The organism is Nostocoides veronense (assembly GCF_039531185.1).
Lineage (GTDB): Bacteria > Actinomycetota > Actinomycetes > Actinomycetales > Dermatophilaceae > Nostocoides_A > Nostocoides_A veronense.
This window is the reverse complement of sequence record NZ_BAAAPO010000022.1, coordinates 1-44,780: the sequence shown is the minus strand read 5'-3', so window position 1 is coordinate 44,780 and position 44,780 is coordinate 1. Positions and strand designations below refer to the sequence as shown.

Below are 44,780 nucleotides of genomic sequence, written 5' to 3'. Positions count from 1 at the left end.
CAAGGGATTTCTCATGCTCCGACCCGCGCACAACCCACCACAACGTGACCCCGATCGGTGGATCCGGGCTTATCTGGTGCTCGACACCGAACGCGCCGTCTCTTATGGCATTCCGCGGCCCGGCACTGCGCTCGATGTGGTTGCCGAGGCCATGCGCCGCGTCCGCGTGGAGGCCGTATGACGACCGCCCTCCTCGCTGCGCCCGCGCTGCTTCTCCTGTGGGCGGCGGCGGCTCACCTTCGTGCCCCCGGGCCGTTGCGCGCCGCTCTGGTCGCGCATGGCGTGCTTCCTGCGGGTCTGCACCGTCCTGTCGCGATCTTCCTTGTCGTGGCGGAAGTCGTCGTCGGGTTCGCCGCCGTGGCCACGGCCACGGCCTGGTTCGCCGGCTCGCGACCCGTCGCCGCTCGGGCTGCCGCGCTGGCCGTCGCGGGCTTGACGCTGGCCTATGCCGGCTATGCCCTGCTGGCCTGGCGGGCCACCCAGTCCATCCGAGGCGCCAGGTGGCACGTGCCCTGCGGTTGCGGACTCGGCAACGAGCCGCTGACCGGTTGGCACGCAACCCGCGCCGCCTTGATGGCGCTCGCCGCCCTCACGGCCGCCGCCTGGCCGGGCGCACCAACCCCGAGCGGCCCGGCTGACCAGGCAATGGTGCTTGCGGCGACGCTCGCCATGGCGCTGCTCTTTGGTGTTCTGCCCAGCGCTCGCGCCCATGCGCCCCGCACCGCAGGGGTGCAGATATGAGCTTCACCGCCGCTGCCCTGACGCTCGCCTGGATCGCCCTCGCCCTCTTGGCTCTGGTGTGCGCCGGCCTTCTTCGAATGGTCACCGACCTCCGGTCGCGACCCCGCGAGACGAGCGCTGAGGGGATCGATGCTCGCCGCCTCGTGGGCTTCGGCCTGCCGTCGAGCGGACCGGCATCCGCCGTGCGGCCGCCTGGCGGCGGGATCGTGCTCTTCTCCTCGCCTAGCTGTCCGACCTGCGCGGCCGTGCTCGCCGAAATCGCCAAACTCGGGCCGCGATTGGTCGTCGTCTCCCTGGGCGACTGCGCAGGCACCGCCGCGGGCGCGCCGCGGGCCCACTGCATACCGCAGGCCGGCGAACTCTTCGACCGCCTCGGCATACCTGCTGCCCCATTCCTGCTGGCCGTCGACGCAGCCGGCACCATCACCTCGTCCCTGCTGCCCGAGTCGGCAGCGCAGGTAGCCACCTGGTTGGAAGCCGCCGCAAGGCTCGACCCGGCGCCCCCGATCCCAGCTCCCGAGGAGTCGCGATGATCACGTTCGCCGAACTACCCGAGGCCGACCAAGCCGGCCTGCGATCGCGACTGACCCAGACTCCGAGGCCCCGTCGCACGATCTTCCGCCTGGCTGGGGGAGCGACGATGGGCCTGGCCTTCGGCGGCCTTGGCCTGGTGAACCGCCTCGCAGATCGCGCCCATGCGGCATATTTCACCGACTACACCGATGAGCACAGCGGACCGTGCGACTCCTATGCGAGCAATCACACCGAGGAGGGTCGCAAGTGCGGGCCGTCGACACCGTGCAATGACTACTCCTGCTGCTGGAAATACCACGACGGAGCCGGCAACCAGGTCGGCTGGCACCAGCACGCGCCCTCGCCGACCGGCTACTTCCTGCACCGGCCCGACCAATGCTGGGCCGGCACCTATGACGCCTGGCAATGGACCTTCAGCGACGGTCACGTCTACCGGTGCAGCGATGGCTACACGTGCAGCCCCGGCGGCTCCTGCTTCTCCTCGATCTGCCCGTGGGCGGTGACATGACGGGCGGTGCCCGCCGCGTCCTGCGCGATCCCCTCCTGCTGCTGGCCGTATGCGCAGTCGCCGGCGTCCTCGCGACGCCGCTCCTCACCGGCTTCGGCTGGCTGCTGCTCGCCGCGGTCATCGCCGCCGTCGGTCTGTCCGGCTCGACCTGAGGTGTCAACAGCGCCTGGGCGCTGCTGGCCTCGGTCCGAGGCCGTTCCTCACGCCTGCTCGCCTGGCTTCCCTTCGCTGCGGGCACAACCCTCGGGGGGTCCTCGACGGGAGCCGGTCTCGCGATCCTCGCCGGGCTGCTCTCGCCCGTGCCGCTTCGGGCGCGCTGGGCTCTTGCCGCGGTGCTGATCGTGGGTCTCGTGATCCTGGACCTGACATCGCGCAAACTTCCTGTGCCGCAACGGGATCAACTCATCCCGCAGGAGGTCTTTCACGAGGGGATGCCGCTTGGGCTGTTCCGGTTCGGCGTCGAATACGGCACCGGTTGGCGCACCCTAATCCCCTCTGCTGGACCGTATGTCGTCGCCGCCGCCCTCCTTGCGGCCAACCGGCCGTGGTGGCAGGCGGTGCTCGTCGGTGCGGCATTCGGTGCCGCCCGAGCAGCGGCCGCGCTGCAACTCATCCTGGCCGGAGGCGACGGTCTCACGACGGCGCTCGCGGCACACCGGCGCGCGCTCGAACGCCTCGCCACGGTGGTGGCCGCCGCGTGCGTGGGGGCCGCTGTCCTCTAGGTTGCTGGACGCTCGAACTGGTGCTCCGGCTCGGAACGCAGCGGCCGCTCGGAGAAGAGCGCGCGAATGCTGCGCACCTCCATGCCGTCGTAGAGCACCGCGTGAACGACCTCACAGATCGGCATCTCCACACCAGCTCGCTCGGCCAGCGCCTTGACCGATTTGGCGTTCAGGACGCCCTCGGCGACCTGCCCGAGCTCGGCTTGAATGTCGGCCAGCGCGCGCCCCTGCCCCAGGCCGAAGCCGACGCGGTAGTTGCGAGATTTCACCGAACTGCACGTCAGCACCAGATCGCCGACGCCCGAAAGTCCAACTAGCGTCAGGGGATTCGCGCCACGGGCCACGGCAAGGCGGGCGATCTCGGCCAGCCCGCGGGTGATGGTTGCGGCGCGGGTGTTGGCGTCATAGCCCATGCCGTCGCCGGCGCCGGTCGCGATGGCGATGACATTCTTCGCGCACCCGCCGATCTCGACTCCCACCACGTCATCGGAGACATAGGGGCGCAGGAACGGGGTGTGGAAGGCGCGCTGCACGGCCTCGGTGACGACTGCGTCGCCGCCGGCGATGGTGACGGCGGTGGGGAACTCGCGGGCCACCTCGACGGCGAAGGACGGGCCGGAGAGGAAGGTGAGCCGGGTATGCAGTGCCGCCGGCAGGACATCCTCCAGCACCTCGCTCATCGTCATGAGCGTGTCGACCTCGATGCCTTTGGTCACTGAACAGATCAGGGCGGTCGCCGGGATGAGCTCGCGCGCCTGCTGCGCCACGACGCGCATCGCCTGCGACGGCACGGCGAAGACGACCAGGTCGGTCCCGGCGAGCGCGGCGGCGAGGTCAGGCTCACCCCATATGGTCGGCGGCAGGGTGATGCCGGGCAGGTAGCGGGTGTTCTCGTGGCCCGAGATCGATTCCAGGACAGCGGTATCCAGGTCCCAGGTTGCGACCCGGAAGCCCTTCGTGGCCAGGGTGTATGCCAGCGCCGTGCCCCACGACCCCGCGCCCAGCACCGCGACACGCACGAGAACCTCCACCTGATTGACGACCCGCCCCACCTTAGTGACGTGACGTCAGCGTGCACTACTGTGCCGCGGCATGGACGAGGCGGTGGTCGAGCGGGTGCTGCGCGTCGTCGAACTGATCCCGGAAGGCCAAGTGCTGGCGTATGGCGAGATCGGCGCCATCGTCGGCGTCGGCCCGCGGCTGGTCGGCACCATCATGAGCCGCTTCGGCGGGGGTGTGCCGTGGTGGCGAGTCACGAACTCCTATGGCGATCCGCCCGCTCATATCCGCGAGCGCGCCTTCGAGCACTGGACCGACGAGGGCATCGAGATCAAGCCCAACGGCCGCGGCTGCCGCATCGCCCGCTTCGGCGCCGACCAGCGCGCCCTCGAGCGCCGCTTCGCCGCCCCGCCGCCGGGGCCGGGGCCGGGGCCGGGGTAGTCGCTCATTTTTCTCCCGATGCCGAAAGTGTGCACTTAACCCTGCTTAAGAGCAGGGGGTAAGCGCAGACTTCCCGGGGTAAGACCGCCCTGCCGCCAGCGTGTCCGGGCATTAGGCTCCGCTGTCGTGTCTTTCGTCGGCGCCGGAACGGCTCTCAACACGGCAACTGTGGTCATCGGCTCGCTGGCCGGGTTGGCCATCGGCAACCGGCTGCCCGAACGGACGCGCTCGATTGTCACGACCGGGCTCGGTCTCTCCACGCTGCTCATGGCTGGCGCTTCGGCCTTCGCCGTCTTCGACCCGGCCCTGGAAGCAGCGGTCGGCAGCGCGGGCATGCTCATCGTCCTCGGCGCGCTCCTGCTAGGCGGCATCAGCGGCTCGTTGTTGCGCATTGAGGACCGCCTCGGCGGCGTCGCTGGGTGGGCGCAGGGGCTGGTGGCGCGCCGACGCGGTCGATCCGGCGCCGCCTCGGTCGGGGATGTCTCGGGAGAGCGCGAGCGCTTCATTGAAGGTTGGTTGACCACCACCCTGCTGTTTTGTGTGGGGCCCCTGACGATCCTCGGCTCGCTGGATGACGGGATGGGGCGCGGCATCGACAAGCTCGCGCTCAAGGCGGTCCTCGACGGCTTCGCCTCGATGGCGTTCGCCGCGTCCTTCGGCATCGGCGTCTTGCTCTCCGCGGTTTCGGTACTCGTGGTCCAAGGGCTGCTCACCGTTCTCGGTGTCTTCCTCGGCTCTGTCCTCGATGGGGCCCAGATCGCCGCCCTCACCTCGGTCGGCGGCCTGATGCTGGTCGGGATCGCCTTCCGCCTCCTGGAGATCAAGCAAGTCCCCGTCGGCGATCTCCTCCCCGCCCTACTCTTCGCCCCCGTGCTCGTCAGCGTGGTCGCCGCGTTCTAACCTGATCTGCCGCGATGCCAATAGACCGCGACTGATCGGTCCAAACGCCCGCGCGCCGCTCCTTTGGCATAGCGAAGGACCCCGAGCGCCCGATCCTCCTGCTTGGCGCCATAATGGCGCCATGCCCAGTGTCCAAGTCAAGAATGTTCCTGACGAGGTCCTGGCGGTCCATCACCGCCGGGCCCGCGCAGCGCACCAGTCCTTGCAGGAGTACCTCCTGCAGAGGCTCACGGACGACGCCGCCCGCGCTACCTGGGATGAAGTTCTGGCGGAGGTCGCAGCGTTGGATCGCCACCCTCTGAATCTCGATTCCTTGAACCAGATGATCCGCGAGGATCGCGAATCCCACTGATGGTGGTTCTTGACGCGGGAGCCATGGTGGTGGCGCTCCTCGACGAGGGCGCCTCGCACGACCGTGTGCACGGCTTGCTGCGTGCTGGCTGTCATGCGCCGGACGTCCTTCGCCTCGAGGTGCAGTCCGTGCTGCGGCGACTGGAACGAGCGGGGCTAGTGCCCCGAGAGATGGTGGAGTCCGCGCACAAGCTCTTCACTCGCTTCCCCATCGACTATGTCACCCACGCTGGGTTAGCCGTTCGGTGTTGGGAGTTGCGGCACACGGTGACGCCCTTCGATGCGGCATATGTCGCAATCGCCGAGGGCCTGGACGTTCCACTGGTGACCACGGATGCGCGACTCTCCCGGGCATCCGGCCTGCGCTGCACGATCGAGGTGCTCACCTAGCCGCCGCGCGAAAGGCGGGGCGAGCAGGCATACGCGGCGGGTAAACTCGCCACCACAGGCGTTCGAGCCGTCATCAGCGGCGAGCCTCCGGAAGAACGGCGGGAGACCGCTCATTAGACCCGGACGGGAGTGGCCCGTCATAGCCGGCACGAGCGGTCGTATGCCGCGCGCTCACCTGGGCGGGCGCCATACGGCAAGCGAGGTGGTACCGCGGTGGCGGCCCGAACCCGGGCCGGTGTCGTCCTCGTGTTGACGAGGAGACCCGGCTCTCACGAGGGGCCGGCCGAGCACGGAGCACCGCATACCGATGGCCTATCCGAAGGCAAGCAGCACCGGCAGCACAGCCGTCCCGTCCAGCCCGCGCTTCCCCGCGATCGAGGAGGCCGTGCTGAAGTATTGGGACGCCGACGGCACCTTCAAGGCATCCATCGACAATCGCCCGGCCGGCGAGAATGGCGACAACGAGTTCATCTTCTATGACGGCCCGCCCTTCGCCAACGGCCTGCCGCACTACGGCCACCTGCTGACCGGCTACGTCAAGGATGTCGTCCCGCGCTACCAGACCATGCGCGGCAAGCGCGTCGAGCGCCGCTTCGGCTGGGACACCCACGGCCTGCCCGCCGAGCTCGAGGCGATGAGCCAACTCGGGATCAAAACCAAAGACGAGATCCTCGAGATCGGCATCGAGGCCTTCAACGCCAAGTGCCGCGAGTCCGTCATGAAATACACCACCGAGTGGCGCGACTATGTCACCCGCCAGGCGCGCTGGGTCGACTTCGACAATGACTACAAGACGCTGAACCCGACCTTCATGGAGTCGGTCCTCTGGGCCTTCAAGTCGCTCTATGACAAGGGCTTGGTCTACGAAGGCTTCCGCATCCTGCCCTACTGCTGGAACGACCAGACGCCGCTGTCCAACCACGAGTTGCGGATGGATGACGAGGTTTACAAGATCCGCAAGGACCCTGCGGTCACCGTCGGCTACCGACTCCAAACCGGGCCGTATGCCGGTGCACTCGCCCTGATCTGGACCACCACTCCGTGGACCCTCCCGTCCAATATGGGCATCGCCGTCGGTCCCGATGTCGACTATGTCGTCGTCGAGTCCGATGTGACCGGCAAGACCGAGCGCTACCTGCTCGCACAGGCGCGGGTCGCGGCATACTCCCATGATCTATGGCCCGGCAAGGACGAGGCGGCGGTCGCCACCCGCAAGGACCCGAGTGCGCGAATCGTGGCCCGGCTCAAGGGATCTGAGCTGGTCGGCTCGACCTACCAGCCGCCCTTCCCCTATTACGAGGGCTACGCGAACGCCCACCAGGTCATCGCGGCCGACTTCGTCACGACCGAGGACGGCACCGGCATCGTCCACATGTCGCCCGGCTTCGGTGAGGACGACAAGGCGGCGCTGGATCGGGTCGGCGTTGAGACCGTCGTGCCCGTCGGCCCCGACGGGACCTTCATCTTCCCGGTCACCGACTATCAGGGCCTGCACGTCTTCGACGCCAACCCGGTCATCACCGAGCACCTCAAGGCGCGCACCTTCCTCGATGGCACGGGCGCCGACAACGCTGGGGGAGAGGCCGATCCGGGACCGGTGACCGAGGGCACGGTGCTGCTGCGCCGCGAGACCTACGAGCACTCCTACCCGCACTGCTGGCGCTGCAAGCAACCGCTGCTCTATATGGCCGTCTCGTCCTGGTTCGTCGAGGTGACGAAATTCAAGGACCGGATGCTCGAGCTGAACCAGGAGATCTCCTGGACGCCCGACAACGTCAAGGACGGCCAGTTCGGCAAGTGGTTGGAGAACGCCCGCGACTGGTCGATCAGCCGGAATCGCTTCTGGGGCAGTCCGATTCCCGTCTGGCGCTCCGACAACCCGGAGTACCCACGCCTCGACGTCTATGGCTCCTTCGCCGAGCTGGAGGCCGACTTCGGCGTCCTGCCGCGCAACGAAAAGGGCGAGCCGGACCTGCACCGGCCCTTCATCGACGAGCTGACCCGGCCCAATCCCGACGACCCCACCGGCGCCTCGACGATGCGCCGTGTCGAGGATGTCCTCGACGTCTGGTTCGACTCCGGCTCCATGAGTTTCGCCCAGGTGCACTATCCCTTCAACAACGCCGAATGGTTCGAGCACCACTTCCCGGGCGACTTCATCGTCGAATACATCGGCCAGACCCGCGGCTGGTTCTACACCCTGCACATCCTCGCGACCGCGCTGTTTGACCGGCCGGCCTTCCAGTCCTGCGTCAGCCACGGCATCGTGCTCGGCGACGACGGCCAGAAGATGAGCAAGTCGCTGCGCAACTATCCCGACGTCTCGGAGGTCTTCGACCGCGACGGCGCCGACGCGATGCGCTGGTTCCTCATGGCGAGCCCGATCCTGCGTGGCGGCAACCTCATCGTCACCGAGGAGGGCATCCGCGCCGCGGTTCGCCAGGCGATGATCCCGCTGTGGAATGCGTGGTACTTCTTCGCGCTGTATGCCGGGGCGGCTCGGTATGACGCGCAGTGGCGCACCGACTCCACCGACGGCCTCGACCGCTACATCCTCGCCAAGCTGCGGGAGTATGTCGCGGACTCTGAGGCAGCCCAGGATGCCTACGACATCCCGCGCGCTTGTGAGCTGACTCGCGGCTTCCTCGATGTGCTGTCGAACTGGTATATCCGCCGTTCCCGTGACCGGTTCTGGGCCGCGGACGGTCAGGTGGACCAGTCGAGCAAGGACGCCTTCGACACGCTGTACACCGTCCTCGAAGTCGTATGCCGCGTGGCCGCCCCCCTCATGCCGCTCGTCACTGAGGAGGTATGGCGCGGGCTCACTGGCGAGCGTTCGGTGCACCTGGCGGACTGGCCCAATGCCGAGCACCTGCCGGCCGATCACACGCTGCTTGCGGCGATGGACCGCATCCAGGCGATCTGCTCCGTCGGCTCATCGCTGCGCAAGGCCGAGAAGCTGCGCACCCGACTTCCGCTGGCGACGCTCACGGTCGTCAGCGCGGATGCCGCTGCGCTGCAACCCTTCTCGGCGATCGTGGCCGATGAGCTCAATGTCAAGACGGTCGACATCCGCGATCTCGCGGACGCGCACGAGTCCGACTTCGGCATCAGCCAAAAGCTCAATGTCAACGCCCGAGCCGCCGGCCCGCGCCTCGGCAAGGACGTGCAGCTTGCGATCAAGGGCAGCAAGTCCGGGGACTGGTCGGTGGCGTCCGATGGCACCGTCACGGCGGGTGGACTCGCCTTGGTTGAGGGCGAATACACCCTCGAAACCATCGTCGACACCGAGGGTGGGGGATCGGTTGCGACCGGCCTGCTGCCGGGCGGCGGTTTCGTCGTCCTCGACACCGAGGTCACTCTCGACCTCGAGCTGGAGGGCGCCGCGCGCGACCTGATCCGCGCTGTCCAAGGCGCTCGCCGCGACGCCGGCTTCGACGTCTCGGATCGCATCGCCTTGGTGGTGACTGGCCCAGAGTTCGTCGAGCGCTCTGTGGCGGCCCACCGCGAGCTGATCAAGCGTGAGACCCTGGCAACGATCCTGGAAGTCACGCAGGACGCCGACCGGCTACGTCCTGGCACCGAAGGCATCGTGGACGTCACCATCGGCGAGCGCTATCCGGTGCGCGTCCAGGCACGCCGCGGCTGAGCGCCGAGAGCACAGCAGCGGGTCCGTGGTCGCCTGAGGCGACCACGGACCCATCGCGATTTCAGCCCAGACTGGCGCACTGGCCGGCGAGCCCGCCGGACGCGACATTGCCATTCCCGGTGGGGGCGATGACATTTCCAGAGCAGTTCGCCTTGCCGCCCATGGTGTTGTTCTTGGCGACGAAGGCAATCTTGACGGTATTGGAGAAGAGCGCCAGGTTGCCGCGAACGACATTGTCCCGCAGTCGAATTGCCGGGCTGTCGTTGCCGTAGACCTGGATGTTGTTGCCGACTCGGTTGTCGAAGACGCCGATCCGGTGGTGGTTGTTGTGCAGGATGATGTTGTTCTTGATCGTCATCTGGCAGATGGCGATCGGCCCGAAGTTGTTCTGCAGGTTGATATTTCCGCCCGCATTCGGGTCGACCTTGCAGCCGTCGTTGCCGATGATGATCTCGCCGGTCGTCCGACGGAAGTGGATCTGCCCCCAGACGTCGGTGTCGATGATGTTGACCTTGGCGGCCTCGTTGCCCTTGACATTGAGCCGGATCGTGGCGTCCTTGGTCATCAAGGTCGCCCCCTCTGACACCGTGACATTGCCGCTGACCTTCGCCCCGTCCAGGGTGCAGGTCGCACCCACCGGCACGAAGATCGCGGGATAAGACCCCGTGAGAGTGCCCGTGCAGACCGTGGCGGGCGCGGCGGTTGCGCTGCCGGCACCCATCCCCATGCCGGCGATGGCCAGCGTGGTGGCCGCAATCCCCGTCAGCATTCTCTTCATACTGTTCCCCAATCCCCGTGCGATCACCGTTCGGTGACCGGCCGCCGCTCGGCGGCTCCCTGCCACCTTAATGGCGGTCATCGCCAAAGGTTAGGAAATAGTAAAGATTGAAGAATCCACTGCCTCAACAGCAGCGGGACGTGGGATTTCGGTCCATCTCGTCATACTTCGCCCGCCAGAACTCCCGCTCCGAGGGGATGCGGGCACCCGGGTGCACGCGGGCCAGGTGGGCGCAGTAGCGCTCATACGCATCTGCACCGGTGACCCCGCGCCAGAACCGACGCAGGGACCGCCCGGTGTCGAGAAGCCCGGTCAATGGTGGACCCCGACCGGTGTCGGATCGAGGCCGGCTTCCTTCCACTCATCGAGCACTTGCTGCTCGGCGGCGGTCGGTCGGAAGCTGCGGGGAGCGAAGATCTTGGACGGGATGTCCTCGGCCTCACTCGTCGGCAAACCTCCAGCGCGAACGGCCTTGACACACACCACCATTGCCGCGACGAACACGATGATCACCAAGCTGGCGTAGATGATCGAGAGGCTGCCTTGGATCATCGTGTTGAAGACGACCTTGTCCATGTCCGCCGCGGTCTTGGCCGGCGCGACGATCTTCCCGGCATCCCGGGCCGTGACGAAGGCGTCGTGCTGCGCGAAGTAGACGATCTTCGGGTTGTCGCTGAAGATCTTCTGGTAGCTCGCCGACAAGGTGACGATCAAGTCCCAGGCCAGCGGGACGCCCGCCACCCAGGCCCACTTGAACTTGCCCTGCTTCATCAAGACCGTGAAAACGACGGTCAGGGCGATCGCCGCCAGCAACTGGTTGGCGATGCCGAAGAGCGGGAAGAGGGTGTAGATGCCGCCTAGCGGATCCCGCACACCCATCAGCAGGATCGAACCCCAGCCCGCGACGACGATCAGCGAGCACAGCCACGCACCGACGCGCCACGACGGGTCCTTGAACTTGCCGAGGCCGGGCAGGTTGCCGATGGCGTCGGAGAACATGAACCGCGCAACCCGAGTCCCGGCGTGCCGAGCAGACCGATCAGCGCGAAGACCACTTTGGCGCGCGGGGTCAGCGTTTGTGGCTCCTCGACCGCGATCGGCGGCCGGTCCGGGTCGTTGCGGTGGACGAGCACACCATTTCCGCGATTCTCCACTGAGCTCTTCATTGAGCGCCTCCGCGATCAGCAGCGATTGTGGGACGAGTCGAAAGGCTGGCGTCCGGCTCGCCGTCGCGGTGTCTAAGCCACTCTCTCGCAGCCCTTTCGTGATCCGGGCCGAACGCTGAGACAATCGCCCAGTGAGCCCGGCACCCGATACGGCCGCCCGCGAGGCGGCATACCAACTGGACCTGACCAAGCGGATGCGCGAGGCCGAGCAGGCCATCCTTGCCCGTGCGCCCGAGCACGATCTCGAACCAGACCTGTCCCGGATTTCGGCCGTCATGGACTTGCTCGGCGACCCGCAACGCACCTTCCCGGTCATCCACATCACCGGCACCAATGGCAAAACGACGACGGCTCGGATCGCGGAGGCGTTGCTGCGCGCCACTGGCCTAAATGTCGGCCGATTCACCTCACCGCACCTGCACACGATGCGCGAGCGCATCAGCATCGGGGGCGCGCCAATTTCTGTCGAGGCCTTCCTGGAGGCGTATGACGAGGTGCTGCCTTTCGTGGAACTGGTCGATGCGCGCAGCACGGCTGAGGGCGGACCGCGGATGACCTACTTCGAGGTCATCGTCGCGATCGGCTATGTCGCCTTCGCCGACGCGCCCGTCGATGTCGCGGTGGTCGAGGTGGGTATGGGGGGCGGCTGGGATGCGACCAATGTCGCCGATGGTCAGGTCGCCGTCATCACCCCGATCTCGATGGATCACGCGCACTTCCTGGGTGACACTTTGGAGGCAATCGCGGGGGAGAAGGTCGGCATCATCAAGGAGGATGCCCTCGTCGTCGTTGGTGTCCAAGGGCCCGAGGTCGTGCCCTTTGTCGTCGAGCGCGCCGAGCAAGTTGGTGCGCGAATTGCCTTCGAGGGCAACGATTTCGGCGTCGTCGCCCGCGAGGTTGCGGTGGGCGGGCAACAGGTCAGCCTGCGCGGCCTCGCCGGTGACTATCCCGATCTCTTCCTCAACCTGCATGGCGCCCACCAAGCGCACAATGCGGCGATCGCGCTGAGTGCTGTCGAGGCATTCCTCGGCGGTGGCGAGCGCCGACTCAATCAGGAGATCGTGCAGGAGGCCTTCGCCGAGGTCACCTCGCCGGGCCGTCTGGAGATCGTGCGGCGCAGCCCCACCGTGCTCGTGGATGCGGCGCACAATCCGGCCGGCGCCCAGGCGCTCGCCACCGCGCTCGCGGAGGAGTTCGCCTTCGTCAAACTCGTCGGCGTCCTCGCGATCCTGGGGGACAAGGACGCGACGGCCATGCTCGAAGCCCTCGAGCCGGTCCTGGAGGAAGTCGTCATCTCCCGCTCCACCTCGCCGCGCGCGATGGACCCGGCTGCGCTGGGCGCCCTCGCCGAGGAAATCTTCGGCGAGCACCGGGTGTATGTCGTGCCCGACCTGCCCTCCGCTCTGGACCGAGCCGCGGAGTTGGCGGATGACGGCGGGGTCGGTGGCGGAGTTATCGCGACGGGATCCGTGACGACCGCCGCCGACGTCCGGATGCTGCTCGGAGCAAGGGGTTCCGTCTGAGGACCAGCGCATAGGGTCGACGTCATGGAACAGCGGCAACTCGGTAATGGCGGTCCCTCGGTCAGCGTGATCGGCCTGGGCTGCAACAACTTCAGCCGCACCGGCCGCGCGACCGAGACGCTGGAGGGCACCAAGGCCGTCCTCGACGCCGCCTTGGATGCGGGGATCACGCTGCTCGACACGGCCGATATGTACGGCTCCCCAGCCACCGGCTCCGAAAGCCTGATGGGCGAGGCGCTGCGCGGACGGCGCGAACAGGTCGTGCTAGCGACCAAGTTCGGCCACGTCGATTATCCGATTCCGGGCACCGAGGACTGGGGCCCGAAAGGCGGGCGAAACTACATACGCCGGGCGTGTGAGGCCTCGCTCGCGCGGCTGCAGACCGACTACCTCGACCTCTATCAGCAGCACACGCCCGACCCCAGCGTCCCGATCGAGGAGACGCTCGGAGCGCTCGGCGAACTGGTCGACGAGGGAAAAGTGCGCTTCATCGGCCACAGCAACTTCGATGCGGCCCAGGCCGAGGCGGCCGATGCCGCCGCGGCGCGGCTCGGCGGCCACCGCTTCGTCTCAGCGCAGAACGAACTGAGCCCGCTCGCCCGGGCCGTTGAGTCCGACCTGATGCCCACCCTGCGGCGCATTGGCGTCGGCTTGCTGCCCTATTTCCCGCTGGCCAACGGGCTGCTGACCGGGAAGTATGCCCGCGACCACCGCCCCGAGGGCACCCGCATCGTCAACGACAAGCCCGGCTTGTTGGAGGGCGTCGATTGGGACCAGCTCGCGGCATACCAGGCCATTTGCGATGCCGCAGGCGCGCCGATGAGCCAGGTCACCTTCGCCTGGCTCCTGACCCGGCCTGGCCTGGTCAGCGTCATCGCCGGCGCCACCTCGCCGGGTCAGGTGATCGAGAATGCCGCCGCGGCCTCGGTGCGCCTGCCGGGCGATCTGGTCGCGGCGATCGACGAACTGTTCACGGTCGGCTGAGCCGCGACATACGCTGTCGACCATGCGCGCACCCCTGGGCAAGTTCACCTGGCGCATGCTCGCGACCGTGCTCGCCGGCCAGGGCATCAGCATCATGCTTGGCGCGGTGCTGGCCCGCTCGCTCGCCGCGACCACCGGCGAGGGCCACCCCGGCGTTCACCTGTGGAGTGGGCTCGCACTGGGCCTGCTGTGTTTCGTCGCAGCAGGCGGTATGCGGAGGGGCTGGGGCCTCCCGCTCGGGTGGGCCATCCAGGTGCTCACCCTCGCCAGCGCCCTGATCGTGCCGATGATGCTCTGGGTCGGGCTGATGTTCCTCGCCCTGTGGGTGTACTGCCGGCGCAAGGGACCAGTCCTCGACGCCCAGATCGCCGCACGGGACGCGGCGACGGCGCACGCGGACGCGCCGATACAGTAACGACGTGACCGAACGTTCGCTCGTCCTGATCAAGCCCGATGGTTTCGCCCGCGGCCTCACCGGCGAGGTCCTCGCCCGGATCGAGCGCAAGGGCTACCGCCTGGCCGCCGTGCAGATCCTCACCCCGACCCGCGAAGCGCTCGCCGAGCACTATGCCGAGCATGTAGGCAAGCCGTTCTACGAGCCGCTCGTCGACTTCATGTCCTCCGGCCCGGTGACCGCGGTCGTCATCGAGGGGGAGCGGTGCATCGAAGGCTTCCGCAGCCTCGCCGGCACCACCGACCCGACGAAAGCGGCGCCCGGCAGCATCCGCGGCGACTTCGGGCGCGATTGGGGAAAGGCCGTGCAGGAGAACATCGTTCACGGCTCGGACTCCCCGGAATCGGCAGCCCGCGAGATCGCCATCTGGTTCCCCGGCCTGGCCTGAACGCCATGCCGGAACGCACCGCCCGCGCCGAATACCAGGCAGCGGTCGCGGCCTACGTCGCCGCCGGCGGCGACGAATCGGTGCAGCGCGTGATCACCGCCATCTCCTCGCTCTCACGCAAGCTCGATCGGTGGTATGACCGCCAACTCGCCGACCTCGCCATCTCGCACGGCGACTGGTCGGTGCTCTCGCAATTGGCCCGCGCCGACGGCGGGCCCCTGATGCCCTCCCGGTTGGCGGACGCCGCGCAGGTCGCCGCTTCGTCGATGACTGGCCGCTTGGACCGCCTCTGCGAGCGTGGGCTCGTCGTGCGTGAGCCGGATCAACGCAATCGCACCCGCGTGTTGGTGACCCTGACGTCTGCCGGATGGGATCTGTTCGCGCAGGCCATCCGCGATGCCGACATGGTCGAGGCCGATGTGCTCGCGCCGCTGACGACTGCGCAGCGAAGGCAGTTGGCCGACCTGCTCGATGTCGTCATCACCGGACTGGAGGCCGACGAGGTCGCGTCGACAAGCTGAACCTTCGTGAGCTAATATTTCGGTTCCGAAATATTCATCTACGAAGTCTGCGTTGTCCTCATCATGCGTTCCCGTCTGCTCATCCTCGCCAGCGCCATCGCGATGCTCGGATGGGGAGCCGTCCTGCCCTATCAGTACGCCTATGCCGCCACGACCCGCGGCTGGGGCGGGCTGGTCGCCGCGGCGGCCTCGACCCTTTTCTCGGTAGGAGCGCTCATCGCCGCCCCGGTCGGCGGACGGCTCGCGGACCGGATGAATCCGGCGCGCGTCGCGCTCGTCGCGAAGTTCGCCGCCGCCTTGGCGATGCTCGGCCTGATCACGGCCGACCGGCCCGCGACCTTCCTGCTGGGCATGTTTGCCTTCGGGGTCGGTGTCACCGCCGCTACGCCGGCGCAGTCGGTGCTCGTCCTGCGTTGGGTTGGGGACCACGACCGCCGTCGCGTTTTCGCGTGGCTGTTCACCGCGGGCGCCCTCGGCATGGCGATCGGCGCCTTCGCCGCCGGCTTCGTCGTCGATCTTGACCGCGCCGACGGTATGACGCCCGCCTTCGCCCTCGCGGCCGCCGGCTTCGCGGTCTCCGGGCTGCTCATCGCCGCCGCAGCCTATGGAGCACCCGGTGCCACGGCATACGATCTGGGCGAAGACCCGCTGCCCTCGGTCACCGGGCTGCGCGCGCTCCGCGCGATCTGGGCCGTGCCGGCCCTGCGGTGGACGGCCGTCGTGACGGTCGCTCTCGCGCTGGGCTTCTACGCGCAATTCGAGAGCGGGCTGCCGGCATACGCCCTGACCAGCCTGCATGTCGAGGAGCGGACGGTCGGGCTCGCCGCCGCGCTGAACTCGGTCGTGATCATCGCGCTGCAGATGGTCGTCGTGCGGGCCACCGCGCGCCGCAGCGCCCCCACGCTGCTCATGGTCGTCGGCTCGATCTGGACCCTCGGCTGGCTGATGCTCGCCTCCGCGCTCTTCGCGCCCGAAGTGGCCGGGGCGATCTTCGTCTCCAGTTTCGCGGTCTTCGCCGTCGGCGAAACGATGTATGCCCCGATTCTCAGCCCGCTGACCGCCTCGCTGGCGCCGGAGGGCATGGTCGGCACGACGCTCGGCATCTTCACCGCCGTCCAGACCTCGGCCTCCGCGGTCGGCCCGCTCGTCGCGGGTGTCCTGCTCGGTGCCGGAGCCGTATGGGGATTCCTCGGCCTGCACTTGCTCGTCTCGTTGGTGGCCATCGCCGGTGCGTGGCGGCTGCGCGGTGTGCTGCGCCAGCCGGTGCCTGCCCCGCTGCCGCCGGTCCGGTCCACCGCTACCGTCCACTAGGGTTGCAGCCATGGCTGACTTCGATGTTGTGGTCCTCGGTGCTGGTCCTGGCGGGTATGTCGCGGCGATTCGCGCCTCGCAATTGGGCAAGAAGGTCGCGGTCGTCGAGAAGAAGTACTGGGGCGGCGTCTGCCTCAATGTCGGGTGCATCCCGAGCAAGGCGCTGATCAAGAACGCCGAACTCGCGCACACGCTGACCCACGACAAGGCGAAATACGGCATCGAGGGCGACGCGACGATGTCTTTCGGCCCGACCCACAAGCGGTCGCGTCAGGTGTCGGCCGGCATCGTCAAGGGCGTCCACTTCCTGATGAAGAAGAACAAGATCGAGGAGATCGACGGCTGGGGCACGCTGACTTCGCCGACCTCGATGTCGGTCGCCCTCAACGATGGCTCCACCCGCGAGGTCACCTTCGACAACCTGATCATCGCCGCGGGCGCCGTCACGCGGATGCTGCCCGGCGTCTCGGTCTCGCAGAATGTTGTGACCTATGAGGAGCAGATCCTCGACGAGAACCTGCCCGGCTCGATCATCATCGCCGGCTCCGGCGCCATCGGCGTCGAGTTCGCCTATGTCCTAAAGAACTTCGGCGTCGACGTGACGATCGTGGAGTTCCTTGACCGGATGGTCCCGACCGAGGACGCGGACATCTCCAAGGAGCTGTTGAAGCACTACAAGAAGCTCGGCGTCAAAGTGCTGCTCGGCACCAAGGTCGAGTCCGTCGAAGACACCGGTTCCGGTGTGCGCGTGACGGTTTCGCCGGCCGCCGGGGGAGACCAGCAAGTCCTCGAAGCCGACAAGCTGCTCTCCGCGATCGGCTTCGCGCCGCGCACCGAGGGCTACGGCCTGGAGGCGATCGGGGTGGCGTTGACCGATCGAGGCGCCATCGCGATCGACGACTTCATGCGGACCAATGTCCCCAATGTCTATGCCATCGGCGACTGCACCGCCAAGATGATGCTCGCCCACGTCGCCGAGGCGCAGGGCGTCGTCGCCGCCGAGACCATCGCCGGCGCCGAGACGATGCCGATCGACTACACGATGATCCCGCGCGCGACCTACTGCCACCCCCAGATCGGCTCCTTTGGGCTGTCGGAGGCGCAGGCCAAGGACGCGGGGTATGACGTGAAGACCGCCGCCTTCCCCTTCTCCGCCAATGGCAAGGCCATGGGCCTCGGCGACGCCGTCGGCTTCGTCAAGGTCGTCGCCGACGCCAAGCACAACGAAATCCTCGGCGCGCACATGATCGGCCCCGATGTCACCGAGTTGCTGCCGGTCCTGACCCTGGCGCAGAAGTGGGACCTGACCGCCGACGAGGTCGCCCGCAATGTCTTCGCCCACCCCACCCTGTCCGAGGCTGTCAAGGAAGCCGTCGAAGGCATCGCCGGCCACATGATTAACCTGTAGTTCTCTGGTTCGTCTCCTCCTCCCGGGTCTTGGTCGGCTCGTTCCTCGCCGCCCGCGACCCGGGCATCGTCGCCGAACCGCGTCCACGCTGAGCCGCCGACCGGGGGTCTTCTAACCTCTGCTAACAGAAGGTGGTCAAATCCGCACAGCTTGCACGGTCTGCGGAGTTGACCAACCTGTGCTGACGCCGTGAGCGGCCCGCGCTCCGCCTGATCGCGGACCGACCGCCCGTCGCGCGGCCAGCTCGGGGAAGTGGCCCATGACGGGCGCTGCTCCGTGCCGCGGCTAGGGTCGTGGCCATGACGACCCCTGGCTGCTGCTGCGTATGACGCCCACGTACACCCCGCCGATCCTGCCGGAGGTATGGCGCGGGGCGCTCGGGCGACGGCAGGCGAGTGGACTGGCCATGGCCGGTCTGGTGCTCCTGATCACCGCGCCGGTCGTCCTACTCACGGCACTGAAGGCGCCGACGGACTGGCGCGCATTGAGCGTATGCGGAGTGCTCCTCGCGTTCCTTGCCCTCGTTTGGCCCCGTCGAGAGTCCCGGCTGCCCGCCGCGATCGGAACGCACGACGGGCAGGCCATCACCGCCTCACGGCATACCTCGAGAATCCCGAACTCCGGCCGGAGTTGGGCACGCCAGTTGCTGTTGACCGGTCACGTGCGATGAGCGCGGAGTTGACCGACCTGCGCACCCGATACGGACTGCGCCCCGGCTGACCGGACTGCTGGTCTGCCGGGGCGCAGCGGGTGGGAGCCCTCCTCGAAAGCTCAGCCCTTGTCGGCGCCGGCATTGGCGCCTTGGGTGAAGAAGCGCTGGAAGATGATGAAGACGATCGCCGTCGGGATGGTCATCAGCAGGGCCGCCGCCATCTTGATCGGGTACTGATTGCCCGAGCCGAGGCCGCCGAGGGTGAAGCCAGCGACGCCCCGGGTGAGGGTGTAGAGCGACTCCTTGTTGGTGGCGATGATGAAGTGCCCCAGCTCATTCCACGACCCCTGGAAGGACAGGATCGTGAGCGTGATCAGCGCCGGCTTGGCCATCGGCAGCACGATCGACCAGAAGGTCCGGAAGGTCCCGGCGCCGTCGATGCGCGCGGCCTCCTCGACCGACGGTGGGATCGACTCGAAGAACTGCTTCATGATGAAAACCCCGGCGGCGTCGCACATCAGCGGCACGACGAGCGCGGACGGCGTGTCGTAGATCCCGTAATACTTCAGCGCCAGGAACTTCGGAAGGAGCAAGACGATGCCGGGGACCGACATGACCGCCAGGATCGCGGTGAAGAGCGCATTGCGACCGCGGAACTTAAGCCGTGCCAGCGCATAGCCAGCGAGCGAGCAGAAGAAGACCCGGGCGATGGTGACGATGACCGCTACCCACACCGAGTTGAAGAACCACCGCGGGAACTGGGTGTCGGCCAGCCGCTGCATGGCGTCCGTCGTGAACGGGTTCGGGACCAGCCCGAGCGGATTGTTGTTCGCGTCAGCCTGAGTCTTAAAGGAGGTCACGAGCTGGATGACGAACGGGAAGATGTACATCAGCGAGAAGAGCACGAGCAGGACATAAAAGAGCGTCTTCTTGCCGCTGCTGGAGCGCCCGACGAGTTGACCGTCGCTGGTTGGCGCGGCCGGCTCGGTCACGACCCGGCGCGGGGCGTCGCCGCCTGGTCCTTCGGTGGGTTCCAGCAGTCCGCTGGGGCCGGCGGTCGTCATGCGGGCACCTCTGCCTTCTTCTCGGCGCGTCGTTGCTGGCGTTCGAGCTTCTTCTCGCGCGCCGCGTCCTTGTCGCGCAGCAGCCAGCGCTGCGCTTGGGTGAGCAGGAAGATCAGGAGGAAGAGCAGGAAGGCCATGGCGGCACCTTGTCCCCATTTCTGGTCCCGGAAGGCCGCCTGATAAGACAGAAATGCCGGGGTCAAGGTCGTCTTGCTCGGTTTGCCCTGGCTCATCACATACATCTGGTCGAAGACCTGCCAGGTGCCGATCACGCCGAGGGTGACGACGAGCAGGATGGTTGGTCGCAGGTGCGGGACCGTGACATTCCAGAACCGCTGGCGAGCGTTGGCGCCGTCGACCATGGCGGCCTCCTCCACCTCGGCTGGCAGGTCCTGGAGGGCGGCGATGAACATCAGCATGAAGGTGCCGGCCGTGGTCCAGATGACCTGGAACATGATCGCGGTCATCGCCACGCTCGGGCCCTTGATCCATTCCCAGAGCGACAGGTTCATGACCTTGGTGTCGGCGAGCCCGGCCGGCGGGGAGTCGATATTCCACACGCCCACCAGGTCACCGAGGAGGTGGATCAGGCCGCGCGGGTCGGCGAACCAGTTCGGTCCGTGGACCCCGAACCAAGCCAACACCCCATTGATGGCGCCGGAGCCGGCGAAGAGAAACAGGAAGACGAGGGAGATCGCCACAGAGGAGACCACCGAGGGGAAGTAGAAGGCGGTCCGGAAGAAGGTGCGGCCGCGCAACCATTTCTGGTTGACCAGCACCGCCAGCAACAGCGCCAGCGCGGTCTGGATGGGCACGACCCCGAGGACGTAGTAGAAGGTGTTGCGCAGCGAGGTCATGAAGTCTTGCCGCGCGAGGCCCTGCTTGCCGAGCAGATCGGTGTAGTTCTTCAAGCCGATGAACTCGGTGTTGCCACCGAAGGGGGATCCGCGGCCGGTCCAGTTCGAGACCGAAACCCACAGCGCCATCACGATCGGCACGACGAGGAAGAGGCCGAGGATGACGATCATCGGCGTGACGAAGACCCAGCCGGCCACGGGCTGGCGCATCGGGTCGCCGGACTTGCTACGAGCCATGGGTGAGCTCCTGCGAAGAAGGGGCGGGCGGCATACCGGCCGGAATCAGCCGGAAGGCGTTGTGAGGGTGAGGACTTCGTTGTGCGGATGTCCTATGCCGGGCCGGTCGCAGGGGAAGGCCGGCCCGGCACAGGGGTCTTCTGGGTGGTGCGTCAGCCGCCCATCGCCGAAGCGGCGTTCTCGTCGAAAGACTTGGTGGCGCCGGCGATGTCTGCGGTGCCCATCTTCTCCAGCTGGCTGTTGAGCTCGGCGACCACGTCGGTCAGGTCGGGCACATTGATCGGGCCGTGGCCGTACTCCCCGCCGGCAACGAAGGCGGCGTCCTCGGGGTACTTGGTCTTGTACTCCTGCGCCGCATCGGTCCGCGAGGGCATGACGCCGAAGGCGTCGGCGAACTTCATCTGCTGCTCGGCGGTCGTCAGGGACTTGATCAGGGCCTTGGCGGCGTCCTTGTTCTTGCTGTCGGCGGCCAGGCCCCAACACTGGGTGAACATCAAGGTGCCCTTCTGGGCGCCCGCGGGCAGTTCGACGGTCTTGTACTTCACATCGGGGAAGTCGTTCTTCAACGCGCCCTTGATCCAGTTGCCCTCGATCACCATCGCCGAGAGCTGCTTGCCAAAAGCTTCGCCGCCCCAGCCAGCGCCCAGGTCGTTAGACATTTTGAAGTTGCCGGCCTTGACATTGTCTTGGACGTACTTCAGGGCATCGGTGACCTTGGCGTCCGCCGCCGCGGGGGCGGTGTTGTCGGCGTTCAGCCACCAGCCCCCGTTCTGCACCACGAAGGCGCCGAGGCGGTCGATACCCACGCCGATGCCGAGACCGGCGACCTTGTCGGTGGTCAGCTTCTTGGAGACCTCGGTCAATTGGTCCCAGGTGGTGGGCACGTCGGCGTCGGTCAGGCCCGCCTTGGTCCACATGTCGGTGTTGATCTGCAGGGCGAGGGAGGAGAAGTCCTTCGGCACGCAGTACTGCTTGCCGTCATAAGTGAAGGTCTTGCGCAGCGCCTCGAAGAACTGGTCGTTGTCCGCGAAGCCGTCGCCATAGGCCTCGAGCGAACCGTTCTTGGCGAAGGTCGCGAACTTGCCGGCGTCCATGTACATCACATCGGCGGGGTTGCCGCCGGCGAAGCCCTGGGCGAGTTCTTGGTCCATGTCCGAGGCGACCGTGACCTCGACGGTGATGCCCGTGGCCTTGCCCCAGGCGTCGGTGGCCTCTTTGACCGCGGCCGTTTCGGCGTCGCCGGAGGAGGCGATGAGCATCCGCAGGGCGGCGCCAGTCGGGGCAGAGGAGGAGGTGTCCGAAGACGTGCCGGAGCCGCTTGCCGAGGTGGTGCTGGAACTGGAGGACTCGAAGCCGCCGCCGCCACAAGCGGCCAGCGAGATGGTCCCGGCGACGGCCAGGGCCATCGTGACGACGCGGCGGGGAGTGTGTGCCATGTGTGTCTCTTTCGTGATGTGGCCTGGGGGCCGGTGGTTGTGGTCTTTGGGGTATGAGGTATGCGGATCCGCGAGCCTCAGCTCGCGCGGGCGGTGCTGCCACGGACCACGAGGGTGGGTCTGAACAGGACCCCTTCGACCGGTGGCGGCGCGCCGGCCAAGCGGGAGTGGACGATGGCGAGCAGGTGATCGGCGATCTCCTGCAGCGGCTGCGTCACGCTTGAGAAGCCGGCGATCTCCGAGATCGCGGAGTCGTCGAAGCCGCAGATGCCGATATCGCGTCCGAGCGTCCAGCCGCGCACCGCAGCCTCCCGCTCGACGCCGAGGGCGAGCATGTCCGAGGCGCACACCACGGCGCCACCGCGGCCGATCTGATCCAGAAGTGGGCCGGCCGCTGCTCGTGCCGAGGTGAGATCTTGCTCGGCTATGGCGCGCGGCATCGACCGGTGACCGGCGCGCTCCACCGCCCAAGCCCACCCATTGCGGCGGTCGTCGCCGACGGCGGAGCCGTCGGGCCAGCCGAGGTAGCCGACCACGTCATACCCGGCCGCGAGGCAGTGCTCGGTCGCCAATCGTGTGCCGTGGGCACCGTCCACATCGGCCCACGAGGTCAACTCGGGTCGACCCCAGAAGCGGCCGAAGGCGGCATACGGGATTCGGGCCTGATCCAGGAAGGGCAGCCGGGGGTCACCGGCGTGCGTGTCCGCGAGAATGAAGGCGTCCACCAGCAGGCTGCGCACCATGTCTTCGTAGCCGCTCAGGGCCGGGCGGGCGCTCTGGGTGCCGAAGGTGACGATATGGCTGCCGTGGGTCACGGCCCGCTCGCTCAGGGCGAGCACGAAGGGGAAGGCGACGGCATTCTGCAGCGCGGACCCGGTGGCATTGAGTTCAAAGCCGACGGCGCCTGTGCGCTGAGATCGCAGGCTCTGGGCGGCATTGGAGGGGCGGTAGCCCAGCTCATCAATGACCTTGCGGACCCGCTCCAGCGTGGGCGGCCGGACGCGCTCGGGATGGATGAGGGTGTTGCTGACCGTCTGTCGCGAAACGCCAGCGGCATCGGCAACTTCACGGATGGTTACACGACTCGCGGCATCCGACATCCCGACCTCCTCGTCACCCTTGACGTGCTCGCTACGCTACTGCGATTGTGTGTTGAACGGTCTAGAGCGAAAAACTTTTGGTTTGCGCCCCTTTTTGAACGATCAGATTTGAAACTGTGGACCATCGTGATGGTCCTGTCAACCTTTGGCAGCACCGAATCGGAAGGCAAGGTCAAATCGTGTCCACACCGCACGGACGGCAGCCATGGCTGCACGACCGGCAGATCGCCGTGCACGGCAATGCCACGCTGCTCGGGGGCCCGGATGGCGCGATAGGCGCTGCGGGCACCGGACTACTGGTCGACGATCGATTGGTGCTGGACCGGCTCGCGTGGTCGCTCGATGGCGAGCCGCCGACGGTCATCGCGGCGACATCCCAGGGCGCTCGCACCTCCCTGTGGGCGTCCGCGCGCAATCTCGGCCACGACGGCCCGGACCCAACGGTCGAGGTGCACATCACGCGGACGGTTGTCGCGGGCGGGGCGCTGGAGAGCCTGACCTTTGTCTCGCGAGCGACCCAGGACGTTGCCTTCACGGCGCGTCTGTCCGTCGGGGCAGCGGGGGCCGAGCTGGCTCATGTCAAGGGCGGCTATGACCGTCCGGCACCGCCGGCGGTGACCGCGACGGCGGACGGTGGCGAGTGGACCGATGAACGGCATGCGACAAACGTGGCTGGTGCGCCCGCTCCTGCCCGGATCAAGGTCGAGGGTTCGATTCTGACGATGGATTGGGATCTGGTTCTCTCCCAAGGTGTTCCGGTGATGATCGAGGTGTCAATCGGCACTGAACGCACGGCACCGTCGCGCTTTGACGCGGATCCGGCGGCGGATCGTGTGGACTGGTCCGGTATTGCGGTGACGGCCGGGGACCGACGGCTCGAGGCCCTCGTCACGGGCGGCCTCGCCGACCTGCGAAACCTGCTGCTGACCGACCCGGATGCCCCCGAGGACTTCTTCGCGGCGGCCGGAACTCCTTGGTATCTCACGCTTTTCGGCCGTGACTCGCTATGGACGGCCCGCATGATGTTGCCGGTCGACCTCGAGTTGGCGGGTGGAACCTTGCGTGCGCTGGCTCGGCGCCAGGGCAACGCGGTCGACGTCGACACGGCTGAGGAGCCCGGCAAGATTCTCCACGAGGTGCGACGCACGACCTATGTCGATGCGGGACATGGGATGCAGCTCCCGCCCGTCTATTACGGCAGTGTCGATGCGACGGCTCTATGGGTTCTTCTCCTGCACGATGCGTGGCGAACAGGCTTGCCGGAGAACGAGATTCGTGATCTGCTCCCCAATCTCCAGGCCGCGATGACCTGGCTGCAGGGTGCCGCCGACAATGGCACCGGTTTGCTGCGATATGTCGATGCCTCCGGCCATGGGCTCGCGAATCAAGGCTGGAAAGACTCCGGTGACTCGATGCGCCATCGGGATGGTTCGATCGCCCCGGCTCCCATCGCCTTGGTCGAGGCCCAGGCGTATGCCGTCGAGGCGGCCCGCGGTGCAGCTGAGGTCTATGTGGCCTTCGGCCTCGACGGCGCCGATGCGCTGCGCGACTGGGCGACGTCGTTGACGGAGCGCATCCGCGACCGCTATTGGGTCAGCGACACCGACGGTCCCTACCTCGCCATGGCTATCGATGGCGACGGCCAGCCGGTCGATGCGGTGGGCAGCAATATGGGTCACGTCCTGGGGACCGGAGTGCTCGACGGTGATGAAGCCGATCGCACGGTCGAACGACTACTCTCACCGGATCTGTTGGGGGAGTTCGGTATTGGCACGATGGGGCGGTCCAATCCGGCATACAACCCGATCGGATATCACACCGGCTCGGTGTGGACGCACGACAGCGCGATCATCCTGCTCGGGATGGCCCGGGAAGGCCGAGCAAGCGATGGTGCGCCCATTGCGCGCGGCCTGGTGGACTGCGCTGCCGCCCTGTCCTACCGGGCGCCCGAATTGCTCGCGGGGGAGTCGGTGGCGGGTGCCCCCGCGCCATACCCCGCCTCCTGCCGGCCACAGGCCTGGGCCGCGGCATCCGCCATCGCGATCGTGACGGCCGTGCTCGGCCTGGACGTCGACGTGCCGGGCCGGCGGGTTCGGCTCGCGCCGATGCGCCCGGCGCCGTTCGGACCGCTGCGGGTGACGGGTCTGCGCTTCGGCAGACACCGCTTCACCGTGGAGGTCGACGGGGCGAAGGTCGGTCTGTCGGGCCTCCCGGATGGCGTCGAGGTCGATATACACTAGAACGTGTGTTCGACAAGCGTCCTCAGGTCGGCCCGCCGGGCTGGCCCGGCGCTGTGCCACCACCGGGCGTTGCGGGCTGGGAAGTTCCCGCCGTGTCCTGGCTGCTCGATCACTGCCCGGCCGACTATCGGCTGTATGCCGGCTGGCGCCGCCACCCGGTCGCGCTGGCCTGGCTGACCGAGCGGCATGTCCAGGCGCAACTTGTGGCGATGCGTCAGGCATACCGCGAGGCTCGGGTGGAGATGAGCGATTATGTTCCGCCGGAGGGCATTTCGGAGTTGATGGCGGGTCTGGAGCACGAGGGGGTGCGCCTGTTGGCCGCGGCCCGGGGTGCCAAGTTGATCCATGAGGCGCTGCAGGGCAAGACCTTCGTCGCCAAGTTGTGAGGCGCGCAGGAGTGTGCGCATTCGGTGTCGATTGGCGCGGCCGACCCAGGAGCGCACAGAAATGCCGGTGACCAGCGCGTAAACTTAGGTGGTTCCGGCGCCCGTCAGTGCGCCTCGACAATCTCGGAAGGACCGGCCCATCCCGTGAGTTTGCTGGACCACATCACCGGACCGGCCTCGGTCAAGGCGCTCCCGGCAGAGCAATTGCCCCAACTCGCGCAGGAGATCCGCGACTTTCTCATCCAATCCGTTTCGAAGACCGGCGGACATCTCGGCCCCAATCTCGGCGTTGTGGAGTTGACGATCGCCTTGCACCGCGTCTTCGACAGCCCGCGCGATGCGATTGTCTTTGACACCGGCCACCAGTCCTATGTGCACAAGATCCTCACCGGCCGACACGATTTCTCTGGATTGCGTTCTCGCGGAGGGCTTTCCGGCTACCCGAGCCGCGTCGAGTCCGAGCATGATGTCGTCGAAAATTCGCATGCCTCCACCTCGCTGTCCTGGGCGCACGGCATCGCCAAAGGCCGGGTGCTGGCGGGGCAGGGCTCACGGCATACGGCAGCGGTGATCGGCGACGGCGCGCTGACCGGGGGGATGGCCTGGGAGGCGCTGAACAATATTGCCGCCGACAAGAGCCTGCCTTTGGTGCTCATCGTCAATGACAACGAGCGGTCCTATGCGCCGACCATCGGCGGAATGGCGGAGCATCTCGCGACGCTGCGCACGACCCAGGGTTATGAGACGTTCCTGGAGTGGGGCAAGACGACGCTGCGCCGCGCCCCGGTGGTTGGCGGCCCGATGGAGCGGGCCCTGCACGGGGTCAAGAAGGGCATCAAGGATGTCATTGCGCCGCAAGGACTTTTCGAGGATCTCGGCCTGAAATACATCGGTCCGGTCGATGGGCACGACACCGTCGCGCTGGAGAGTGCGCTGCGTCGCGCCAAATCCTTTGGTGGCCCGGTGCTGGTGCATGTCCTCACCCAGAAGGGCCGCGGCTACGAACCGGCGCGTGCCGATGAGGCCGATCAGTTCCACGCTGTCGGCGTCATCAACCCCGAAACCGGTCTGCCGTTCGAAGTGGCCGGCCGGATCTGGACCGATGAGTTCGCCGAAGAGATGGTTCGCCTTGGGCGCGAACGCCGGGACATCGTTGCCGTGACGGCGGCCATGACCCTCCCGGTGGGTCTTGGTCCCTTTGGCGAGGCCTTTCCGGACCGGCTGATCGATGTCGGGATCGCCGAACAGCACGCGTTGACGATGGCGTCCGGTCTGGCGTTCGCGGGGCTGCACCCGGTTGTTGCCGTCTATGCGACCTTCCTCAATCGCGCCTTCGACCAATTGCTGATGGACGCGGCCCTGCACAAGGCAGGCGTGACCGTCGTCCTCGACCGGGCCGGCGTGACCGGACCAGATGGCGCCTCGCATCACGGCATGTGGGATATGACGATCTGCGGCGCGATCCCCGGGCTGCGGCTCAACGCCCCACGAGATGGCGCCACTGTGCGCCGAGCCCTGCGGGAAGCGGTGGACGTCGACGACGCGCCGACCGTCATTCGCTTCCCCAAGGGCAATGTCGCGGCGCCACTGGAGCCCGTGCGCATCGTCGAGGGGCTCGACATCATGGCCGATCACACCGATGGCGGTGCGGTCGAGCAACTCATCATCGGCGTCGGGTCGATGGTGCCGACGGCGATCACTGTTGCGGAAAAGCTTGCGGCAGAAGGGGTTCGGACCCTAGTCGTCGACCCGCGCTGGGTGATCCCCGTGGCGCCGGAGCTCGTAGCGTTGGCCGCTACGGCTGGCCGGGTCGCGGTCATCGAAGACAATCTCGTCATCGGTGGCGTGGGCTCGCAGGTGGCCACCGCGGTGCGAGCGGCGGGCCACGCGGTCCCGGTGATGAGCTTCGGCATACCCCGGGAATTTCTGGATCACGCGAGCCGGGGCCAGGTCCTCGATGCGATCGGCCTGACCCCGGACGCGATCACTGCCGCCCTGCGTCCCTGATCGGGCTCAGCGCCGCGTCACCTGGATGACCGACGGGCGAGGGCCGGCGAAGACGCCCGAGCCATAGTCCGGGAAGTGCGACTGCGGGGCCTCCCACGAACCGCCCTCGCCCGGGTGCTGCACGGCGACGAAGACCGAGCCATCCCGATCGTGGATGACCGGCCCACAGGTCTCCGCGCCGGCTGGCACGGACAGGAACTGTCGGACCCGGCCGCGCAGCGGCCCCGCCACCTCGACGCAGTGCAGGGCGTCATCCAATCCGATCGCGCTGGGCTGGCCGTCGGTGGAGATCCACAGATTGCCGCGGCTGTCGAAGGCGAGATTGTCGGGGCACGAAATGGGCGAGACCGGGCCGGTGTGACCACCGAAATATGTTCCGGCAGAGGACTGGTCGCCACAGATCAGGAACAGGTTCCAGCGGAAGCGCGTGCCGGTGTGGGCGCCGCCTATCTCCGTGATCTCGACGATATGCCCGTCCTTGTTAGCGGGGCGAGGGTTGGCCTCATCGATCCCCGGCAGGCCGGTCGCACCGCGCTTGGAGTTGTTGGTGCACGCGACATAGATGCGGCCGGACTTCGGGCTCGGCTGCACATCCTCAGGACGGTCCATCGGCGTCGCCGCGACCTTGTCCGCGGCCAGTCGGGTGTAGACGAGAACCTCGTCGATCGTCATACCCGGGACCATGGAACGGCCGCCGCGGGTGAGCGGGATCCAGATGCCGGTCCCGTCATTGATGCCATCTTCGAGACCATCGCCGGTGAAGCGTGCGACGAAGAGGTCACCCGCGCTCAACAGGCGCTTGTTTGCTGCGCGTGCGGCAGCGGTGCCCGAGCCGTCGAAGGTGCCCTTGGAGACGAACTTGTAGAGATAGTCGAAGCGCTCGTCATCGCCCATGTAGGCCACGGCCTTGCCGGTCGCCGCGTCGATGGTGATATTGGCGCCCTCGTGCTTGAAGCGGCCCATGGCCGTGTGCTTCACCGGCGTTGAGCGCGGGTTCTCCGGGTCGATTTCCACCACCCAGCCGAAACGGTTGGGCTCGTTGCGGTATGCCGAGCCGGTCGCGTCGAAACGCGGGTCCACCGTGCGCCAACCCCGCTCGTCGCCGTCCGGGCCGAGGCCGTAGCGGGCCTCGCGCTCGTCGCCGGTGCACAGGAAATATTGGTTGAAGTTCTCCTCGCCCGAGACGATCGTGCCCCACGGCGTCGTGCCACCAGAACAATTGTTGAGCGTCCCGAGGGCTCGGCGACCGGTGGTGTCCGCGGCGGTCTTCAGCAGCTCGGAGCCGGCGGCCGGACCGTCGAGCGTGAAGGGCGTGGTGGCCGTGATGCGGCGATTGCGGCGCCCACCCACGACATACGACCAGCGCTTGCCGGCGCCGCTGCGCCGCAACTCCACGGGCGAGAAGCCGTGCGCGGCCATCGCCGTGCGGGCCACTAGAGCGGGGTCGGCGTCCGGGGCGAACATGATGTTCTCGTTGGTGTACTCGTGATTGGCGACCAGCACGCCGCGCGTGGTGCTGCCGCGATCGGGCAGGACGTCGAGGTAGTCGCAGTTGTAGCCGAACTGCTGCTCTTGAGCGGCTGGATCTGTCCCAGCGGCCGTCAGGTTGGGGGCGCCGACGAAGAGCGGATCGCCCCAGCGCACGATGGGATCCCAGCGGTAGCCAGCGGGCACCCGGACCTGATCGATGTCAGCCGTGGCGGGGGCGATCGCGCCGAACGTCAGGTTGTTTCCGGTGGCAGCGGCGGCCTCGGATTCGGACAGCGTCGCGGCCGCGACGGACAGCACCAAGGCGCCGCCAAGGGCGGAGCGGCGAGACAGCGCCCCCGCGGCGACGTCACGGAAGCTCGGCGCCCCGCTCTGGTTGGGGATGGGTTTGGCGCAGGCATCGCCGCAGCGCAGATGGCAGGTAACGGGATTGCGGTTGCCGTGCGTGATGCCAAGCATGGGCAGCGTCCGGATGGGCCCCTGGGTCATGATCTCTCCTCGCGTCATGGTGTTGCCCAGGTCGTGACGGCCGGGCGCGGACACCGTCCCAAGCCGGCACTGACCATTCGGGGAACGCGAGGTGGACGTGCGGAGAGCGTTCGGCAAAACCATCGCCGCCCTGGATCCTTCAGGGGACGCAGGGCGGCGACTAACGAGCTCTCAGATGTCGCGGAAAGTCTCGACGCGGGCGCCGAGCTTGTTGAGCCGCTCGGCGAGGTCTTCGTAGCCGCGGTTGATGACATAGACATTGCGCAGCACCGAGGTGCCGGGCGCCGCGAGCATGGCGAGCAGGACGACGACCCCGGGGCGCAGCGCAGGCGGGCAGACGACCTCAGCCGCGCGCCACTTCGGCGTCGGGCCCTCGATCATCACGCGATGCGGGTCGAGGAGCTGAACGCGCGCGCCGACCTTGGTCAGTTCGGTGAGATAGATGGCGCGGTTTTCGTAAACCCAGTCGTGGATCATCGTCGTGCCCTCGGCCTTCGCGGCGATGAGCGCGAAGAAGGGCAGGTTGTCGATATTGAGTCCGGGGAAAGGCATCGGGTGGATCTTGTCCGCCGGCGCCTTGAGCGGGCCAGGGATTGTGGTCAGGTCCACGAGACGGGTATGACCGTTAGCCGAGACATACTCCGGGGAGAGGTCGTACTGCATACCCATCGTCTCGAGGGTGGCCAACTCGATCTCGAGGAACTCGATCGGCACCCGGCGGATGGTGATCGCGGAGTCGGTGACGACCGCCGCGGCGAGCAGGCTCATGGCCTCGATCGGGTCTTCGGAGGGCTGGTAATCGACATCGACGTCGATGTGCTCCACGCCGGTGACCGTCAAGGTCGTGGTGCCGATGCCCTCGATGCCGACCCCGAGGCGCTGCAGGAAGAAGCAGAGGTCCTGGACCATGTAGTTGGACGAGGCATTGCGCACGACGGTGACGCCGGGGTGGCGGGCGGCCGCGAGCAGGACATTCTCGGTGACGGTGTCGCCGCGCTCGGTGAGGATGATGGGCTTGCCCGGGCCTTCACCAACACGGACGGATGCCTCATAAAATCCTTGTGTCGCAAGCACATTCAGGCCGAAGTGGCGCAGCGCGATCAGGTGGGGCTCGACGGTGCGGGTGCCGAGATCGCAGCCCCCGGCATACGGCAGCTGGAAGTGGTCGAGCTCGTGGAGCAGCGGGCCGAGGAACATGATGACCGTGCGGGTGCGACGGGCGGCCTCGATGTCGATGGCGTCGAGGTCCAGCGTTGCCGGCGGGATGATTTCGAGGTCGCTGGTGCCGGGCAGCCACCGGGTCTTGACGCCGATGGAGCCGAGGACCTCGATGATCCGGTTGACCTCTTCGATGCGCGCGAGGCTGCGCAAGGTGGTGCGGCCCTTGTTGAGCAGCGCCGCGCAGAGCAGCGCAACGGCGGCATTCTTCGAGGTCTTGACGTCGATCTCGCCCGACAGCTTGCGGCCGCCTTCGACGCGAAGGTGTTGTGGTTGCGAGTGCCCGAGCGAGACGAACTCGCTGTTGAGGGCATCGCCGATGCGGGCGAGCATCTCCAGGCTGAGGTTCTGCCCACCTTGCTCGATACGCGCCACGGCGCTTTGGCTGGTGCCGAGTTGCTCCGCAAGGTCGGTCTGCGTCATCCCCTGGTGACGTCGTGCGTCGCGGATGAGATTGCCGATACGGGCCAAGTAGTCCTCTGACATAAGCCACCATGGTACCTCACATGTGAGATACCCGCGCCCCCGACACGGCGGCGGAGGTCACTTTCCCGCCCATTGCCGGAACGTGACATGTCATGGGAGACAACATGGACATACGCAACGGTAATGATCCGTTGCGTACGTCCATGTTTCGGCAATGGGCGGGAAAGTGGCAGCCCAGCCTTGCCGGCCCTCAGCGGCGGACGTCGGCGGCGCCGGGGGGCAGGAAGCGGGCGCCGTTGACCTTCTCGGAGATGCCCTCGCGGTCGAGCAGCGGGGTGATGCCGCCATTCCAGAACTGGAAGCCGGCGCCGGTGATCAGGGCCAGGTCGATGTCCATCGGCGCCTGGGCGACGCCTTCCTTGAGCATCAGGCCGACCTCCTCGGCGATGGCCGACAGGACTCGGTCCTTGACCTCATCCGCCGTGAGCGCCACCGGATTCTCCGGGGCAATCTGCACGCTGGGGTCGTATGCCGTCTTCTTCGCCTCCACGAGCGCGCGGACGCTGGGGGAGACATAGAAGCGGTCGCCGAAGGCCCGGTGCAGAGTCTCGGAGTTGTGCAGCGCAATCGCCGGACCGACGAGGCCGAGCAGGACGAAGGGCGGCATCGGCGCGAGACCGGCAACGCCCTGATCCGCGACGGCGGACGGCGTCCCCTCGTCCACGATCCGGCTGTAATCGCCCATGAAACGGCCGAGGATCCGGTTGACGATGAAGCTCGCGGAGTCCTTCACGAGGATGGTCGTCTTCTTCAGGCCCTTGCCGACGGCGAAAGCCGTTGCGAGAGCTGCATCATCGGTCTTCTCACCGGGGATGATCTCCAGCAGCGGCATCACGGCCACCGGGTTGAAGAAGTGGAAACCGACGACCCGCTCGGGGTGCTCCAGATCGGCCGCCATCTCGGTCAGCGACAGCGAGGAGGTATTGGAGGCCAGCACGCACTCAGGGGTGACGATCTGCTCCAGCTCGGCGAAGACCCGCTTCTTGACCGACATCTCCTCGAAGACGGCCTCGATGACGAAGTCCGCATCCGCCATACCCGCCTTGTCCGTCGTCCCGGTGACCAGCGCGGTCAGCTTGTTGACCCCGTCCTGGCTCACCCGGCCCTTGGCCTGCAGGTCGGCGATCTGTCCCCGGACGTATGCCAGCCCCTTGTCCACGCGCTCTTGGTCCAGGTCGGTCATGACGACCGGGACCTCGAGACGCTGCGCGAAGAGCAGCGCGAGCTGGCCTGCCATCAGGCCCGCGCCGACGACACCGACCTTGGTGACAGGTCGAGCAAGCGCCTTGTCGGGTGCGCCGGCCGGACGCTTGGCACGCTTCTGAATCAGGTCAAAGGCATACAGACCAGCGCGCAACTGGTCGCCCATGAGCAGATCGGCCAGCGCCTCGTCCTCCCCGGCGAAGCCGTCTTCGCGGGAGGAGGTCCGTGCACCGCGCAGCAACTCCAGCGCGCGATAGGGCGCGGGCGACTTGCCGCCGGTCTTGACGTCGACGAGGGCCTTGGCCATGTCGATCGCCATATTCCAGGCGGCTTCGTCCTTGTCGACGGCGGCGCGCTCGACGGCGGTGGCACCGGTCAGCACCGACGCCGCCCAGCCGAGCGATTCCTCGAGGAAGTCCGCGGGGGCGAACATCGCGTCCGCGATCCCGAGCTTGAAGGCCTGCGGTCCCTTGAGCATCTTGTTCATGTTCAAGGGGTTTTCAATGATGACCTGCAGGGCCGAGCGGATGCCGACGAGATTCGGCAGCAGGTAGCAGCCGCCCCATCCGGGCACCAGGCCAAGGAAGCACTCCGGCAGCGCGAGCGCCGGAACGCCGGCCGAGATCGTGCGGTAATCACACGACAACGCAATCTCGACGCCACCGCCCATCGCCGCGCCATTGATGAAGGCGAAGGTCGGCACCGGCAGGTCCATGATGTCGGCGAAGACGGCGTGCCCGGCCCGCGCGATATCGAGCGCCTGCTGGCGCTCGGTCACGAAGGGCACGCCGGTCAGGTCGGCGCCGACGGCGAAGATGAAGGGCTTGCCGGTGATGCCAACGGCTTGGATCTGACCGGCCTCGGCGCGAGCGCGCAGGGCGGTCACCACCTCGGCGAGGCCGGCGATCGTCGCCGGGCCGAAGGTGTTGGGCTTGGTGTGGTCAAAGCCGTTGTCGAGCGTGATCAGGGCCAGGACCCCGGCGCCGTGCGGCAGGGTGATGTCCTGAACCAGAGCGTTCGTGACGACCTCATCGGGGAAGTCGGCCTTCGCGGCCTCGGTGAGCGTGGCGGTCATACCTCAGCCCTCCTTTCCATAGTCGGCGTGGTGCGGGTTCTCCCAGATGACGGCGCCGCCCATGCCAAGGCCGATGCACATGGCGGTCATGCCGTAACGCACCTGCGGCTGCTCCGCGAACTGCGCCGCGAGCTGGTTCATCAGGCGCACGCCAGAGGAGGCGAGCGGGTGACCGGTGGCGATGGCACCGCCATACGGATTGACCCGCGGGTCGTCGTCGGCGATGCCGAAGTGGTCGAGGAAGGCCAGCACCTGGACGGCGAACGCCTCGTTGAGCTCGAAGAGCCCGATGTCCTCGATGCGCAGCCCGGCCTTGGCCAGCGCCTTCTCGGCGGCGGGCACCGGCCCGATGCCCATAACCTCCGGCTCGACGCCGACGAAGGCGAACTCCACCAGGCGCATCTTGATCGGCAGGCCGAGTTCCTTCGCGGTCGCCTCGGCCGCCAGCACGCATGCGGTGGCGCCGTCATTGAGACCGGCGGCATTGCCGGCGGTCACGCGGCCGTGCGCGCGGAAGGGCGCCTTGAGCGCGCCGAGGTCCTCGATCGTCGTGCCGGGGCGCGGCGGCTCGTCCTGCACCGCCAGGCCATAGCCCTTCGCCGCGCTGCGCGTCGCGACCGAGACGAGGTCGGGTTGGATCTTGCCCTCGGCGTATGCCGCGGCGAGCTTGTCCTGAGAGGCAACGGCATATGCGTCGCTGCGCTCCTTGGTCAGCTGCGGGAAGCGGTCGTGGAGGTTCTCGGCGGTTTTGCCCATGACGAGGGCCGACGGGTCGACGAGCTGCTCGGCGACGATGCGCGGGTTGGGGTCGACGCCCTCGCCCATCGGGTGACGCCCCATGTGCTCCACGCCGCCAGCGATGGCGACATCGATCGCGCCGAAAGCGATCTGACCGGCTGTCGAGGCGACCGCCGTCATCGCGCCGGCGCACATCCGATCGATGGAGTAACCCGGCGTCGACTTGGGCAGGCCAGAGAGCAGCGCAGCGGTGCGACCGAGCGTCAAACCCTGGTCACCGATCTGGGTGGTCGCGGCGATCGCCACCTCCTCCACCTTCTCCGGGGGCAGGTTGGGGTTGCGGCGCATCAACTCGCGGATGCACTTGATGACCAGATCGTCGGCCCGGGTCTCGGCATACAGACCCTTCGGGCCGGCCTTGCCGAACGGGGTCCGGACGCCGTCGACAAAGACGACCTCTCGCAGGCTGCGCGGCATACTGCCTCCTTGCACTGGGTTTCGGCCCGAGCCGGAACCGGCTGGGCGAGGTTGAGGCCAACTCTAACTAAGCGATCGCTTAGCGCGGGCTTCGTCGGTCGTGAGTCGGCTCACGCCGTGGCAACGGCGAACGCCTCGGCGAGCATCGGCGCGACGATCCCGCGCTGCCAGGGGCGCACACCATATGCCGCGAGCCCGGCATCGAACGCCTCGATCGCCGGCGCCCCGGCCGGCGGGGTCCAGATCACCCGGCGGAGTGGCTCGGGAGAGCAGACATTCTCGACGGGGATGGTGTGCTCCTCGGCGAACTGGGTGAGCGCGGCGCGCGTGTGCGTCAGCCGGGCCGCGGCGAGCGGGTTCTTGTCCGGCCACGAGCGCGGGGGTGGCGGACCGTCCGCGGCCTGGCTCACCGGCGGCAGGTCGCGCTCGGGCAGTTTGGCGGCGCGATCGAGCGCGGCGAGCCATTCGCGCTGGTAGCGCTGGATGGAGCGGCCGCCCGGTGGCAGCGTGCCAGGCTCGGTCAGCGCGTGCTGCGCCATCGCGACCAGCAGGGTGTCGGGGATGAGGCGCCCGGTCGCGATATCGCGATCCGCGGCAAGGCGATCACGGGCGTACCAGAGCTCGCGGACCATCGCGACACCGCGGGCGCCTTTGACCTTGTGCAGGCCCGAGGTGCGCCGCCATGGATCGACGCGCGTGTTCGGCGTCCAGGACAACAGGGCGTCGAATTCCTCTCTCGCCCATTCGGATTTGCCGCTCATCGCCAGGTCGACACCCATCAGATTGCGGATCTCGCCCAGCACCTCAACGTCGAGGGCGGCATACCGCAGCCAGGCCGTCGGCAGCGGACGCTGCGACCAGTCGGCCGCCGAGTGTTCCTTGGCGAGAACCAGCCCGAGATAGTGCTCCACGACGGCGGCCAGGCCAACGCGGGGCAGGCCCAGCAGGCGCGCGGCCAGTTCGGTATCGAACAGTTGACGGGGGCGTAGACCCACTTCGGCGAGGCAGGCGAGATCTTGGGTCGCGGCGTGCAAGATCCACTCGGCGCCACCGATGGCCTGATCCAGCGGCGTGAGATCAGGCACCGCGATGGGGTCGACGAGAAAGGACCCGGAGCCATCGCGGCGCAACTGCACGAGATACGCGCGCTGGCTATAGCGGAAACCGGACGCGCGCTCCGCGTCGAGTGAGACCGGGCCCGAGCCCGCGGCAATCCGCTCTGCGGCCTCGTCCAGGGCACGTTCGGAATCAATGACCTCGGGCAGCCCGTCGGCTGGGTGCTCCAGAGGTATGCCGGACGTCTCGGTCATTCGTCGACCTTCAGCGCCGGCGTCCGGGGAACGCGACGACACCTTCCGGGAGTGGGGGCAGGCCGGCGATCGTGCACAGCACATCGCACCACGCGCGCAGGTGCTCGCCCGGGTCGTCGTCGAGGGGGGTCCACGAGGCTCGCACTTCGACTTCCACGGTGGCCGGCCGGTCGCTCATCGAGCCGAAGCTCTCGGAGATGACGCGCGTGACGGTGCCCGCGGCGCCGACATAGTCCAGATCGTGCTCGGCCAAGGCCTCCTCGAGCCAGGTCCAGCCCACTTCACCGAGCAGCGGATCGGCGCCGAACTCCGGCTCCAAGTCGGCGCGCGCGAAGGTGACGGCGCGCCAGGCCCCGCCCCACGGTTCGGGACACGACGGATCGTGCAAGAGGACGAATCGGCCGGAGGCCAACTCTTCCTCGCCCGAGGGATCGGCGAGGACATCCGCGGTCAGGGCCACGGCATACGGAGCAATCCGGCTGGGGGCCGGCACCTCGGTGAGCCGCAGTTCAGGGCGCAAAGCCGCCGCGTGCAGCGACGCAAGCGCGCGGGAGAAGTCCTCGGAGGCGCTTTGGCTGACGGTGCGGGTGGCCACCTGTGCAGCGTATGCGCAGGCAGGGCGCCGCGGCTGGCATTGCCACGTGCTTCGCCGCTCGTGTCCCGGCTTCTAAGGTGTCAAAGTGTTCAGCCTGCTCGCGCTCGCGTCCTCACTCGTCTGGGGGACCTCGGACTTCCTCGCCGGAGTCAAAGCCAAGTCGCTGGCTGCTGCCGCCATCGTCGGCTGGTCGCAGGCTGTGGCGCTCGTGGTGATGACGATCGCGGTGCTCCTGCGCTCGCCGCACTTCGCGGATGGACCGTGGTGGGTATGGTCTGGGGTGGCGGGAATGTCGGGATCGAGCGCCCTGATCTGTTTCTATGCCGCCCTCTCGACCGGGTCGATGGGCGTCGTGGCGCCGATCGCGTCGTTGGGGGTGCTCGTTCCTGTCACGCTCGGGGTGCTGGAAGGGGAGCAGCCCGGGTCGGTGACCTGGCTCGGCATCCTTGTGGCGATCATCGGGGTGCTTCTCGCGTCCGGGCCCGAACTCGACGGGTCGGTCTCGCGGCGTCCGGTGGCGCTCGCGGTGGCGGCCGGGACTGGCTTCGGGGTGACTTTGTACTCGGTCGACCGGGGCAGCGGCTACTCCGTGATCAACACCATGTGGGGTATGCGGTTGACCTCGGTGATCCTGTTCGCGTGCGCCGCCTTGGTGCTCCGGAAGACCGGGGGAGTGGGGCGGGGCGATGCCCCGATGCTCGTCGTCATCGGCCTGGCCGACCTGCTGGCGAATGTGCTCTATGGACTCGCGTCCTCCCGTGGGCTGGTGTCGGTCGCGAGTGTCCTCGGCTCGCTCTATCCGGTGGTTACCTCGGCGCTCGCGTATGTCGTTCTGCACGAACGGCTTCGGCGCGTCCAGGTGGTGGGAGCGGCGACGACGGTCGCGGGGGTGGTGCTGATCGCGGCGGGGTCCGGATGAGCGGACGACATACGATCGCCGCGTGAGTGTCCCCGCTGGCTCCCCGTCCCTGACCGCTGATTCGCCGCTGGTGCGGGCTGCGCGAGGGTTGCCGACTCCGCATACCCCCGTGTGGTTCATGCGGCAGGCGGGGCGCTCGCTGCCGGAATACCGCGCGGTGCGCGAGGGCATCGCGATGCTCGACAGTTGCCGGCGGCCAGACTTGGTCGCGGAGATCACGATGCAACCGGTTCGGCGGCACGGGGTTGACGCGGCAATTTTCTTCTCCGACATCGTGGTTCCGGTCGCGGCGGCGGGGCTGGCCATCGAGATCGTGCCCGGTGTCGGGCCGGTCGTCGCTGAGCCGATCCGGACCTGGGCCGATCTCCACCGACTGCCGGAACTGACTGCTGATGCGATCCCGGACATCGCGGAGTCGGTCGGGTTGCTGGTCGCGGAGTTGGGTTCGACGCCGCTGATCGGTTTTGCTGGGGCGCCCTTCACGCTGGCGAGCTATCTCGTGGAGGGTGGCCCCAGCCGCAACCACCTGAAGACCAAGGCGCTGATGCATGGCGATCCAGACTTGTGGAATGCCTTGTGCGCCAGGCTCGCTCAGATTTCGCGGACCTTCTTGGAGGTCCAGATCCGCGCTGGCGCGAGTGCGGTGCAACTCTTCGACAGCTGGGCTGGGGCGTTGTCGTTGGCGGACTACGAGACCTTCGTGCGCCCGCACTCGGCGTCGGTGTTGAGCGCTGTCGGCGAGTTGGGCGTGCCGCGGATCCACTTCGGGGTCGGGACCGGCGAGTTGCTGTCGTCGATGTCGACGGCGGGAGCTGACGTGATCGGTGTCGACTACCGCGTCGCCTTGCCAGACGCCATCGAGCGCACGGGCAAATCCTTTGCGGTGCAAGGGAATTTGGACCCGGCGCTATTGTTCGCGCCCTGGGAGGCGACCGAGCGGGCGGTCCGGCGGATCCTCGCCGAGGGCCGCGCGGCGCCCGGTCACATCTTCAACCTCGGCCATGGCGTCCTGCCCGAAACCGACCCCGACGTCCTCACCCGCGTGGTCGCGCTCGTGCACGAGGCCTCCGCCGCCTAGCAGGAGGGCCGCGGCTAGGCGCTGGGCTCGGGGGCCGGGTTCGCGGTGGGTGTGCGGCGCTCGCGCAGGAATCGACGGATCAGCAGCCACAGCGGCCAGGCGACCAGCCCCGCGAAAAGCGCGAACGGCAGCAGCGCACCGATCACCGTCATCAACCCGACCAGCGAGCCCACGAAGGCGGTCCACCCAGCGGCCAAGCCGCCGAGGAAGCCCTCCTTCGGGCTGGACAGACCTTCGACAAGTTCCTCCTGCGTTGTGAGGTTGATGGTGACCGGGGATCGTGAGGTCTCGCGGTCGAGTTGCTGCAGGCGCGCCTCGACCGCCTCGAGTTCCGTTTGGCGAGAGGACAGTTCGCGCTCTAGGCGAACGAGTTGCTCCATATCCTTGGTCGAGTCCATCAAGTCCTGGATGCGTGCCACGGACCGCTTCATGGACTCGACGCGGGCCCGGGTGTCGACGAACTCCGCCGTGACGTTCTCGGTCTCGCTGCGCCGGTCGAGCACCTGCCCGATCTTCTGCAGTTCGTCGAGCGTGGCGTCCAATTTGTCGGTCGGCACCGAGATGCTGATTGCCGCATAAGTGTCGGGCGTGACGCCCTCGGCGCCTCCGTCGCGGTAGGAGCCGACATTCTCCGTGAGGATGTAGCCACCGGCGGTCGCATTGATCGCCCGAACCTTGTCCACGGCCTCGTTGATGCTGCGCACCTTCAGCGACAGGGTCGCATTGCGCGCGAGTTTCTGGTCCTCGACGGCCACCGCCACGGGCGCAACCGTCGTGCCCCGCTTCGCGGGATCGACGGCAGCTGATGCTGCGTCCTGCGCCACGTCACCTGCGGAGGCCGACGACGTCGCGGCATACCCGCCCGCTACTGAACTTGTGCTGCCACCGCTGCAGCCGGCCAGGGTCACGGCGCAGGCCGCTGTGACGACGGCGAGGGCGGCTCGCGCGGACGGGGTTCGACGGGTGATGGATGACATGGCCACTCCTTGCGGGCGTCGTCGCGGGCTGGATACGGGCTGCGACGCCCCCTCGGTGGCAGCGGTTCCGGCCGGCCCGCATAGGTTTGCGGGGTGTACCGGATCGTTATCGTCGGCGGCGGCCTTGCCGGCTTGGCTGCCGCCTGGGAGTTGACCTCGACACCTGGAGTCGCGGTCACCGTCCTGGAATCAACCGACCGGGTCGGCGGGAAATTGCGACAGGAGATCATCGGCGGCCACCTCGTCGACGTCGGCGCCGAATCGATGCTCGCCACCCGGCCAGAAGCGCGAGCCCTGATCGCGGAGATCGGCGCGGGCCACCTAATCGTCGCGCCCGCCACGATCGCGGACCGGGCGACCGGTGCGGCGGAGAAGTTCGCGGATGCCGGGCTGGAGTACCGGCACGGCTTCGGTCTCGAGGACCTCGGCCTGGCCTGACCTGGAGCCAGGCACTGGCCTGGACGAGCGGACGCGCTGAGGACCCGACGGTGATCCGTCGGGCCCTCAGCGGTCCTTCGTCCAGGGCCTGGCGGCTCAGTGCCGGTCGGCGAACTCCTTGATCCCGCCGGAGGCCAGACGTGCCCGGTAGTGCGAGAACTCGCGCCGGATCACGTTGCGCAGCAGGTAGAGACCGATGAGGTTGGGGATGCTCATCATGAAGATCATCGAGTCCGAGAAGTCGATGACCGAGCCGAGGCTGGCGACCGAACCCAGGACGGTGAAGCCGAGGAAGATGACCTTGAAGACGTTCTCCGCGAGGGCGTTGTCACCGAACAGGTACCCGGTGGCCTTCATGCCGTAGTACGACCAGCTGATCATGGTCGAGAAGGCGAAGAGCACCACCGCGACCGCGAGGACCTTCGGGAACCACGGCAGGACCGTGGCGAAGGCGTTCGAGGTCAGGGCCACACCGCCGAGTTCGGACGCAGCGGGGTCAAGGTAGGCCTTGGTGATGATGATCGTCAGCGCCGTCATCGTGCAGATGACGATGGTGTCGATGAACGGCTCGAGCAGCGCCACGAAGCCCTCGGTGGCGGGCTCCTTGGTGCGCACCGCGGAGTGGGCGACCGAGGCAGAACCCAGACCGGCCTCGTTGGAGAACGCCGCCCGCTGGAAGCCGACGATGAGGGCACCGATGATGCCTCCCGCCGCGCCCTCGCCGGTGAACGCGCCGTCGAGGATCGCCCCGAAGGCCGCCGGGATCTCCCCGAAGTTGCCGAGGAGGACGATGAGGCACGCGCCGAGGTAGAGGATCGCCATGAACGGCACGATCTTCTCGGTGACCTTGGCGATGCTCTTGATGCCACCGATGATCACCGCGCCGACGGCGGCTGCGAACAGCAGACCCATGATCCACGTGTTGCGACCGAGGAAGCTCTCCTCGCCGCCGACCTGGCTGACGATCTGGGCGGTGGCCTGGTTGGACTGGAACATGTTGCCGCCACCGACCGCGCCACCGATCATGCAGACCGCGAAGAACGCGGCCAGACCCTTGCCCAGACCCGGCTTGCCGAGGTCCTTCACGGCATCCCTCAGGTAGTACATCGGGCCACCGGAGACCGTGCCGTCAGCGTGCTCCTGGCGGTACTTGACGCCGAGCATGCACTCAGCCGCCTTCAGGCTCATGCCGAGGAAACCCGCGACGATCATCCAGAACGTCGCGCCGGGACCGCCGATGGCGATGGCGATGGCGACACCGGCGATGTTGCCGAGACCGACGGTACCCGACACGGCCGTGGCGAGCGCCTGGAAGTGCGACACCTCGCCGGCGTCGTTGGGGTCGGAGTACTTGCCGCGCACGAGGTCGATCGCGTGCTTGAAGCCGCGCACGTTGATGAAGCCGAGCCAGATCGTGAAGAAGATCGCGGCCGTGATGAGCCAGATGACGACGATGCGGATCGTGTACTCACCGTTGGCGGACGGACCGTAGAAGACCAGACCGGTGATCCACCCCGACACCTTGTCGAACAGCGTGGCGTCCGGTGCGAACTCGGGTACCGGGCTCGGGAAGGTGATCGGCTTCGGTGAGAGCGCGAAGATGATGACGTAGAAGGCGGCGACGACCGCGCCGATGATGCCGAGGGTCTTGGTGGCCGATCCCATTTCCGGGGTCTTGCTGTCGCGCATGGTGTTCTCTCCCATCACGGCACCACCGTCACGGGAACGCTGGCGTGCTGAGCCAGGCGGTTGGCCACGCTGCCGAAGACGGCGTCGCGCAGCCCCGAGTCGCCGGTGCGGCCGACGATGATGTGCACGGCGTGGGCCTCCGCGCTGATGTCGAGCAACGTCTCGGACGCCTTGCCGTGGCGCACGATCTCCTCGTGGGGCACCCCGCCCCGCTCGCAGATCTCGACCATCGGCGCGATGACCTGTTCGGTCGCGGCCTCGAGTTCACGCTGCCGTTCACGGTGCCGGTGTTCGTTCTCGCTGGCGGTCTGGAAGGAGAACGGTGTCCAGGGGATCACGTGGACGAGGACGATCTTCCAGTGGTTCTTCTGGGCTCGATCAACGGCGAACTCCACCGCGCGGGTGGAGGCCTCACTGTTGTCGACGCCGACGACGATGGTGTCCATGGGAGGGCCTATCTGTCGGTGCGGACTGGTCAGGTCCAATGCAGGCTAACGCAGTATGACGACGGACACACCTGCTGGCAATTGCGGTTCCGGCCGGCCCGCATAGGTTTGCGGGGTGTACCGGATCGTTATCGTCGGCGGCGGCCTTGCCGGCTTGGCTGCCGCCTGGGAGTTGACCTCGACACCTGGAGTCGCGGTCACCGTCCTGGAATCAACCGACCGGGTCGGCGGGAAATTGCGACAGGAGATCATCGGCGGCCACCTCGTCGACGTCGGCGCCGAATCGATGCTCGCCACCCGGCCAGAAGCGCGAGCCCTGATCGCGGAGATCGGCGCGGGCCACCTGATCGTCGCGCCCGCCACGACCGCGGCCTGCGTATGGTCGCGCGGTGCCCTCCACCCGATGCCGCCGCGATCGCTCATGGGCATCCCACGTCAACCCGCCGAGGCCGCCGGCATCCTCTCGCCGGACGAAGTGGCGCAGGTGGCGGCATACCAGCCCCTCCCGCCGCTGACTGGCGACACGAGCGTGGGTGACTATCTCGCTGCCGCCTTCGGTCCGGCCCTCGTGGATCGGCTCGTCGAGCCGTTGCTGGGCGGGGTGTATGCCGGCCAGTCGCGCCAACTCTCCCTCGCCGCTGCCCTCCCCACCATCTTCGCGAAAGCCGTTGCCGGAGAGTCGATTTTGCCCCCCGCAGAGGGGGCGCAGCCGCCCGTTGGCTCGCCATTCCTCGGCCTGACCGGTGGCGTTGGAACCCTGCCCACGCTGCTTGCGGACGCCATTCGAGAGCGCGAGGGAGTCATCAGAACAGGTGTCACCGTTCGCGCGCTCGGCCGCATCGCGGCCGGATGGCGCCTGACCTGTGGCCCGGTGCCCGAGCCCGAGGTGATCGAGGCCGATGCGATCCTCATCGCGACGCCGCCGCCGTCGGCCCGCCGACTGCTCGCTCCGCACGCTCCCGACGCGGCGCAGGTGCTCGCCGGGATCGGCCTCACGTCAATGGCGGTCGCGACTTTCGCCGTGCGCTCCGACGAGTGGCCTCCCGCGCCCGGCTCCGGCTTCCTGGTGCCGCCCATCGAGGGGCGCGCGATCAAGGCCAGCACCTTCAGCAGCGCGAAGTGGGGGTGGCTCGCCGAGACCATCCCTGACCTCACCTATGTGCGCGCATCGCTGGGGCGCGCGGGCGAGGAGGCAATGCTGCAGCGATCGGATCGCGAGTTGCTCGATTTCGCGTGGCGTGATCTCGGCGACATCCTCGGTGCCGATCTGCCGAGCCCGATCGCCACTCATGTCCAGCGGTGGGGCGGCGGACTGCCACAGTATGCCGTGGGTCATCTCGACCGAATCGCCCTGCTGCGCAAAGAGATCGACGAGCTGCCCGGGGTGGAGGTGGCGGGGGCGGCATACGAAGGGGTCGGCATACCCGCGGTGATCGGGGGTGCGCGGGCCGCTGCCCAGCGCCTGCTCGGCGCCGCCGGGTTGAGAGACTGAGGCCATGACCCGCCCCATCCCCGCCAAACCCACGCCCGCGCGCATGCGCGAGATCAACGACACGATCCGCTACGCGATGTGGTCGGTCTTTGCGGTCGAGACCCGGCTCGGGGAGGCCGACCGGGCGGCATACGCCGACGAGGTGGAGGCGCTCTTCGCGGCCCTCGCAGCCGAGGGGGTGGTCGTGCGGGGCGTGTATGACGTGGCTGGCCTGCGCGCGGACGCCGACCTGATGATCTGGTGGCATGCGGAGCAGCCGGAGGCGCTGCAATCGGCATACCAGCGCTTCCTGCGCACGGGGCTCGGCGGCCACCTGAAGCCGGTGTGGTCGCAGCTCGCACTGCACCGGCCGGCGGAGTTCAACAAGAGCCACATCCCGGCCTTCCTCGCCGACGAGAATGCTCGGGCGTATGTCTGTGTCTATCCGTTCGTGCGGTCCTACGACTGGTACGTCCTTGAGGATGGCGAGCGCCGCGACATGTTGCGCGAACACGGGCAGATGGCCCGCGACTATCCCGATGTGCGCGCCAACACGATCTCGTCCTTCGCGCTGGGAGACTACGAGTGGATCCTGGCCTTCGAGGCCGATGATTTGCACCGCATCGTCGACCTGATGCGCGAGCTGCGTGCCTCCCGCGCCCGTCTCCACGTGCGCGAGGAAACCCCCTTCTACACCGGCCCCCGCGTCACCCTCCCCGCCGCCGTGGCCGCGCTGCGGTAGTTGCTCATTTCTCTCCGGATGCCGAAAGTGTGCGGTTGACCCTGCTTTAGAGCAGGGGGTAAGCGCAGACTTCCCGGGGTTAGGCGAGGCGGCACCTGCGTTTTCCCCAGGCCCTGGCGCCCAAAACGGCTCTTCTAACTTGAGCGGGCACGCCGGGCGTTCGCGGTGACGCGGAAGGGCCCGTGACCTCGGTG

At 67.6% G+C, this 44,780-nt stretch carries 44 protein-coding genes; 27 read left to right on the top strand and 17 right to left on the bottom strand.

All coding sequences use genetic code 11. The annotated features are described in order from the left end of the window. From ABD225_RS06965 to ABD225_RS06940, 6 genes are all read left to right on the top strand, one after another. Positions 1 to 181 (top strand): hypothetical protein (locus ABD225_RS06965; protein ID WP_344082872.1); only part of this gene is annotated, 181 nt, incomplete at its 5' end. Continuing rightward, complete coding sequence (locus tag ABD225_RS06960) at positions 178 to 741, top strand: MauE/DoxX family redox-associated membrane protein (protein ID WP_344082870.1); 564 nt, start codon at positions 178 to 180, stop codon at positions 739 to 741. The genes ABD225_RS06965 and ABD225_RS06960, both read left to right, overlap by 4 nt. Next, positions 738 to 1,274, top strand: a complete 537-nt coding sequence (locus ABD225_RS06955) for a TlpA family protein disulfide reductase (RefSeq protein WP_344082868.1) — start codon at positions 738 to 740, stop codon at positions 1,272 to 1,274. Before ABD225_RS06960 ends, ABD225_RS06955 begins: the two co-directional genes overlap by 4 nt. After that, a complete protein-coding gene (locus ABD225_RS06950; protein WP_344082866.1) occupies positions 1,271 to 1,783 on the top strand; it encodes a hypothetical protein in 513 nt (170 codons plus the stop codon). Before ABD225_RS06955 ends, ABD225_RS06950 begins: the two co-directional genes overlap by 4 nt. Continuing rightward, on the top strand, positions 1,780 to 1,935 hold the full coding sequence (locus tag ABD225_RS06945; protein WP_344082864.1) for a hypothetical protein: 156 nt from the start codon (positions 1,780 to 1,782) through the stop codon (positions 1,933 to 1,935). Before ABD225_RS06950 ends, ABD225_RS06945 begins: the two co-directional genes overlap by 4 nt. 147 nt (positions 1,936 to 2,082) lie before the next feature. Continuing rightward, on the top strand, positions 2,083 to 2,505 hold the full coding sequence (locus tag ABD225_RS06940; protein ID WP_344082862.1) for a hypothetical protein: 423 nt from the start codon (positions 2,083 to 2,085) through the stop codon (positions 2,503 to 2,505). On the opposite strand, the gene ABD225_RS06935 is transcribed toward ABD225_RS06940, so the two are convergent. Beyond that, a complete protein-coding gene (locus ABD225_RS06935; protein WP_344082860.1) occupies positions 2,502 to 3,524 on the bottom strand; it encodes an NAD(P)H-dependent glycerol-3-phosphate dehydrogenase in 1,023 nt (340 codons plus the stop codon). The genes ABD225_RS06940 and ABD225_RS06935 overlap by 4 nt on opposite strands. A 73-nt stretch (positions 3,525 to 3,597) precedes the next feature. Here ABD225_RS06935 and ABD225_RS06930 point away from each other — a divergent pair, with 73 nt between their 5' ends. The 5 genes from ABD225_RS06930 to ileS all read left to right on the top strand — a co-directional run bounded on the left by ABD225_RS06930 (position 3,598) and on the right by ileS (position 9,235). Next, positions 3,598 to 3,945 (top strand): MGMT family protein, encoded by a 348-nt coding sequence (locus ABD225_RS06930; RefSeq protein ID WP_344082858.1) that lies wholly within the window; start codon positions 3,598 to 3,600, stop codon positions 3,943 to 3,945. A 126-nt stretch (positions 3,946 to 4,071) separates the two neighbouring features. Further along, a complete protein-coding gene (locus ABD225_RS06925) occupies positions 4,072 to 4,845 on the top strand; it encodes a DUF554 domain-containing protein (protein WP_344082856.1) in 774 nt (257 codons plus the stop codon). 121 nt (positions 4,846 to 4,966) lie between these two features. Further along, a complete protein-coding gene (locus ABD225_RS06920) occupies positions 4,967 to 5,197 on the top strand; it encodes a hypothetical protein (protein ID WP_344082854.1) in 231 nt (76 codons plus the stop codon). Next, the gene (locus ABD225_RS06915) at positions 5,197 to 5,586 is read left to right on the top strand and encodes a type II toxin-antitoxin system VapC family toxin (RefSeq protein ID WP_344082852.1); all 390 of its coding nucleotides are present in this window, start codon (positions 5,197 to 5,199) and stop codon (positions 5,584 to 5,586) included. Before ABD225_RS06920 ends, ABD225_RS06915 begins: the two co-directional genes overlap by 1 nt. A 307-nt stretch (positions 5,587 to 5,893) precedes the next feature. After that, positions 5,894 to 9,235: an isoleucine--tRNA ligase gene (gene ileS / locus ABD225_RS06910; RefSeq protein WP_344082850.1), complete on the top strand. Its 3,342-nt coding sequence runs from the start codon at positions 5,894 to 5,896 to the stop codon at positions 9,233 to 9,235. Between the two features lie 61 nt (positions 9,236 to 9,296). On the opposite strand, the gene ABD225_RS06905 is transcribed toward ileS, so the two are convergent. The 3 genes from ABD225_RS06905 to ABD225_RS06895 all read right to left on the bottom strand — a co-directional run bounded on the left by ABD225_RS06905 (position 9,297) and on the right by ABD225_RS06895 (position 11,396). Then, complete coding sequence (locus ABD225_RS06905) at positions 9,297 to 10,013, bottom strand: hypothetical protein (protein ID WP_344082848.1); 717 nt, start codon at positions 10,011 to 10,013, stop codon at positions 9,297 to 9,299. A 124-nt stretch (positions 10,014 to 10,137) separates the two neighbouring features. Beyond that, positions 10,138 to 10,329 carry a YbdD/YjiX family protein gene (locus ABD225_RS06900; protein WP_344082846.1) on the bottom strand — a complete coding sequence of 64 codons (192 nt, stop codon included), beginning with the start codon at positions 10,327 to 10,329 and terminating at the stop codon, positions 10,138 to 10,140. Then, positions 10,326 to 11,396: a carbon starvation CstA family protein gene (locus ABD225_RS06895; protein ID WP_344082844.1), complete on the bottom strand. Its 1,071-nt coding sequence runs from the start codon at positions 11,394 to 11,396 to the stop codon at positions 10,326 to 10,328. The genes ABD225_RS06900 and ABD225_RS06895 overlap by 4 nt, the downstream gene beginning before the upstream one ends. Between ABD225_RS06895 and ABD225_RS06890 the strand changes: the two genes are divergently transcribed. The 8 genes from ABD225_RS06890 to ABD225_RS06855 all read left to right on the top strand — a co-directional run bounded on the left by ABD225_RS06890 (position 11,311) and on the right by ABD225_RS06855 (position 18,438). Further along, complete coding sequence (locus ABD225_RS06890) at positions 11,311 to 12,702, top strand: bifunctional folylpolyglutamate synthase/dihydrofolate synthase (protein WP_344082842.1); 1,392 nt, start codon at positions 11,311 to 11,313, stop codon at positions 12,700 to 12,702. The genes ABD225_RS06895 and ABD225_RS06890 overlap by 86 nt on opposite strands. A gap of 24 nt (positions 12,703 to 12,726) precedes the next feature. Further along, a complete protein-coding gene (locus tag ABD225_RS06885; RefSeq protein WP_344082840.1) occupies positions 12,727 to 13,686 on the top strand; it encodes an aldo/keto reductase in 960 nt (319 codons plus the stop codon). Between the two features lie 22 nt (positions 13,687 to 13,708). After that, complete coding sequence (locus tag ABD225_RS06880) at positions 13,709 to 14,101, top strand: DUF4233 domain-containing protein (RefSeq protein WP_344082838.1); 393 nt, start codon at positions 13,709 to 13,711, stop codon at positions 14,099 to 14,101. Positions 14,102 to 14,105: 4 nt separating this feature from the next. Next, the gene (ndk, locus tag ABD225_RS06875; RefSeq protein WP_344082836.1) at positions 14,106 to 14,528 is read left to right on the top strand and encodes a nucleoside-diphosphate kinase; all 423 of its coding nucleotides are present in this window, start codon (positions 14,106 to 14,108) and stop codon (positions 14,526 to 14,528) included. A 5-nt stretch (positions 14,529 to 14,533) separates the two neighbouring features. Further along, complete coding sequence (locus ABD225_RS06870; protein ID WP_344082834.1) at positions 14,534 to 15,049, top strand: MarR family winged helix-turn-helix transcriptional regulator; 516 nt, start codon at positions 14,534 to 14,536, stop codon at positions 15,047 to 15,049. A 63-nt stretch (positions 15,050 to 15,112) separates the two neighbouring features. Beyond that, positions 15,113 to 16,360: an MFS transporter gene (locus ABD225_RS06865; protein WP_344082832.1), complete on the top strand. Its 1,248-nt coding sequence runs from the start codon at positions 15,113 to 15,115 to the stop codon at positions 16,358 to 16,360. A gap of 10 nt (positions 16,361 to 16,370) precedes the next feature. After that, the gene (gene lpdA / locus ABD225_RS06860) at positions 16,371 to 17,768 is read left to right on the top strand and encodes a dihydrolipoyl dehydrogenase (RefSeq protein WP_344082830.1); all 1,398 of its coding nucleotides are present in this window, start codon (positions 16,371 to 16,373) and stop codon (positions 17,766 to 17,768) included. 325 nt (positions 17,769 to 18,093) lie between these two features. Beyond that, positions 18,094 to 18,438, top strand: coding sequence for a hypothetical protein (locus ABD225_RS06855; RefSeq protein ID WP_344082828.1), 345 nt, complete (start codon positions 18,094 to 18,096; stop codon positions 18,436 to 18,438). A gap of 101 nt (positions 18,439 to 18,539) precedes the next feature. Here ABD225_RS06855 and ABD225_RS06850 read toward each other — a convergent pair whose 3' ends face one another. The 4 genes from ABD225_RS06850 to ABD225_RS06835 all read right to left on the bottom strand — a co-directional run bounded on the left by ABD225_RS06850 (position 18,540) and on the right by ABD225_RS06835 (position 23,114). Then, a complete protein-coding gene (locus ABD225_RS06850) occupies positions 18,540 to 19,484 on the bottom strand; it encodes a carbohydrate ABC transporter permease (RefSeq protein WP_344082826.1) in 945 nt (314 codons plus the stop codon). Beyond that, positions 19,481 to 20,578 (bottom strand): carbohydrate ABC transporter permease, encoded by a 1,098-nt coding sequence (locus ABD225_RS06845; protein WP_344082824.1) that lies wholly within the window; start codon positions 20,576 to 20,578, stop codon positions 19,481 to 19,483. Before ABD225_RS06845 ends, ABD225_RS06850 begins: the two co-directional genes overlap by 4 nt. Positions 20,579 to 20,730: 152 nt before the next feature. Further along, entirely contained in the window at positions 20,731 to 22,014 is a 1,284-nt protein-coding gene (locus tag ABD225_RS06840) for an extracellular solute-binding protein (RefSeq protein ID WP_344082822.1), read from the bottom strand. A 77-nt stretch (positions 22,015 to 22,091) separates the two neighbouring features. Beyond that, on the bottom strand, positions 22,092 to 23,114 hold the full coding sequence (locus tag ABD225_RS06835; RefSeq protein WP_344082820.1) for a LacI family DNA-binding transcriptional regulator: 1,023 nt from the start codon (positions 23,112 to 23,114) through the stop codon (positions 22,092 to 22,094). 179 nt (positions 23,115 to 23,293) lie between these two features. Here ABD225_RS06835 and ABD225_RS06830 point away from each other — a divergent pair, with 179 nt between their 5' ends. The 3 genes from ABD225_RS06830 (at position 23,294) to dxs (ending at position 27,747) form a co-directional block, all read left to right on the top strand. Next, positions 23,294 to 25,354, top strand: coding sequence for an MGH1-like glycoside hydrolase domain-containing protein (locus ABD225_RS06830; protein ID WP_344082818.1), 2,061 nt, complete (start codon positions 23,294 to 23,296; stop codon positions 25,352 to 25,354). Positions 25,355 to 25,359: 5 nt separating this feature from the next. After that, positions 25,360 to 25,740 carry a hypothetical protein gene (locus ABD225_RS06825; RefSeq protein ID WP_344082816.1) on the top strand — a complete coding sequence of 127 codons (381 nt, stop codon included), beginning with the start codon at positions 25,360 to 25,362 and terminating at the stop codon, positions 25,738 to 25,740. A 144-nt stretch (positions 25,741 to 25,884) separates the two neighbouring features. Next, positions 25,885 to 27,747: a 1-deoxy-D-xylulose-5-phosphate synthase gene (gene dxs / locus ABD225_RS06820; protein WP_344082814.1), complete on the top strand. Its 1,863-nt coding sequence runs from the start codon at positions 25,885 to 25,887 to the stop codon at positions 27,745 to 27,747. 6 nt (positions 27,748 to 27,753) lie between these two features. Here dxs and ABD225_RS06815 read toward each other — a convergent pair whose 3' ends face one another. From ABD225_RS06815 to ABD225_RS06790, 6 genes are all read right to left on the bottom strand, one after another. Next, entirely contained in the window at positions 27,754 to 29,724 is a 1,971-nt protein-coding gene (locus ABD225_RS06815) for a PhoX family protein (RefSeq protein ID WP_344082812.1), read from the bottom strand. A gap of 171 nt (positions 29,725 to 29,895) precedes the next feature. Beyond that, positions 29,896 to 31,428 (bottom strand): helix-turn-helix domain-containing protein, encoded by a 1,533-nt coding sequence (locus ABD225_RS06810; RefSeq protein ID WP_344082810.1) that lies wholly within the window; start codon positions 31,426 to 31,428, stop codon positions 29,896 to 29,898. A gap of 190 nt (positions 31,429 to 31,618) precedes the next feature. Continuing rightward, positions 31,619 to 33,706, bottom strand: coding sequence for a 3-hydroxyacyl-CoA dehydrogenase NAD-binding domain-containing protein (locus ABD225_RS06805; protein WP_344082808.1), 2,088 nt, complete (start codon positions 33,704 to 33,706; stop codon positions 31,619 to 31,621). 3 nt (positions 33,707 to 33,709) lie between these two features. Next, positions 33,710 to 34,921, bottom strand: a complete 1,212-nt coding sequence (locus ABD225_RS06800) for a thiolase family protein (protein ID WP_344082806.1) — start codon at positions 34,919 to 34,921, stop codon at positions 33,710 to 33,712. A gap of 110 nt (positions 34,922 to 35,031) precedes the next feature. After that, positions 35,032 to 36,231: a ribonuclease D gene (locus tag ABD225_RS06795; RefSeq protein ID WP_344082804.1), complete on the bottom strand. Its 1,200-nt coding sequence runs from the start codon at positions 36,229 to 36,231 to the stop codon at positions 35,032 to 35,034. A gap of 10 nt (positions 36,232 to 36,241) precedes the next feature. Further along, the gene (locus ABD225_RS06790; protein ID WP_344082802.1) at positions 36,242 to 36,826 is read right to left on the bottom strand and encodes a DUF3000 domain-containing protein; all 585 of its coding nucleotides are present in this window, start codon (positions 36,824 to 36,826) and stop codon (positions 36,242 to 36,244) included. A gap of 85 nt (positions 36,827 to 36,911) precedes the next feature. Here ABD225_RS06790 and ABD225_RS06785 point away from each other — a divergent pair, with 85 nt between their 5' ends. Beyond that, positions 36,912 to 37,745 carry a DMT family transporter gene (locus ABD225_RS06785; RefSeq protein ID WP_344082800.1) on the top strand — a complete coding sequence of 278 codons (834 nt, stop codon included), beginning with the start codon at positions 36,912 to 36,914 and terminating at the stop codon, positions 37,743 to 37,745. A gap of 22 nt (positions 37,746 to 37,767) precedes the next feature. Beyond that, the gene (hemE, locus tag ABD225_RS06780; RefSeq protein WP_344082798.1) at positions 37,768 to 38,823 is read left to right on the top strand and encodes a uroporphyrinogen decarboxylase; all 1,056 of its coding nucleotides are present in this window, start codon (positions 37,768 to 37,770) and stop codon (positions 38,821 to 38,823) included. 14 nt (positions 38,824 to 38,837) lie between these two features. On the opposite strand, the gene ABD225_RS06775 is transcribed toward hemE, so the two are convergent. Then, a complete protein-coding gene (locus ABD225_RS06775) occupies positions 38,838 to 39,800 on the bottom strand; it encodes a DUF4349 domain-containing protein (RefSeq protein WP_344082796.1) in 963 nt (320 codons plus the stop codon). Positions 39,801 to 39,893: 93 nt separating this feature from the next. Here ABD225_RS06775 and ABD225_RS06770 point away from each other — a divergent pair, with 93 nt between their 5' ends. Further along, a complete protein-coding gene (locus ABD225_RS06770; RefSeq protein WP_344082794.1) occupies positions 39,894 to 40,238 on the top strand; it encodes an NAD(P)-binding protein in 345 nt (114 codons plus the stop codon). 96 nt (positions 40,239 to 40,334) lie between these two features. Here the strand turns inward: ABD225_RS06770 and ABD225_RS06765 are convergent, their stop codons facing one another. Further along, the gene (locus ABD225_RS06765; RefSeq protein ID WP_344082792.1) at positions 40,335 to 41,942 is read right to left on the bottom strand and encodes an alanine/glycine:cation symporter family protein; all 1,608 of its coding nucleotides are present in this window, start codon (positions 41,940 to 41,942) and stop codon (positions 40,335 to 40,337) included. After that, on the bottom strand, positions 41,942 to 42,373 hold the full coding sequence (locus ABD225_RS06760) for a universal stress protein (protein ID WP_344082790.1): 432 nt from the start codon (positions 42,371 to 42,373) through the stop codon (positions 41,942 to 41,944). The genes ABD225_RS06765 and ABD225_RS06760 overlap by 1 nt, the downstream gene beginning before the upstream one ends. Positions 42,374 to 42,488: 115 nt before the next feature. Here ABD225_RS06760 and hemG point away from each other — a divergent pair, with 115 nt between their 5' ends. Continuing rightward, positions 42,489 to 43,865 (top strand): protoporphyrinogen oxidase, encoded by a 1,377-nt coding sequence (gene hemG / locus ABD225_RS06755; RefSeq protein WP_344082788.1) that lies wholly within the window; start codon positions 42,489 to 42,491, stop codon positions 43,863 to 43,865. A 4-nt stretch (positions 43,866 to 43,869) separates the two neighbouring features. Then, on the top strand, positions 43,870 to 44,586 hold the full coding sequence (gene hemQ, locus ABD225_RS06750; protein ID WP_344082786.1) for a hydrogen peroxide-dependent heme synthase: 717 nt from the start codon (positions 43,870 to 43,872) through the stop codon (positions 44,584 to 44,586). Positions 44,587 to 44,780 lie beyond the last annotated feature (194 nt).

Bases quoted from the DNA above. Each gene is read 5' to 3' on its own strand.
- ABD225_RS06960 (WP_344082870.1), top strand. From the start codon at position 178: ATGACGACCGCCCTCCTCGCTGCGCCCGCGCTGCTTCTCCTGTGGGCG.
- ABD225_RS06955 (WP_344082868.1), top strand. From the start codon at position 738: ATGAGCTTCACCGCCGCTGCCCTGACGCTCGCCTGGATCGCCCTCGCC.
- ABD225_RS06950 (WP_344082866.1), top strand. From the start codon at position 1,271: ATGATCACGTTCGCCGAACTACCCGAGGCCGACCAAGCCGGCCTGCGA.
- ABD225_RS06945 (WP_344082864.1), top strand. From the start codon at position 1,780: ATGACGGGCGGTGCCCGCCGCGTCCTGCGCGATCCCCTCCTGCTGCTG.
- ABD225_RS06930 (WP_344082858.1), top strand. From the start codon at position 3,598: ATGGACGAGGCGGTGGTCGAGCGGGTGCTGCGCGTCGTCGAACTGATC.
- ABD225_RS06920 (WP_344082854.1), top strand. From the start codon at position 4,967: ATGCCCAGTGTCCAAGTCAAGAATGTTCCTGACGAGGTCCTGGCGGTC.
- ABD225_RS06915 (WP_344082852.1), top strand. From the start codon at position 5,197: ATGGTGGTTCTTGACGCGGGAGCCATGGTGGTGGCGCTCCTCGACGAG.
- ileS (WP_344082850.1), top strand. From the start codon at position 5,894: ATGGCCTATCCGAAGGCAAGCAGCACCGGCAGCACAGCCGTCCCGTCC.
- ABD225_RS06905 (WP_344082848.1), bottom strand. From the start codon at position 10,013: ATGAAGAGAATGCTGACGGGGATTGCGGCCACCACGCTGGCCATCGCC.
- ABD225_RS06895 (WP_344082844.1), bottom strand. From the start codon at position 11,396: ATGGCCTGCTCGGCCTCGCGCATCCGCTTGGTCAGGTCCAGTTGGTAT.
- ABD225_RS06885 (WP_344082840.1), top strand. From the start codon at position 12,727: ATGGAACAGCGGCAACTCGGTAATGGCGGTCCCTCGGTCAGCGTGATC.
- ABD225_RS06880 (WP_344082838.1), top strand. From the start codon at position 13,709: ATGCGCGCACCCCTGGGCAAGTTCACCTGGCGCATGCTCGCGACCGTG.
- ABD225_RS06870 (WP_344082834.1), top strand. From the start codon at position 14,534: ATGCCGGAACGCACCGCCCGCGCCGAATACCAGGCAGCGGTCGCGGCC.
- ABD225_RS06865 (WP_344082832.1), top strand. From the start codon at position 15,113: ATGCGTTCCCGTCTGCTCATCCTCGCCAGCGCCATCGCGATGCTCGGA.
- lpdA (WP_344082830.1), top strand. From the start codon at position 16,371: ATGGCTGACTTCGATGTTGTGGTCCTCGGTGCTGGTCCTGGCGGGTAT.
- ABD225_RS06855 (WP_344082828.1), top strand. From the start codon at position 18,094: ATGACGCCCACGTACACCCCGCCGATCCTGCCGGAGGTATGGCGCGGG.
- ABD225_RS06850 (WP_344082826.1), bottom strand. From the start codon at position 19,484: ATGACGACCGCCGGCCCCAGCGGACTGCTGGAACCCACCGAAGGACCA.
- ABD225_RS06845 (WP_344082824.1), bottom strand. From the start codon at position 20,578: ATGGCTCGTAGCAAGTCCGGCGACCCGATGCGCCAGCCCGTGGCCGGC.
- ABD225_RS06840 (WP_344082822.1), bottom strand. From the start codon at position 22,014: ATGGCACACACTCCCCGCCGCGTCGTCACGATGGCCCTGGCCGTCGCC.
- ABD225_RS06835 (WP_344082820.1), bottom strand. From the start codon at position 23,114: ATGTCGGATGCCGCGAGTCGTGTAACCATCCGTGAAGTTGCCGATGCC.
- ABD225_RS06815 (WP_344082812.1), bottom strand. From the start codon at position 29,724: ATGACCCAGGGGCCCATCCGGACGCTGCCCATGCTTGGCATCACGCAC.
- ABD225_RS06810 (WP_344082810.1), bottom strand. From the start codon at position 31,428: ATGTCAGAGGACTACTTGGCCCGTATCGGCAATCTCATCCGCGACGCA.
- ABD225_RS06805 (WP_344082808.1), bottom strand. From the start codon at position 33,706: ATGACCGCCACGCTCACCGAGGCCGCGAAGGCCGACTTCCCCGATGAG.
- ABD225_RS06800 (WP_344082806.1), bottom strand. From the start codon at position 34,921: ATGCCGCGCAGCCTGCGAGAGGTCGTCTTTGTCGACGGCGTCCGGACC.
- ABD225_RS06795 (WP_344082804.1), bottom strand. From the start codon at position 36,231: ATGACCGAGACGTCCGGCATACCTCTGGAGCACCCAGCCGACGGGCTG.
- ABD225_RS06775 (WP_344082796.1), bottom strand. From the start codon at position 39,800: ATGTCATCCATCACCCGTCGAACCCCGTCCGCGCGAGCCGCCCTCGCC.
- ABD225_RS06765 (WP_344082792.1), bottom strand. From the start codon at position 41,942: ATGGGAGAGAACACCATGCGCGACAGCAAGACCCCGGAAATGGGATCG.
- ABD225_RS06760 (WP_344082790.1), bottom strand. From the start codon at position 42,373: ATGGACACCATCGTCGTCGGCGTCGACAACAGTGAGGCCTCCACCCGC.
- hemQ (WP_344082786.1), top strand. From the start codon at position 43,870: ATGACCCGCCCCATCCCCGCCAAACCCACGCCCGCGCGCATGCGCGAG.